The organism is Clostridium sp. chh4-2 (assembly GCF_002899675.1).
GTDB lineage: Bacteria > Bacillota > Clostridia > Lachnospirales > Lachnospiraceae > CHH4-2.
The window spans coordinates 1-57,671 of the sequence record NZ_PKUU01000011.1 but is presented as its reverse complement, the minus strand read 5'-3'; the positions used below and the strand labels follow the sequence as shown (position 1 = coordinate 57,671).

Below are 57,671 nucleotides of genomic sequence, written 5' to 3'. Positions count from 1 at the left end.
AAGTTTAAAAGAGCCTGGCAGATGCATATCGTGTGGGGAACGCTTGTCTATGCGCTGATGTATTTTGTTCCGATTTTCCTGGCAATCTATGCGGGAACCGACGTGGTGCAGATGATCGTGAGCGTGATTCCGGGATGGCTGACTGAAGGGCTGAACCTGGGCACCAAGTTCCTTACCGCTTATGGTATTGCGCTGCTGATGTCGACTATGCTGAACAAGGATTTGACGGTTTACTTTTTCCTGGGATTTTTCCTGGTAGGGTATTTGGGACTGAATATCACGGCAATCGCTATTTTCGCCGTTATCGCAGCCGTTGTTCTGAGCGGTCTGAAGTTCAAGAGCGGCGGAGGCGGAGGTTCTGCACATGCAGCTGATGACTTAGATGATTATGACCCGTTGGAAGATGACGATCCGCTGGAAGCGTAAGGAGGAGAGACCATGAGCAATACAAAGGCTGCGCCCAATAAGCGCTCCGATTTCAAGAAATTTTTACAGTTTTTCTGGCGGTCCTGGGCAATTCAGGCATCCTGGAACTATGAACGTCAGATGAATATGGGGTTTTTGTACGGCATTGCCCCCACATTAGACGAATTATATCCCGACGAATCGGACCCGGTTCAGGTGGAACAAAAGAAAGAAGCTTATGAACGCCATATGGCATTTTACAACTGCACACCCCAGACCAGCGCCTTTGTCCTCGGACTTGCGTCATCCATGGAAGAGCAGTATGCGGCAGACAGGGACAATTTCAATCCTGAGACAATCAATGCGGTTAAGACTTCCCTGATGGGACCTCTTTCCGGCGTGGGGGATTCCTTTTTCCAGGGTACGGTCCGGGTTATCGCATTTGGACTTGGAATTTCACTGGCACAGCAGGGCAGCATCTTAGGGCCGATTCTGGCCATTCTGATCTCCCTGATTCCGGCCTGGCTGGTTACCTGGTTCGGAGGAAAACTTGGATATACCATGGGAAGTAAATATCTGACCAAACTTCAGAGCGGAAATCTGATGGATCAGCTGATGTATGTCTGCGGAGTCGTGGGACTGATGGTAATCGGCGCTATGGTAGCCAGCATGGTGGGCATCACAACGCCGATCGCATTTAAGAGCACCGGACTGGTGCTTCAGGACATCGTGGACGGAATCCTGCCGCAGGCGTTAAGCCTTGGGGTTACCATGACAATGTATGCTCTGATTCGTAAGAGAGTTTCTACAGGATGGCTTTTGCTGATCTGTATTGTAGGCGGTATCATTATCAATGCGCTGGGCGTATTGGCGTAAATATAAAAAACAAGCATTTATTTTAAGGAGGAAATTATCATGTACAATATCAATCTGAATCAGGTAAAGGAAATTGTCTCTGACATCGTCAGCAAGAATACCATAGAAAATGTGGCGTTCGTAGGCTGCGGCGCTTCCAAAAGCGAACTGTATCCGGCTAAGTATTTTCTTGCAAATGCCAGCAAAAAGCTGCGTGTCGCTCATTATACCGCCAATGAATTTAACTATGATGTTCCGGACTGGCTGGGCGAGACAACGGTTGTTATCACCGCTTCTTTAGGAGGAAGCACTCCTGAGACAGTAAAAGCCAACGCTGTGGCAAAAGCAGCAGGCGCAGTTGTTGTCAGCGTAACACATGCAGCAGGTTCAGCTCTGACCATCGACGCAGATTACAGCATCATTCACGGATTTGAAGCAAACTACGCTGCAAAACTGGAAAAAATGGGCTATGTAATGGCGCTGGCACTGGAACTCCTTCAGCAGATAGAAGGATATGACAAATACGACAAGATGATTGCAGGCTTTGACACCATCTTTGAACTGGCAGAAAAAAGCGCTCTTTCCGCAAAAAAGGCTGCCAAAGAATTTGCAGAAGCATATAAAGACGCTCCGGTTATCTATGTAATGTCCAGCGGCGCAAGCGCTGAGGTTGCATACTCTACATCCATCTGTCTGATGATGGAAATGCAGTGGATCAATTCAGGAAGCTTCCATTCAGGAGAGTTCTTCCACGGACCATTTGAAATTACAGATAAAGACGTACCATTCGTACTGCTGATGAATGATGGAAAAACAAGATCCATCGATTCCAGAGCCCTGACTTTCCTTCAGCGTTTCGACGCTCTGACAACCGTTGTGGATGCAAAAGATTACGGTCTGTCTTCCGAGATCAGCAGCGACGTGGCTACTTATTTCAACCCATTGTTACATACTGCAGTATTCCGTGTATATGCTGAGGAACTGTCCTATGCGCGCCAGCATCCGCTGACAAAACGCCGCTATATGTGGAAACTGGAATACTAATTCTTACAGCCTCATGTCAGGCACAGGACTTGTGATGGATGTTCATGGAAGAGTTTGAAGGGGAGAGATTATGATAGAGGGCATCATATTTGATATGGACGGTGTGCTGGCAGATACAGAGCATTTTTATCAGCAGAGGCGGGAGAATTATCTGCGGGAAAAACAGTTTGTATATGACGCGGAGATGGATTTTGTCGGTTCCAATGAGAAAGCAATCTGGGAAGCCATCGTTCCGGACGATCCGGTTCTGTGCCGCCAGATGCTTCTGGAGTACAGGGAATACCGGGCGGCTCATCCGGAACCTTATGAAAAGCTGGTGGACCCACAGGTGAAACCGCTGTTTGAGGAGCTGAAGCGCAGAGGCTTAAAGATCGGCATTGCATCTTCTTCTGAGCGGACGGCCATCGAAGCCATGATGAAAGCCGCCGGAGTGACTGAATTAGTCGATTACTGCATCAGCGGAGTTGAGTGCAGCACCCACAAGCCGGACCCGGAAATTTACTTAAAGGCCATGGAAAAACTGGGGCTGAATACGGCAAATGCCTTCGCCGTGGAGGATTCCGCCACCGGAATTGCGGCGGCGCTGAATGCGGGGCTGCGGGTATATGCGCTGAAACCCCGTCACGGTGAAAGGATCGATCAAAGCGCGGCTACTGCGGTAATCGGACAATTGAAGGATGTGCTGGAACGGCTGGACGAAAGGATATAACCGAATAGATGAGAGAGGCTCCGGGATCAGGATGTTTTAAAATTTCTGATTCCGGGGCTTTTTATATTACTTTATACAGCGATAGCAGTCCGGGTTTAAACGTCACAAGACCGGACTGTTATTTTTTACATCCGCTTCTGTCGTTTTCTCCATGTAGTTTCTAAGCCCTCTGTGTTAAGATACAATTATCTAAGAGTCGTGTGATAAAGGAGGGCAAGTTTTATGAAAAAAGGAAAGAAAATGATTGCATTAACACTGGCATCCATGATGGCGGCAACAAGTCTTGCAGCATGTTCCGGTTCATCAAAAACAGCGCCGGAGACTACAGCCCCGGCAGCTCCTGCAACGGAGGCTTCCACAAAGGCAGCGGAAGAGTCAAAGCCTGCTGAGACTGAAGCGGCCGAGACGGAGAAGAAGGAAGGGGAATGGGAGTATAAAGAGGCTACATTATCTCTTCTGATCGACAATAACGTATCTTTGGACGGACTTAACGCAGTCTGTGATCTGGCAAAGGAAAAACTGGGAATTACGGTTGAGATTGAGTACAAAGTGGATGACAGTGTGCTGAAGACCAGGCTGGCGTCCGGGGAAATGACGGATCTTCTGGTATACAACTCAGGATCGCTTCTGGATGCCCTGAACCCGTCGGAATATTTTATCGACCTGACGGATCAGCCGTTTACGGAGAAATATGACGATACCTATAAGGATTCGGTGACTGTAAACGGTGTGATTTACGGCGTTCCGTTTGCATCCACGCAGGCAGGGGCCGTGATGTATTACAAACCGATTTATGAGGAATTGGGGCTGAAAGTGCCTGATACATGGGATGAGTTCATCTCTAACTGCGAGAAGATTAAAGAAGCAGGCCATACGGCTTATATCAGTTCCACCGCTAAAAAATCCATGACGCAGGTTCTGTTCCTGGGCGATCATTACAACGTGGTTGCCGCAAATCCTGACTTTGTCAGTGAATTTGAAAAGGGAAATGCAAAGTACGCTTCCGATCCGGCCGCATTAAAGAGCTGGGAAAAATACGAGGATGTGCTGCCGTTTTTACAGGAAGGCCATACAGCGACCACCTATGACGAGGCATGCGATATGCTGGCCAATGGAGACGGCGCCCACTGGATCAGCCTGACCCAGGCATTATCCAATATTTACTCCCTGTACGGCGAAGAAGCGGTCAACAAGATCGGTGTATTCGGTGTTCCCGGGGATAAGGCGGATGACCATGGACTTACCGTCTGGATGCCAAACTCCCTCTATGGAAGCTTAAATTCTGAGAAGAAGGACGATATTCTCAGATTCATGGAATTCTACATTTCTGATGAAGCGTTAAATGCTTATGCCGGAGCAATCCTTCCGGACGGACCTTACTGCATTAAGGGATATTCTTTACCTGAGAATTCTTATGACGGCGTAAAGAACGATATGCAGGCATATTTTGACAGCAATAAAACAAAAGTAGCTATGGAATTCCAGACTGCCGTAAAGGGCGCCAATTGTTCTACAATTACCCAATCGCTCATCTCCGGATTAACCACCGGAAAAGACGCTGCGGCAGAGTATGACGAGGACTGCAAACTGCAGGCATTGCAGCTGGGACTTGACTGGAAGTAAGAGATAATAAAAAGACTGCCTGAACGGTATATACGGGCAGTCTTTTTTTGAAAGCAGGTGAAGGATTTGAAACAGAAAAAAAGGTATTCGGGATGGTTTCTGGCCCCTACGTTAATTGTGTTCACAGGACTTTTTATCATCCCTCTGGTGATTTCCTTTTATTTCAGCCTTACGGTTTGGAGCTTTACCGACGTGAAGTTCGTGGGGCTGGAAAACTTTAAAATGTTTATGAGAGACAAAGCGCTGAGCCACAGCCTTATGAACACGTTTATCTATGCGTTTTCTACCTGCGGGATCAAGGTGGTTTTAGGCTTTTTGCTGGCGGTTTATCTGACAGGGAATATAAAGTTAAAGAGGACGCTGAGATCGGTTGTTTTCTTTCCTCATCTGGTGAGTTCGGTTGCGGTGGGAATTACCTTCAGCGCTCTGATGCACCCGTCCAGAGGTCTGATCAACCAGGTGATCAGGTTCTTCGGCGGCCATAGCGTGAACTGGCTTGGCAATCCCGATATCGCGCTGTTTTCCATCATAGGCACGGACGTGTGGAAAGGTCTTGGAGTGGCCACGGTTATCTTCATCTCAGGGATTCAGGCCATTGACCGCACCTATTATGAAGCGGCTGAGGTGGATGGGGCGAAAGGTTCCCAGCTGCTCAGATATATCACTATGCCGCTGTGTCGTCCGGCCATGAATTCGGTTATCATCCTTTCCCTTGTTACGGGAATGAAGACATTTGATCTGATTAAAGCCATGACGGAGGGCGGGCCGGGGACGGCGACAGAGGTGATCGCCCTTTCTGTCTATAAACAGTTTGCAGCGGGATATTACGGGCTGTCCACAGCCGGAAATGTGATCATGCTGGTGGTGATTGGCGTTATCGCCTATCCGCTCCAGAAGTTTTTAATCAGCCGGGAAGAATAGGTGGTGAATGACGATGAAAAAGAAGAATATAAAATGCCTGATAGCCACGGCAGCGGGAGTGACAGCCGGTTTTTTTATCTTTATCATTCCGTTTCTGTTCATGCTGACAAATTCCTTAAAGGACAGGAAATCGGCCAACCAGCTAAGCATTTCCCTTCCGGAATCCCTGCATTTTGAGAATTTTATAAATGTTATAAAGGAACAGAACTACATGCTGGTCCGGGCTTATAAAAACAGTTTTATTCTGGCGGTTTGCTCCATTGTTCTGCTGATTTTATTTTCCGCTATGTCCGGCTACGTGCTTCAGCGGCGCAGTGATAAAAAGATGACTGCGGCCAATGCGATGATATTAGTGGGACTTATGGTGCCGCCTGCGATTATGCCGACGATTTGGATTTTGCAGAGTTTGGGACTTTATAAGACCATGGTGGGAATGATTCTCATCGAAGTTGCTCTCCATACGCCGTTTACCGTGATGCTTTACCGGGGATTCATGTCTTCCATACCGATTGAGCTGGAGGATGCCAGCTATATTGACGGGTGCTCCCAGTGGAAGACTTTTTGGACGGTGGTATTTCCCCTGTTAAAACCGGTAAGCGCTACGGTGAGCATACTCAATTTAGTCTCTGTATTCAATGATTTTATGAATCCTCTGTATTTTCTTCCGGGATCGAAAAATGTTACGCTTCAGCTGACGTTATACAGCTTTATCGGGCAGTTTTCCAGCTCCTATAACCTGTTATTTGCAGATGTTATCATGATTGTATTGCCTATGTTAATAATATTCTTTATACTGAATGATAAGATAGTGGACGGTATGACGGCGGGAGCGGTAAAAGGATAGCAAAGGGCAGGTGGGGATATGAGGTTCCAGAAAAAAATATTGTTGAATTATGTGGCATTTCTGTTTATCTCGGTCATGGTGATCTGCGTCCTGTACTATCATTCGTCGCGGAAACGATATGTGGCGGAAGAGTATTCTTACCTCACCACCCTTACCGGACAGATGATGAAGCAGCTGGAATTGGAATACAGTTCCATGCAGGAAGCCACGGAATCCCTTTTATCCGATCCTGCAATTCTGGATAATTTAAAGATTCTCTCCTCTGTTCCAAAAGATAATAACTACCGCTTAGAAGCCAAGAAAAAGATCAATATCCGTCTGAACACCTATCATATTGTGAAAAACTATTATAGGGTTCTCATTTACAATGAACATGGAGACTTGTTTGCCAGCTATGATTTTGACGACCGGAAGATTCGGGATGCCATTCCCGAGGAACAGAAAGTATGGATCGGGGAAGCCACCGGAATCCGGGGTAAGACCATGCTGATACCGCCCCATGCCGACCCGTGGGGCTTAAAGTCCCGGCCCAATGTATATGGAATCATACGGGAGATTCTGGGATATCAGCTGGGATATCTGGAAGTCCAGCAGACAGAGGAATCCTTAAATGAGATCTTTGATATTTATGACGATAACATCCGTGTGACGGCTATATTTGACGGAGGAAAATTCCTTTACGGGGACGAAAATGCCCCGGGCGCAGCATTTTATCAGCAGCTGGGCATGGAAAAGAACAATGGAATCTTCAAGGCAAAAAATCCGGAAACAGGGAAACAGGAGATCGTTTCCTCCATATATTCAGATTTGACCGGGGTTACAATTCTGCTTTCCGAAGACAGGGGAGTGATCCTGAAAAAAATGTCCGGCTTTTTATGGATGGCGTTCTGGATTATTCTGCTGTTTGCCGGTCTGTTCGTATATTTTATCATCCGCGTATCCGTCAATATGGCGCGGCCCATCAACGAGCTGCGCAGGCAGATGGAACAGGCCAGTTTTGACAATATGGAAGAGGGAATCCATATTGAAAACAGCGTGGATGAGATAAAGGCATTGACCGATGCCTATGAACAGCTTCTAAAAAGGCTGAAAGAGTCGTTAACCAATGAAAAGAACCTTTCCTACCTGCAGCTTCAGGCCAGCTACGATCTGCTCCAGGCGCAGATCAACCCTCATTTTTTCCATAATGTGTTGAATGTAATCTCCTCCAGAGGCCTGATATTGGGAGACGAATCCATCTGTGAAATCTGCGACAGCTTATCCGGAATGCTGCGCTATGCTACGGGCAACAAGATGCGGTATGCCGCCATTGCGGATGAACTCCAGTATCTGAACCAATATCTGTATCTCATGAAGCTTAGATACCAGCATAAGATTGAATATAGAATTGACGTGGAAGAGGATTTAAAAAAGCAGCTGGTACCGAAAATCGTATTTCAGCAGATCGTGGAAAATTCCATCAAACACGGGTTTAACGGCAGCGCGGAAGTCATGAAAATTACGGTGACAGGAAGGCGTTCCCAGGCCGGAGACCGCTGGATTATGGAGTTTTGCGACAACGGAGAGGGGATACGGCCGGAGACTGCCGACAAGATCAAGCAGGACATGGAAGAGATGAAAATCAATCTCATGTACCGGCACGAAGTGATAGAAATGGAAATCGGCGGCATGGGACTTCTCAATACATACGCCCGCCTGGTTCTGTTTTTCGGCGACCGGGTAGAATTCGATATCAATGGATCTGAAAGCGGAACAACCGTTATAATCGCGGCTCCGTTTGCGGATTCGGAAGACTTATAAACCGTGTACAAAAGCGTCAGGGGGGATCATAATGTTTCGTGTGCTGGTAGTGGACGATGAACCCAGTGCGTTGGATTATATCTGTAATATAATAAAGATGAAATGTCCGTCCCTCATCATAGCGGGAACCGCGGAAAATGGAAAGGACGGGCTCATGAAGTACCGCCAATTATCGCCCGATCTGGTAATCAGCGACGTGAAAATGCCCATAATGAGCGGTCTCGATATGGTCAAAGCCATAAAAGAGGAACAGGAGGACGCCCAGATTGTCTTAGTCAGCGGCTACCAGGAATTTGAGTATGTGAGGGCTGCGTTAAAATACGGGGTATCCGATTATGTGTTAAAGCCCATGACCCCGGCCAATTTCGTATCCGCGGTAGCCCCCGTTCTAAAGGTGCTGGATCAACGGGTGTACGAACAGAGAAAACGCCTGGTGCGCGCCATGGTTACCGGGGAGCTGTCCGATCAGGAAAAGATACGGGAGTATTTTCCGGAAGAACGGTATTATCTGGCCGTGATCCGGGAAAACGGGCTGCCACGAAGATTTACGGGAACTTATGAGATCGAGCTGATCTCTGAGATGGAAAACACCATATTCGTGTACGGCCGGGATGAGCGGGAGGCATTATACATCTGCCCGTCCAAAGTGGTGGGCGGAGCGGAATTTTACCGGATGATGGCCAAAGAGGCGGAGCGTAAAAATGGGGACGGATGTTTTGTGACCTCCGTGATGGTGCCCCATACCGTTGAGTCCGCGGACTTGGAGAGCATGATTTGCTGTCTTTATAAGAGTTTAAACAGCCGCCTTTCCATCGGCGTCAGCCAGACGTTCATGGTATCCGCAGACAAAGGGCCGGACGAGATGCCCGCAAAGGAAGTTTACAGCCAGGAAGCGATGAAAAGCATGGAACGGTGTCTTGAGAAAAAGGACTATGCCATGTTTCTGGAAACGCTCTGGGATTTTATAAAAAATGCAGGCGAAGCCGAATATCCCCAGCTTCGCCTGGAACGGTTTGTCCGGCAGATGTCCGTCAAAGTCCAGCAGTATCTGAACTATCAGGGCGATGTATTTGAGGATGAAATGATGCTGGAAGACGCATTTTATGATGCGGGAAGCGTAAAAGAGCTGTATGATAGTTTAAAGAGTATCTTTATCCGCTACTGGCGGGAGGATAAGGAAGCCGTAAAACTGGATTCACCGGAGTTTTTGGAGACAATAGAGGATTATATACGGAAGCATTTGTCGGAAGATATCACCGTATCGTCCGTGTGCAGGGAATTCGGGCTGTCCCAGTCTTACCTGAATCTGATATTCAGGAAACATGGAAAGCAGGCGTTTCATTCTTATCTGAGGAATGTCAGAATCGAACGGGCAAAGGAGATTATGGAACGGAATCCTCAGATGTTTATCAAAGATGTGGCAATGATGACAGGATACAAGGATCAATTTTATTTCAGCAGGATATTCCGGGCGGTGACGGGGATTTCGCCGTCGGAGTATATCGACAGCCTGTCCTGAATGAAAAGGAGGAAGAATGCTGTATCAACTCAATAAGAAGGAATTTTCTGAGCTTCAATTTGCAGATCCGCCGGCCGAGTACCGGGGCGTGCCGTTTTGGGCATGGAATACAAAAATGACCCGGGAAGACGTGGATTTCTGCCTGGAGGTCTTCAAAAAGATGGGCATGGGCGGCGGATTTCTGCACAGCAGAACCGGCATGGACCTGCCTTATCTGGGCGATGAATTTATGGAAATGATCTCCTACGCCAATGAGCAGGCCAAAAAGCTGGGGCTTCATGCATGGCTTTACGATGAAGACCGCTGGCCGTCAGGTTTCGCAGGCGGGCTGGTGACTTGCAGCAGTGAGTACCGGTCCCGCTTTTTAGTGTGGTCACCCAGACCGTATTCAGACGGCGAGGTGCCGGAAACTGATAAAAAGAACTCAACCGCATCCGCGGTGAGAAGCGGTGAAAGGAAGCTCCTGGGAATTTATCTGGTGACAGGGGAAAACGGCTTTTTAAAGAGCTATAAAAGACTGGACGTGGGGGATGCAAAAGAGACAGGCAGGGCCGCCGGGCCATATGAGACGGAAATGGCCGAAGAAAAAACCAGAGAAAAACCGGCTGGACTGGAACCGGCCGGCCAGACTGAAGAAAACGTGTGGTATGCATATCTGGAAGTATGCGGTGACAATCCATGGTTTAACGGCCAGTCCTATGTGGATACATTAAATTCAAAAGCGGTAAAACAGTTTTTGGACATCACATATGAAAAATACCGAGAATATCTGGGAGATGATTTCGGCGGCGCAGTGCCGGGCATATTCACGGATGAACCTCAGTTTACGCCCAAACAGAGGGCAGGAAGCATAGAAAGCCGCAAAGAAGTAATTCTGCCGTTTACGGACCGCCTGCCGGAGCTTTTTAAAGAACAGTACGGATTCGATCTGTTAGACCGCCTGCCGGAACTGTTTTACGACAGGGAGGACATGGAATCGGAAGCCAGATATGATTATCATGACCTGGTGAGCCGTTTGTTTGCAGAAAGCTATGGGGAGCAGATCGGAGCCTGGTGTGAAGCCAATGGAATCGCTTTGACCGGACATTTGATGAAGGAGCCGCTGTTGTCTTCCCAAACGGAGTATGTGGGAGAAGCGATGAGGTCTTATCCCGGGTTTCAGATTCCAGGTATTGATATCTTATGCGACAGAAGGGAATTTACCACCGCAAAGCAGGCCCAGAGCATTGTACACCAATGCGGCCGGGAGGCGATGATAAGCGAATTATATGGTGTGACCAACTGGGACTTTGATTTCAGGGGACATAAGCTTCAGGGAGACTGGCAGGCCGCTTTGGGCGTAACGGTGAGAGCGCCTCATCTTTCCTGGACGTCTATGGAAGGGGAAGCAAAACGGGATTATCCTGCGTCCATATTTTACCAGTCGCCCTGGTTTGAGGAATATAAACTGATCGAGGATTATTTTGCCCGGATCGCCATGGTTCTGAGCCGGGGGCGCGCCGGGGTGAAGATCGGGGTTCTGCATCCGGTGGAATCCTGCTGGCTTTACTGGGGAACCATGGAAAAGACAGGAGAAGCGGTAAAGGAACTGGATGAACAGTTTCTGCGCTTTACAGACTGGATGCTTGGATGCTGCCTGGATTTCGACTTCATCTCGGAATCTTTGCTGCCGAGGCTGTATAAAGGGAGTTCGGAACATGGTTTTGTTGTGGGAGAGATGGAATATCAGACAGTCATTGTTCCTTATATGAAGACGATCCGGTCTTCGACACTGGCCGCTTTAAAAGAGTTTAAGGATAATGGGGGACAAATCCTGTTTATCGGAGGAATCCCACAGTTTATAGACGGAAAATGTTCTGATGAAGCGGAACATTTTGCCCGTAAATGCCGGGTAATTCCCGATGCGAAAACAGCCCTTTACCGGGAGCTGGAAGGCTATGGGGATATCGAGGCATATTATGGGGATTTTGAAAGAGCAGAAGACCTGATCTGCCAGATAAGGGAAGAAGGAGATATGCGCTGGCTGTTCCTGGCTCACAAGGAAAACCCGGAGAAAAATGAGCTTGTGCGTCCTAAACAGCTGCTTTTAAGGGTTAAGGGAAGCTGGGAATGCGTTCGGATGAATGCGCTTGATGGGACATCTGAGAGGATGGAAACTTGCGGACAGGAGAATGGGGTGACGGAGGTTCGGATGGAATTGTTTGAACACGACAGCATTTTGCTTCAGCTTATGCCGTTTTCCGGTGAAGATCGGGCAGAGCCGCCGGTTCAGGAGACATCTGAGGAAAAGACAGCGCCATATGAAGCTAAGTACAGCAAAGAGGTATCCATCACATTGACCGAACCCAATGTTTTGGTATTGGATATGCCGGAATACTCCTTCGATGGGCAGCCGTGGCAGGATCACGAAGAGATTCTCAGAATCGATAATAAGCTGCGGCAGCAGTTGGGATACCCGCTCCGCATGGAGGCATGGCCCCAGCCGTGGAGCAGAAGGAAAGAAAAGGATAAATCAGGAAGGCAGGATCACAGAATTGAGCTGCGCTATTATATCTGGTCTGAATGCCCGATTGACAGCGTGAGTCTGGCATTGGAGCAGCTGGAAGAAACTACGGTATTCTGGAATGGATATCCGGTGACGGTTGAGCCGGACGGCTGGTATGTGGACCGGAGAATCAGCACGATACCGTTAGGTGCGCTTGAAAAGGGGGCCAATGAGCTCTGTCTGGTTCGTAGCTTTCACGATGGAGCTAACTTGGAAGCGGTCTATCTGCTGGGAGATTTCGGCGTGAAAGTATCGGGGTGCAGCGCCGTAGTAACTCCTCCGGTGCGCCGATTGTATTTTGGCGACTGGACGTCACAAGGGCTGCCGTTTTACGGGGGAAATGTGATCTACCACGTTGCGGTGGAGGGAGAGGACAGACCATTATCAATCTCTGTGAACAAGTTTTCTTCGCCGCTGATCCGGGTGGACTATGAAGGGCGGAAACAGGGAATCATCGCATTTTCACCGTATGAACTGACTACTGAACCGGTTGGAAAAGGAGAAAAGTGTATCGAGATAACGGCGTATGGAAACAGGATTAATACCTTTGGCGCACTTCATAACTGCGATTCGCAGGATAACAAGGCAGCTCCCGATTACTGGAGGACAACCGGCTGCGCATGGTCGTATGAATACTGCCTGAGACCGTCCGGCATCTTGAAAGCACCTGTGATTAAATATGATTGATATTTATTTTTTAGGGTATGGGGCGGCGTTTAATCCCGCTTTTGGCAATACATCTGCCTGGTTTATGCATGGAAGGGATTTTTATCTGCTGGACTGTGGGGAGGATGTATTTCGCAAGGTATATGAGTTGGAGGAATATAGGAACTCGGCATCGGTTTCTGTGATCATTACACACATGCATACGGATCATGTGGGCAGTTTGGGCGAGCTGATTGCCTATACATGGTTTAAACAGAACCGGCGGGTCAGGGTTTATTATCCGGACAGGCGGTTGACGGAGTATCTGGGGCTTTGTGGAATTAAAGAGGATATCTATGATTATATGTCTGCCGATGAGATGACGGAGAGGGACGGGGTGAAGATCACCCCTGTTCCGGTGTTTCATGATCCTTGTATGGGGTGTTTTGGGTATCGGATTGAAGATGAGGATGAGTCGGTGTATTACAGCGGGGACAGCGGTTTGGTCGGCCGGGAGCTGGTGGATGAGCTGGTTAGAGGAGATTTAGCCAGGCTGTATCTGGATACGGCTAAATATGCGGAGAGGGATTCTGGGCATGGGAATTTTGAGGGGTTAAAAGAGAGGATTGGAGAAGAGTGGAGGGGGAGGGTGATTTGTATGCATTTGGATTGTGACTTTCGGGATGAGATTGAAGAGGCCGGATTCCGGGGAAGCTGGTGATTTTTACATAAAGGGTGAAGGCATTTTGGAAAATGCCTTAATGTTTTAATGCAAAGGGTGAAGGCTTTTTCGAAAATGCCTTCACCCTTTATGTAAATTACCGGTATTTGGGAATCAGCTCCCGAATATCAAAACTCAATTCTTCGCAATTCGTCCCACCCAGCCTGACCGCCGGTTTTGTCTTCCCATGAAAATCACTTCCCACAGTTTGAATTAAATGATATTTCTCAGCAATTTCCCGATAATACCTGATATCATCCTCAGAATGGTAACTGCTGTAAACCTCGATTCCCGTCACGCCGCACTCAACCATATAAGCAATTTTCTCTTCATCCCGTTTCACCATCGCCCCCGGATGTGCGATTACGGAAACGCCTCCTGTGCTGCGGACCAGTTCAATTGCTTCTTCCACAGTTATATAGGACACCGGAATAAATGCCGTCTTTCCCTGCGAACAAAAATCCCAGAAGAAATTTACATAAGGATTGCTGCTCCTGCTTCCGCCCGGATAATATGGCTTCATCAAGGGATTGTTAAAATTGCGCTCATCCTGAAGAGCGACTTCAGCAATGGTCTCGCCGATTACCACTCCGTCACGGGATAATGCCATAACTTTTTCGGGATCAAAGGCGATTCCGGCCTGCAGTAGAAGATCCATGGTCTGTACGGAGTTAGACTGTTTTTGCTTTAATATATAAGTTTCATTATCTGCAAATCTTTGGTCTGTTATATCAATACCATATCCCAGCAAGTGAAGATCCAGCTCTTCACAGATACAATCCAGCTCAATTCCCGGAATTATCTGAATCCCATAGTTTTCCGCCGCTTGTTTCATCTTATCAACGCCGCGCACCGAATTATGATCGGTCAGAGCGGCTGTTTTAATGTGGTTTTCATAACATAATTTTGCTAATTGATCAGGTGTAAATTCACCGTCAAGACTGATGTTGGAATGCATGTGTAAATCGATATCGCTCATGGGTTTGGCTCCTTTCCTCGCAATAGATGGCTTTAGTTTAGTGTAAATGAAAGGGTCTGTCAACAAGCTGGAATGATTTTCAATAGGCAAATGTTCTAATATATGATATAATCAAACATTATGAAGAATTATATTGTATTTGACTTAGAGTGGAACCAGAGTCCACAGGGAAAAGAAGGTTCCATAGAGAACTTTCCATTTGAGATTATTGAGATCGGTGCGGTCAGGCTGGATGAATCATTTCGTGTGCTGGAAGAGTTTCACAGGCTGGTAAAACCACAGGTCTATAAAGAGATGCACTTTATGATATCAGAAGTTACCCATATGGATATCCGGGAACTGAAGGAGCAGGGAGAAGATTTTACCTGTGCAGTGCAGGAATTTTTAGACTGGTGTAAAGACGAACCCATATTTTGTACATGGGGCCCCATGGATCTGACGGAACTGCAGAGAAATATGGTGTATTATGGAATGGAACTTCCATTTCACCTTCCATTATACTATTATGATATTCAGAAATTATACAGTTTAAAATGCGGTTATGGAAAGACCAAAGTTTCATTGGATACGGCGGTGGAAGAGATGGGCATTATGGAAGAGCGGCCGTTTCACCGGGCTTTGGACGATGCCTACTATACCGGAAAAGTGATGGCTCATATGGATTTTTTGGAGCTGGAACCTTATATCTCACTGGATTATTACCGCGTTCCGCAGAGCAAAGAAGAAGAGATCTATCTGGTATTTCCCGACTACTCCAAATACGTATCCAGAACATTTGAAAGCAAGGAAGAGGCTCTGGAAGATAAAGCGGTTACCGATATGATCTGCTATCAGTGCAGACGCATGCTGCGGAAAAAGGTGCGATGGTTTTCCGTAAACCAGAAAGTCTACTTTTGCCTGGCAGTTTGCCCGGAACATGGCTTTTTAAGAGGCAAGATACGCATGAAGAAGACAGATGACGACAGGGTTTATGCGGTTAAGACAATTAAGATTGTCCGGGAAGAGGGCGCACAGCAGGTTATTGAGAAAAAAGAAGAAGTAAGAAAAAAGCGCAATATGAAAAACCGCTTGAGCAAAATAAGAAAAAAGCAACTTTAGCTTGAGAATGCGTAAATCTTTATTTAACTAAGAAACGCCGGAAAGAAGGGGAAACCTGGGCGAGCGGCGGACATTGAGAAAGACAGGGGATTCGGGTTACGCCCCTAAGTGATACTAGACCGCCAAGAGCGGAAAAAGGCAGCGCGGCGCCATTCGCGATGAACTCCTGATGACTTCATCGCTCAAGGGCGCCTCAAATACTGATTCGGAATTCAGTATTTGTCTGCCTTTTTCCACTCTTGCCGGCCAAGTATCACTAAGGGGCTGCACACGATCCCCTGTCTTTCTCAATGTCCGCCGCCCGCCCAGGTTTCCCCTTCTTTCCGGCTGTTGCTTGGCTAGCTAAATAAAAAAGATTTAGTGGATGGAAGAGTAAGTTTTACATCAAGGGTGAAGGCATTTTCGGAAAAGCCTTGAGGATTTAATGTAAAGGGTGAGGTCATTTTGCGAAATGCCTTGACGTTTAAAGTAAAAGGTGAAGTCATTTCTGAAAATCCCTTAACAATTAATGTAGTTGTGGTGCTGCATAAGTACCTAAGCACAAATATTGTTTTTAACCAGGCTAGCGAAAACCAGCCCAGAACCAGGAGGCGGAGCCGGAAGGAAACGCTCAGAGGGGAACCGGACCGGGGAAGCAAGATACGGACAAATGGGATCGTATGGAACCCCTTTAGAACTACTTAGGCCCGTAAGGGCAGAACGAGGCAGGTAAAAACTGATTTCCGTCTCAGTTTTTAAAGCGCCGCTGAGCAGCGAAGTCATAAAGAGTTCACTGCGAATGGCGCTGGCCTGCCTCGTTCTGTCCTTACGGGCCTTAGTAGTTCTTAGGGGCGAATCCCGAATCCCATTTGTCCGTATCTTGCTTCCCCGGTCCGGTTCCCCTCTGAGCGTTTCCTTCCGGCTCCGCCTCCCCATTCCGTGCGTACCCCTTCCGACAACCCCGTTAAATAACAATTTATTCCTTCATTCGGTATCCGACGCCGATTTCTGTGAAAATGTATTTTGGCTCTGCCGGATTGGCCTCCAGTTTTCTTCTGATATGAGCCATATTTACTCTTAAAATCTGGTTGTTGGTATCCGTAAATGGTCCCCAGATTTGTTTTAATATGTAGTCATAAGTGAGTACCTTCCCAGGCTGTTTTGCCAGAAGGCAGATCAGTTTGTATTCAATCTGTGTCAGATGCACTTCTGTTCCGTCCACTGTCACCAGCCGTTTCTCAAAATCGATTACCAGTCCGTCTACGGAGTAGAGATTGGCATTGGCGGAGGCGCCGGCTATGGTGTGCGTATGACGCAGGGCTGTGCGGATTCTTGCCAAAAGCTCAGGAGTGCCAAAGGGTTTTGTAATATAGTCGTCCGCCCCGTGATCCAGAGCGTTGACCTTTTCATTCTCCTGTGTGCGGGCGGATATCACGATGATGGGCATGTTGGAAGACTGGCGGATTCTGCGGATCACTTCCATGCCGTCGATATCCGGAAGTCCAAGATCTAAAAGGATCAGGTCCGGACAGCAGGACGCCGCCAGGGAAAGTCCGTCCGCTCCGGTGTATGCGGTTACGGCTTTATAACCGTTGTTAGCGACCGTAGTTTCGATAAAATTTGAAATATTCTTTTCATCTTCAATAATGAGTACCGTGAGTTTATGTGCCATGTCGACCTCCAATTCAATCATTCGTTTTTGTAAACCATTACTGTCTGTGGTGTTTGTGATTCCGCATCTTTAACCTTCTCAACCTTCTTCCTTCAGCGGCAGTGAAAATACAAATTCTGCGCCTTCCTGATGGTTGCACGCATGGATTTCTCCGTGATGCGCTATGATAATCGTTTTGCAGATGGAAAGCCCGATGCCCATTCCCTTGTGGGAATCGCTGCTGCTGTTTCTGTCTGTATTATATCCGTCAAAGATATTAGAAAGCAAGTCTTCCCGAATGCCCAGACCGTAATCTTTGATGTGGAAATAAACGTGGTCATTGTGGATATCCACATAAAAATCGATGGGTTTTGTGGATTCCGAATGATAAACTGCATTTTCAAGCAGATTGATGATAACCTGTTCAATGAGAGTGGCGTCCATGGGAATCATGATGAAGTCATCGGGGATCTTTACATGAACCTGGGCGTCGGGAAGCCTCTTGCGGAATCTCATCACAGCTTCGGATACCACCTCTTCGAGCGGTTCTTCCGTCTTATTGACCTTCATGTTGTCGTCCTTGATTCTTGTGACGGACAGCAGATTTTCCACCATGTTCAGAAGCCAGTTGGCGTCCTCGCAGATATTGGATACCATTGAATTTTTTTCCTGATCGCTTAAATGTCCGTTGTTTTCCAGATAGGTGGAAGCTGTGCCGATGATGCTGGTTAACGGTGTCCGCAGATCGTGGGAAATCGCCCGCAGAAGATTGGCCCGCATGGTTTCCTTTTCCGCCTCCATGAGCAGCTTTTCACGCTCGTTGATAATCCGGTTCTGCTCCTTGAGGTGGGTGGTTAATGTGCTGGTGGTGCTGGAGATGACCATCATTCCGATAAATGTCATCGGATATCCGTCAATAGTGAAATTAAGCTCCATAAATGGAAATGTAAATACATAGTTTACGCAGATAACGCCCACCAGGGAAGCGATGATTCCCGGAACATAGCCCACCGTATATTTAGCCACAAAGGTGACTGCCAGCATATAAATGATGGCGATTGTGGTGGTGTTCCTACGGGTGAAATAAAAAAAGATGGAAGCGATTATAGTTGCTATAATCAGAAATATTGCGGTAGTAATTGTATTTTTTAGCAAAGTATGCCGGGACATGGAACTCCCCCTAATCTGTATTATTTAGAATATAAGAACTATTCAGAGGGGCATCTTCCTGCATGGTCTGCGGCCATTTACACCCTCTGAACCGTTGAAAAATATTATTTAAAAAACGGGAATTTCTTACGTCGGTGGTTCTTTCGTTTCGTCGTATATGAGGACCGTTTCTGTTCCAGAAGCATATCGAATTCTGTGGCCGAGTAACCGGCGTCTTTAAACCGTTTCAGCCGTTTCTGGCGTCGGATGAGACGGGCCTGTTCCTCTTTCCTTTCCTGATATACCCTGATAACGGCGATGAGCCCGATGATAACAGCCAATACGGCGATCACGGCCAAAACTTTCCATACAACAGATGGAATGGCAAATGTTTTCGGCTCTTTTGCAGGCTTGACATCCGGTTTTGGATCTGTGGCAGCCGGTGTGGTGACCACGATAGGCTGAGTTTCAGGTTCCTGAACTGCCGCTGTGGAAGCCGGTTCAGAGGCGGATTCCTGCGCAGGGGCCGGAGCCGGAGCGGACATCATGGCCCGGTCCACCATCAGATAAGCGGTGCCGACAGATCGGCCGTCATAATTATATAATACCTTGGCGATGGCATTTTCCGGATCTTTTGTTGTGATGTCAAAGCTGATGTCAGACACTGCGTCGGAAAATGCGGCGCTTTTCGGAAGAGTAATCCGGGCGTCCTTATCAATGGAAATGGCATTTAAGTTGCTGCTTGGAAGGCCGGCTATGGTCATATCATTTTCCAATGAAGTGAAAGTGGTTTCGTGCTCCGCAATTCTGAGAGACTGGAAATTCTCAAATCCGAAGTCCAGAAGGGCTTTTGTATCCGCATAATGGGTCTGATGGCCGTTCAGAATAACGGATATCAGCTTCATGTCATCCCTTTGGGCGCATGTGACCAGCGTATTGCCGGCCAGAGAGGTATAACCTGTTTTGCCGCCGATGACTCCGGGATAATAGCGGGAATCATTTTTCTTCAGCATGGAATGATGGGCGTAGATTGTGCGTCCCCCCACATTGCGTTTTGTTTCAGGAATCTCGTAATAGGTGGTGGAATCAATCTCCACAAAAGTCGGATTTTCAAATGCAGCCTTTGAAATCAGTGCCATATCATAGGCGGATGTGTAGTGATCCGGGTCGTTTAAGCCGCTGGGATTGGCAAAATGGGAATCCACACAGCCCAGAGAAGCCGCTTTTTCATTCATCATCACGGCGAAATCCTCCGTCGTGCCCGCCACATGTTCCGCCAGGGCATTGGCCACTTCGTTGGCAGACTGGAGCATGAGGCCGTAGAGACAGTCCCGGACCGACAATTGATCCCCGGTTTCCATGCTCATGTTGCTGCTTCCCGATTCCACGTTGTAGACGGCATTCTGCGAAAACGTGACGGTTTCGTCCAGATCACAGTTTTCGATTACCAGGAGAGCCGTCAGAATCTTTGTGATACTGGCAGGAAAATATGTCTGGTGCATGTTTTTTCCGTAGATCACAGCGCCCGTATTGGCATCGATTACGATTCCGCCCTCAGCTTCAATTGAAACATTTTCCGTCCATTCCGGGGCGGCAAAGGCGGTCAGGGGAAACAGGCCTGCTAAGAGGCACAGGCATAAAAGCATGGTTAAAAATTTCTTCATCTATTATTAATCTCCATTTTATATGATTTTGGGACAAGGTGCCTATTCAACAGTATATGCCATTTTAAGGGACAAGTAAAGAATAAAAAGGCTTTCATATATCGCGCGGGCATGGTTTACCGGCCCTGACGTAATCTATGAAAAGCCTTTTATCTTTCAGTGTTTTTTATTCTTACCGCGAAGTACGAAATACAGGCAGGCCAGGAAGAGCACAATCACGGAAATGCCATAGGTAATGCCGATTCGTGCGGCCGTATCCATAAAAAATGGTTCCGGAACAATGTTGATTAATAAGTCGGTTGCCGGGTCCAGAATCCATAAGTCATTGTTAAAAAAGATGTGGTGGAAAACGATAAAATATTTGCTGAAGTCTGTGGATATTATGCCTGCCAGCACCAGCAGAACTGCGAAAAACAGTCCGGTTCCTATGCACAGGGTCTTTGGCAGAATGCTCTTTGCCCTGCCTTTCAGCAAAAACATGATCACAAGGCTGACGGCAGCGGTCAAAAGACAGATCCGCCGGAGGAGAAGAGCGCCTATGAACAGACCTTTCACATCCTCCATGTGGGCGATTTCGCGCTCATTAAAAAATTCCCTTGGCTGTCCATTTACAACTGTCATTACGTGCAGGTCTTCCCGGTTTCCTCTTAAAAAGGACATCATTTCATGAGTGACGTCTAAAAGGTCGTCCATCTCCATATGCACGTCTTCGGTGACCCCGTATTTGGCATATTCCTTTTCATAAAAGCCGGGGGTCCAGTAGGTGACTGCTTCTACGGAAGTGATCAGCAGTATGATCATCAGGCAGAATGCGGTCAGTATGCCTAAAATATATTGGATTATTTTCATGATTCCTTTTCCTTTCGTTTTTTGGTTGCCGTAGGAAGATTCCAACAGTAGTGGGTGGCCAGAAGCCGGATCAGCACCACCAAAAATGCGCTCACCAGAATTGCGGCGCTGGAATGTGTCCGTTTGAGCAGGAAGGTATAAGCCACGGCTCCGGCGATGGAGGCACAGGCATAAACGTGTTTCCTGAGAACATATGGGGTTTGTCCGGCCATGATGTCGCGGAGAATACCGCCGCCCACGCCGGTTAAAACGCCCAGAAATACGATTAAAAACGTGTAATCCCCATAGCCGCTTTCGATGGCGGTATCGATGCCGACTACGGTAAATGCGCCCAGCCCGACGGCGTCGAAGATATTCATCACCTTTTCATAAGTTTCGATGGAACGGCTGTCCAGAATTTTCTGATTCAGACGGACGATCACAAATAACACGATTACCGTCAGAAAGGCGACGAATACATAGACAGGATTTTTAAACAGATTGGGCGGTATATTTCCGATCAGGATATCCCGCAGCATTCCGCCTCCCACTGCGGTGGTGACGCCAAGTACGATGACGCCTAAAAGATCCAGCTGTTTTTTTATGGCGACCATGGCCCCGGAAGAAGCAAATGCGATGGTGCCGATCATTTCTATCATAAAAAACAGAGTCAGATTTATCTTCATTATAAAGCCCTTCTATCAATATTTTCTTGAGTATACCACAAAGCGGTTGGAATGATAAGAGAATTAAGCGTGCTTCTAGTAGATCTTTACTGTCCAGTCATCAGGTCCGGAGCCCCGTTCATACATAAATTCATTGAGATCAGGGGAATCAAAGACCTCCAGCAGCTCCATAAAGTCATCCACAAGAGGATATTCCCCCAGACGGCTTCGGTCAATCCACATCATCTCACCCTCTTCGGATGAGGTGAGAGTCCCTTCAAAACGGTCAGTTTTAAACAGAAGAACAATGTACCGTTCGTCATCATCTGTCTGGAACTGTTTGATTCCGCACAGTTTGGGCGAGAAAATGGTGAGCCCGGTTTCCTCTTTTATCTCCCGGACCGCTGCCTGGACGAAGGATTCCTGCTTTTCTACGTGGCCGCCGGGGAAGGTATAGCCTTTCCAGTCTTCCTTGACACGGTTTTGAAGGAGAAGTTTATTATTGTCATAGACCATGCACAGCATGGTAACGATAGCTTTTTCACTTTTGGACATATGAGATCACCTTGTGTGTTTATTGGACTTTTAATTATTTACAGATTACACTTTATCATACAGTTATGCGGGAGGCAATCTGAAATTTCAGGGCGGCAGGAAACAAGAGGTGAAGTATGGCGGACAAAACAAAATCCAAGTCCCCAAACCGGACTTGGATTTCGTATGAGTTTAAATTACTCTTCAGGCGGATACAGGCCCTGCATGGTATAGGCCAGCACACTGAATCCTTTAATATATTTAAACCTGCGGGTGCGCTTTTCGCCGGTTCCCATGACATTTTCCTGTTCGTAATCAAAATCTTCAGGATTTTTCAAAATGGCGTCACAGGTTTCAAGCTCGTCGGCCAACACGCTGTTTTCCAGATTGACAATGAAATGGCTGGGAAATACATAGTCATATTCATCCATGCGGGCTACCAGCTTTGCCAGATTATTGCGGAATACGGTGAGATTCTGGTACTGGCCGTTGACAGCTCCGGGCCGGGGGCCGGAAGCGACTCCGGAAACATCACTGCACAAATCGTCGCCCATGAAAATGATCCGGTTTTTCTTGTCTAAGTATCCGGCCATGCCGGGAGCATGGCCGCCAAGCCAGATTAATTCAACCTCGTAGCCGCCGCCCAGATTGAAGATATGGCCGTCGGGCACGCCGATCACTTCGTATTTCTTAAATTTGGGAAGGTCATTTTTGTCAAATTCCAGCCAGATATTATTGCCGTTTTCATCGAAAAGATAGTCCCACATGTGTTCATTCTGTTTCTCAATGATAGGCGCCTCGTATTCGTGGCAGTAGGCGCGTTCAAAGCGGCAGTTGCCATAGGCGTGATCGAAATGGCTGTGGGTGTTTACCACGATGACGGGCATTCCGCCGGTGATCTCGTCCACCAGGGCTTTCATATCACCAAGGCCGAAGGCGGTATCGATCAGCATGGCTTTTTCAGGGCCGATGATCAGATACATCCAGACATCGCCTGCTCCGTCGCAGTTTTGGTTAAACAGTCCGTACATGTTGTCACGGAACTGATAAACTTCGATATAGGGATTGCAGTCGTATACTTTTCTGGTTTTGTCTTTTTCACGGAGCTGTTTCATAAATGCCCAGCTGATTTGATTTTGAGGAGAGCCCCATAGAATCCGTTTTGCTTTGCTTGCGCCATTAATTGGCCACATGTTTCCTTTCATACATTACCTCTGCTTTCTTTAATTATGAGTTATTTATCATGAATAATCTTTATAGTTAAAAAATTGCAAATAAAATTGTCCTGTGATAGAATATTTAAAAGCATCAGACTCTTGAAAGGAGCCTTTGTAAAGATGGATATTATCTCTTACCGCTATTTTATGAGTGTCGCGGAATGCCTTAATTTTTCTGAGGCAGCAGAACGTAATTACATATCGCAATCTTCATTATCTAAAAAGATTATTAATCTTGAAAAAGAACTATCTGTTAATTTGTTTGACCGCCAGCATCATCCAACGTCGCTGACACCGGCCGGAAAGTGTTTATATCAGCATCTTCAGCAGATTGCGCCCTTATATATGGAAACGCTGGAAGATCTGGAAAAATACAGTGAACACAAGACCATATCCTGCTATGTGGTTCCCAAGTCCTATGCGATCCGGAATTCATTAAAGAATTTTAATGATAAAAATCCGGGGATAGAAGTGATCGCTACTATGAGCTCAAACTATGAAACTGAGGTAGAAGAATTTTTGTCAAATGACTATGATTTCGCCATTGTCCATCGTCCGCTGCAGGTGCCTCCTGAGATAAAAACCACATTTTTATATGACGATGAGCTGTATGTTGTTACCGCCAGAAACCATGAGTTTTCCAGCAGAACCAGCATCACCATGGCGGAACTGGACGGACAGACATTTATTGAAAGCTCATTTTCAAAAACCCTTCTGCATGTTCTGGCTAAGAACTATAAATTCCGTCCGGCCAGGGTTTTGCCGAAAGAGGATGTGAATATCACCAGAGAAGAGGTGATTCAGCAGGTCAGCCTGAATATGGGGATCAGCATTTACTGCGGACGTGATATCAGCATGTTCCGTGCTGAAAAATTTACCAATTTAAAACTTCTGGACGCCCCTTCTATTCCGGTTGTGCTGTTGGAAAAGGCCAATCAGCCGGCTACGGAATGGCGCGAAAAATTCCGGCAGTATGCCAAAACGAATATCGAACCGTATGTAGGGCCTAAAGAAGAGTAGCCGATGTCCGGGTAAATTCCACGCATTCCAGCTGAAGGCATCCGCCTGTAACGCAGATTCTTACCGTGTGTTCCATGGCGGGTTCCAGAACCAGCCCTTTGCAGGTGATTGTTCCGGCTGTTTCCTCCAGATGGATGTCGGCGGATGCGTCACCGCAGCTGATATGAACGTCAGTATTGGTCAATGCGCGTGCGGTTATCAGCACATTGCAGGCCGCAGTCACATCCCGGACGGTATAGGATACATAATCACCCATAGATAATTCCAAAACCAGACTTTGCAGAGGATCTCTTGCAAAGTTGGCAGGTTTTGAAAAAGGCATGTCTTTTCTCGGCGGAAGACAGCCTTTTTTTAATACCAGTTTTGTCCTGTCTTCTGTACGGAAATCAAAGGGATTGCCATAGTCCCAATGGCCGGAAAATGAGGCGCCGATGGTTTTGGCGCTGTCATAGGCCGCGGCGGGAACAATCCGTCCGGGACGGCGAAGGATATAATCGTGCTGGTCGGGAACCTGCACGCAATTTTCGAATTTCATATTTTCCAGCATCTCATCAAATATGGCCTGGCATTCTTTATAAGAAGGGCGGGGAGCGCCTTCGTTTAAACAGGCTGTGATCTTTTCCCAGTTCGCCGGAAGGCGGTATTGTACGGGATCGCGGCGCAGATTGCCGTTATTCATCACAGAGGTTTTCCAGGACCAGAGATTATAGCCCATGCCCAGCGCCTGGGCGGCGTCCAGAAGGGATGCGATTTCGATCACATTTCCCCCGCCTTCTCCAAGCCAGACAGGAACGTTTAACCGCAGAGACGGCTCCAGAAATGAGTAGAGAGAACGAATTTCCGGGGACAGCCGGTAATAATGGACATGGATGCACCAGTTACTGCAGACGGGATCGTAGTTGTGGTTAAAGATCTCCATATTGGTTGCGGCTCCTGCTCCTTCCAGTGTGAGCATATGGTTTTTATCAATGATCCGGATTCGTTTGATCAGGCGGTCGTAAAAAGAGGAGAGTACGGGCATTAGAGAAAACCATTGGTGGGAAGCCAGAGGTTCGTTCAACAAGTCATATCCGCCTACAATCCATCTGTTTTTGTAACGGGACGCAATTTTTTCCCAGAGCCGGATGGTGCGTTCCATGCTTTCTTCTTCTAAAAAAAGCCGGGGAACATAGTCGATGCCATCGTCACATTTGATTCCGGACTGACCGCCAGGGGTGGTGTGCAGGTCAAGAATGGCGTACAGCTGATATTGTTCGCACCAGTCCAAGACTTGGTCAAGCATCCGGAAGCTGTCTTCATTCCAGTGGTAACCCGGCTCTTCCGGTAAAAATGCTCTGGCATTGAGAGGAAGGCGGATGGAATTATAGCCATACGAGGCCATGGATCGAATATCCGCTTCTCCGAGATGATTTCTGTACCATTGAGGCCAGAATGAAGCCGCATATTCATTTCCGCACAGCAGGGACAGGCTGGCTTCCATGGAACGGGCGCGGTCAAACCTGCCCGGAGGCTGTGCGGCGTCATCCGCCGACCATGGCCGCGGCGTATCACCGCAGAGAAATCCTTCCGGATTTGTCCAGTTTCCGGCCGCCCATCCTTTCAGCAGAATTTCTTCCCCGCGTCCGTTCTTCATTGCCCGTCCATCTGTATGTAAAAAACCGTAAACTAACGAATATTTAGGTAATATCATGATAAATTCTCCCCCTTAACAGGCATTGTGCATATCTGCTAAAATTAGTATAAAGAATTAAAAAAATGTGTTCAATTCAGATTTAAAAAACACGATATTCCAAAATAGAATAGAACAGAGGAGGATTACGTGTTAGAGTAAAGAAAAGGAGGAGGATTATGGACAGAAAGATATTAAGATCACAGGCGGCGGGTGCTTTCAGGAACAATATTCTGGCGGGAGTTATCCTGCTTTTCTTATATGTGCTGGGCCACAACGGGTTTGGCACAGATGATATGAAGGGGATTTGCTTAATATGGGGGGATGGGTTTGCCATGACCGGAGTGCTTCTCTTAGGAACCGCAGGTATAACATTGCTCAACAGGCTCGGTTATCTGGATTGGGCGTGTTATGGAGTTTATTTATCAGGCGCTCTGTTGTCGCGGAAAAAGAATGAGGATATCTCCAGTTTCTATGAATACCGTACCCTGAGAGAACATAAAAAAGCATCTGTTCTTCCGGCCGTTGGAGTTTCAGCTGTGTGGATTTGCATTGGGCTGCTGTTGAGCATGCTGTATTATCAGGTTTAAGATTTATCGAACAGACTAAAAAATATTAGAAAGAAGGGGATGCCCGGGCTGCCGGGTGTCTCCTTCTTTTTTTGTTGTTGGACGGTTTGCTCGGGATATTCAAACAGCTATTATTCCATTTTGGAATAATTAGGGGCCAAAAGTAAGAATTGAATGTGAAAGTTTAAGTTGATATACTTAAAATACACAAAAAAGTACTGAATTTATCAGATAAAATGGTAAATTTATCTAATTCATTTTTGGAATAAAGAAAACGGGTCAGAAGTGTTAAGTACGGTCTGTCATAGGGGATTATTCAACAGACCTATTTATAAAAAACAAAAACGGAAGGGGTTACAAGGATTATGAAGAAAGTGTTTTTAAGAAAACGGTGGCATAAGGTGGTATGTGCAGCGGCTTTAACATTGGCAGTTGGAACATTAGCTGCATGCGGCGGCGGTTCCGGCAGCAGCGGCAGTGCTCCGGCATTAGCGGAAAGCAAGACGACGGAAGGTGCGGCATCGGCCTCAGCCTCAGGACCTAAGGAATTGACCTTTGTTATCAGCTCAGACGTAGGGGATCTATCTCCATTTGGCGGTGACAGCGGCGGCCGCCACCACACTTACAGGATGATGTATGACTGCCTGTGCGCCAGCAAAGGATTGGGGCAGAGCGTGGAAGATTTACAGGGGCAGATGGCAAAAACAGTTACGGTCGCAGATCCGGTAACCGTGGATGTGGAATTATACGATTATATTCATGACAGTCTGGGAAATGAAATTAAAGCCAGTGATGTTGTATTCAGCTATGAAACAGCTCTTGCCAGCGGAACCATGGAAAAGCTGAAAGGCTACTTGGAAAGTATTACGGCAACCGGGGATTATTCGGTTCAGATCAAATTATCATCCTCTTCCAAAGGCGCTATGGAATGGTGTCTGGACACCGTTCCGATCATCAGCCAGGCGTGGTATGAAGCGGCTTCCGATGCGGACAAGACTTCAAATCCGGCTACGACAGGAGCCTATAAGCTGGTCGAGACAGTGGCCAGTTCACACACCACTTTAGCCAAGGATGAAAACTATTGGCAGACGGATGAATCACTGCGCAGTTATTATGATGCACAGCCATTTGACACAATTACCATCAATGTAATAACAGAATCTGCAATGAGAGTGATCGCATTGGAAAATGGCGAAGCCGATTTAGTACATAATATGCCGGCGAATGAGATCTCCATATTCATGAACGAGGACGGCACCAGCGCGCCGGGATGGAACGTGTATCCTGATGAAAATGGCCGCATGTACATTCTCATGTTTAACAATGACAACAGCGTGTTTGCCGATAACCAGACGCTGCGTCAGGCCGTTTTATATGGTATTGATTTTGAAGCGGTCCGCCAGGGATATGGCAATACTCCGGATAACGGATCTGTATGCGCAGATTTCAGCCCGGATATCGCAAGTGACTTTAACCAGGAATGGAAAAATGAAGACTACTACAATTATAACTTTGATAAAGCAAAAGAATTGATGGCAGAAGCCGGATATCCGGACGGAGGATTTACAGTCCGCCTGATGTACCAGAACAGCACCGCGGCAACTTCAGGTTTAACAGTTGTCCAGGATTATCTGTCCAAACTGGGAATTACCGTGGAATTGACGCCATATGACCAGGCTTTGTTTAACTCCTACAAATATGACGATACAAAATGGGATATTATCGTGGATTCCAAGTCCACATCAGACTATGTCACAAGCGTATGGCAGAACGTATTTGATACCAATGCATTCCAGAACGGAAGCGCATGTTTTACGCATGATGAGAAACTTCAGACCTTGCTTGAAACCGCCAGCGACGTGAGCACTACCAGCAAAGAGGCACTGGATGAATTCCATGACTATCTGAAAGACCAGGCATATGGCGTGGGCATGTTCTGGAACTATGCGTATTACGTAGGACAGGACGGCATCACAAAGATTGAACAGGACGGATTCGGCAATGTCACGCCTAATACGGTTGAGATTTCAGCGGATTACAAGTCGGTAGTCAAGTAAGAGTTCAGCATGCGAAAGAGATAATAATGGGCCGGGAACCTTCGCTTTATAAGGTTCCCAGCCAAAAGTATGAGAGGAATTAATATGAAAAAATATATTCTGAAGCGGGCGCTTCTGATGATTCCCATATTAATCGGCGTAGCAATCCTCATATTTACGCTGATGTATTTTGTGCCGGGCGATCCGGCGGAGATTATTTTAGGAACGACAGCTACGCAGGAACAGGTTCTGGCCATGAGAGACCAGCTGGGACTTAACGAACCCTATATCGTCCGTTTAGGCTCATTTTTGAATAAATTGTTTCTGCACGGCAGTTTTGGCAATTCGTACATATATGGAACGGATGTTGGCGCAGAGCTGATGTCACGTTTCCCGAAAACTTTGATCCTGGCGGCGTTCAGCATTCTTTTATCGGCGCTGATCGGCGTGCCGTTAGGGATTCGGGCGGCCACACATGCAAACCGTGCGGAAGACAGAATCTCCATGTTTATTTCTATGATCGGAGTCTCTATGCCTAACTTCTGGCTGGCTTTGATGCTGGTGCTTTTGTTTTCACTCAATCTGGGATGGCTGCCTTCCAGCGGATGCAAGGGCTGGCAGTATTATATCCTGCCGGTTCTGGCCAATGCGCTGGGCGGCATTGCAGGAATTGCGCGTCTGACCCGGTCCAGCATGTTGGAGGTGATCCGGGCGGATTATGTGACAACAGCCCGCGCTAAAGGCGTTTCCGAACACAATGTTATCTATGAACATGCGCTGCCCAATGCGCTCATCCCCATTATCACAATCTGCGGCGGCCGTTTTGGCGGGCAGTTGGGTGGTACCATGGTGATCGAGACTGTTTTTGCCATCCCCGGCATTGGAGCCTACTTAATCAACAGCATCAATAATCGTGACTACAATGCGGTGCAGGGCAGCGTACTTTATATCGCATTTACATTCAGCGTTGTCATGCTTTTGGTCGATCTGGTTTATGCCTATGTGGACCCTCGTATTAAAGCACAGTATGTTGGTCAGAGCGGACAGAAACGGAAAAAAGTGAAAGAGGTGAAAGCAGATGAGTGAGAATAAATGGGCCGTAAAGCCCAAACCTGAACGGCAGAAAACATATGCGAGAACCGGTTCCGCTCTTTATGTATGGCAGAAAATCATTGAAAATCCTCTGGCATGCTGCAGCGTGATTGTGCTGGCTGTGCTGATCATTCTATCCATTATTTCACCGTTTCTATTAAAATACGACTATTCTTCCATAGACATGACCTGTAAATATATGACGCCTAATGCAGAGCATCTATTCGGCTGCGACGAGCTGGGACGCGATATTCTGGCACGGATTCTTTTCGGAGCCCGCTACACCCTGAGCGTCGGCTTTTTATCGGTGTTCATCTCGGCCACATTGGGAATCGCACTGGGCGCAATTGCCGGATATTTCGGCGGTGTGGCGGATCAGGTGGTCATGAGATTTTTGGATATTATGGCGGCATTTCCCCAGCTGCTTCTGGCTATCGCCATATCGGCAGTTCTGGGAACCGGATTTGATAAATGTATTTACGCTCTCGGCGTATCCGGCATCCCGCATTTTGCCCGTATGATGAGGGCCAACATATTAACCATCCGCGGCCAGGAATTTGTGGAGGCGGCCACGTCTATCAACTGTTCCAAGCTGCGTATTATCGTAAAGCACGTTATACCCAATGCGATCGCTCCGCTGATTGTGGAAGTATCCATGTCGATTGCAGGTGCGGGGCTGGCGGCATCTTCCCTTAGCTTTATCGGTTTAGGGGTTCAGCCTCCGGCGCCGGAATGGGGAGCTATGCTGGCATCTGCCAGAAACTATATCCGTTTATACCCCCATATGATTATGTTCCCCGGTATTTTTATCATGCTGAGCGTATTGAGTTTTAACCTGATCGGCGATTCGATCCGCGACGCGCTTGATCCAAAGCTGAAAGATTAAGAAGGGCAGAATGAAGATGGAAAATAATAATACAAATAAAAGCAAACATTTCCTGTCTGTTAAAGATCTGGTTGTGGAATACCGCAGTGAAGGAAAGACGGTACAGGCGGTGAATCACGTCTCATTTGACTTGGACGAAGGCAAAACCATCGGCCTGGTGGGAGAAACGGGCGCTGGTAAGACATCGATAGCAAAAGCGATTCTGCGCATTCTCCCGGACCATTCCACGAAAAAGACGGCAGGACAGGTTATTTTAGACGGGCAGGACATCATGGCCATACCGGAACAGGAGATGCAGAAACTCCGGGGCCATAAATTGTCCATGATATTTCAGGACCCTATGACAGCGTTAAATCCGGTAAAAACGGTGGCGGATCAGATCGCCGAGGTTGTAAAACTTCATAATCCGGTGACAAAGGTGGAGGCCATGAAGCGGGCAAAGGAAATGCTTCAGATGGTGGGAATCTCCCCGGACCGCGCAGGAGAATATCCTCATCAGTTTTCCGGCGGCATGAAGCAGCGGGTTGTCATCGCCATGGCGTTGGCCTGCGATCCCAAGCTTTTAATCGCAGATGAGCCCACCACGGCGCTGGACGTGACAATCCAGGCGCAGGTGCTGGAGATGATCAACAGCTTAAAGGAAGAGCTTCATACTTCCATGATTATGATTACACACGATCTGGGAGTTGTTGCGGAAACATGTGATACGGTTGCCGTAACTTATGCGGGTGAGATCATCGAATGCGGCACGAAAGAAGACATTTTCGACCATCCCACGCACCCGTATACGGTAGGGCTTTTTAAGGCGCTGCCCAACATGAACACCAACTCAAAGCGTCTGTCTCCAATCGAGGGATTACCGCCGGACCCAACCAATCTGCCTTGCGGCTGCAGCTTTTCACCCAGATGCCCTCTTGCGTCTGATGAATGCCGTCAAGGGGAGATCAGCACAAAAGAAGTTGCTCCGGGACATCTATGCAGATGCATCAAAGCAACGGTTCAGGAGGTATAGACATGGCAGCGTTACTGGAAGTTAAAAATTTAAAGAAATATTTCCCCACCAGCAAGGGTGTGGTTCATGCTGTGGACAACGTCACATTTAATCTGGAAAAAGGGCAGACCATGGGAGTGGTAGGTGAGTCGGGCTGCGGAAAATCCACGCTTGGAAGAACGATAATTCATCTTCAGGGCAGCACGGAAGGCAAGATTATATTTGAAGGAAAAGACGTCACCCATGTGAAGGGAAAAGAGCTGGCAAAACTGCGTGAAAATATGCAGATCATCTTTCAGGACCCTTACTCGTCTTTGAATCCGAGAATGTCTGTTCACGATACAATTGTGGAGCCGCTGATTCTTTCAGGGAAATTTAAAGGGCCGGAGCTGGAAAAAGAAGCCGCCCGGCTGATGGATATGGTGGGAATCGAATCCCGTCTGCGCAATGCATTTCCACATGAGATGGACGGCGGGAGAAGGCAGCGTGTGGGCATAGGACGCGCGCTGGCATTAAGCCCTAAATTCGTAGTCTGTGATGAACCGGTATCGGCTCTGGACGTATCCATCCAGGCCCAGGTGCTCAATCTGCTGATGGATCTGCAGGATGAACTGCAACTGACTTACATGTTTATAACCCATGATTTGTCGGTAGTCCGCCACATTTCCAGCAATATCTGCGTCATGTATCTGGGGCAGCTGGTTGAAACATGTGAGACGGAGGAATTGTTTAAACGCCAGCTTCATCCATATTCTAAGGCGCTTCTGTCCGCGATTCCGTCTACGGACATTCACAGTCAGAAAAAGCGCATCGTCATCAAGGGAGAAATTGTATCCCCTATCGATCCGAAACCCGGCTGCCGTTTTGCGGCAAGGTGTCCGTATGCCTGTGAACTCTGCCATAAACCGCAGGAATTACGGGAAATAACGCCTGGGCATTTTGTATCCTGCTGTCAGGTGGAAAAGATTAATAAATTAAAATAATGGAGGTAGCCGCATGGAAGGATGTATGTGGCCGATTAAAACCGGCAATAAGGCAAAACGATTATTATGGGGGCCGCCTCAGAATCAGATCAGCTGGGCATTTATGAAGGAATTAAGGGAACGTGATAAAACCCAGAAAATATATGACTGCGATCCATATGTAGAAGTATATGAGTTCGAAGAGAATCTTTACGGTTTATTTGCGAATAACTGTGACGGCATGGGAGACGTCTGGATGTATCTGATCATCGGACCGGAAAAGGCCATGCTCATCGATACTGCTTACGGACTGGGCGACACAAAGGCCCTGGTGGACGAGATCACAGGCGGAATGCCGTTAGTGGTTGTAAACACCCATTCAGGTCCGGATCACTGCCTTGGAAACGTGCGCTTTGATAAAGTTTACTGCCATGAATACTGTGAATGGAGTATTAAAAATAAATGTAAACCCCACGCATGGGATTACCTGTTTGATGAAAACGGAAATAATATCTGGCTGGATTTTGACCGCAGGGATCTGCCGGAATACAGGGATTACCAGTTAATACCGGTAAAAAACCATCACATCTTTAATCTGGGCGGTGATTATGACGTGGAATTGGTGTGGATGCCCGGCCATGATTCCGGCCATGCCATGTTCTTAGACCGCAAAGGACGCCATCTCATAGCCGGCGACGATGTGTGCAGCGATGTAATCGGCTGCGGCGGTGGCGGAAGGCCGGAAGATCCGTACCGCAAGTATGCGACCCTGGAAGCTTACAGGAATGAACTGGAAAAATTATGCGAACGCCTGGATGAATTCGATTATATCTACCCGGGGCATTTTATTGTGAAACTGGAAAATCATTTGATGGTGGACATTTTAAACACGCTGAATGCGATTCTGGAAAATCCTCAGGATTACGATTATAAGCAGGAAGAAGTGAGCGGAAACGGGGGGGCTAAAAAAGTCCGGATGTTCAAATACATTCCTGGTTTCAGCACAATTGCCTATAATGAGCAGGGTGTTTATATTCCTAAAGGGTGAGGGCATTTCCGAAAATGCCTTGAGGTTTTAACATAAAGGGTGAAGGCATTTTCGGAAATGCCTTCACCCTTTATGTAAAACCTTGTTAAGTAAAGTATAGAGAAAAGAGAACACATATGGAAGCAACGATAAAAAAGAAACAAGTAGGAAGAAATCTGACAGAAGGCCCTATCTTTTCCACACTTCTGCTTTTCGCAGTTCCCATCATCATAACAAACCTGATCCAGCAGTTATACGGCATGGTGGATCTGATTGTAATCGGACAGTTTGTGGGCAGCACCGGAACGGTAGGCGTTTCTACCGGAGGAGAAATCGCAGATTTAATAACGCCGGTGGCCATGGGCTTTTCTACGGCAGGCCAGATCTTCATAGCACAATTGGCCGGCGCCCGGGAGGAGCAGAGGATCAAAGACACGGTTGGAACACTTTTAACCTTCATGCTCATCTGTTCTGCGGCTCTGGTCGTATTGGCAATCTTATTCTGTAAACCCATACTCCGTCTGCTGAATTGTCCACAGGAAGCTGTTACTCAGGCGGAGGCCTATCTGATTATTACCGCATTTGGATTTCCCTTTATCTTTGGTTACAATGCGGTTGTGGGTATTCTGCGCGGCATGGGAGAGTCGAAAAGGCCGCTGCTCTTTGTGTCTGTGGCGGCAGTGGTGAATATTGTGCTGGATGTGATATTGGTGGCAGTATTTGATATGCAGGCCGCAGGTACGGCGATTGCGACTACCTTTTCACAGTTCGGCTCGTTTTTGGCGGCCTTTATCTATTTGTGGAAGAGAAGAGAAAAATTTGATTTTGAGTTGAAACGGTCTTATTTTACAATGAAGAAAGACATTTTGCTGATTTTGATTAAGCTGGGTATTCCCCAGGTGGTCAGATCCCTGCTGGTCCGTTTTTCCTTGCTGTGGATCAATTCCAATGTTAATGCTTATGGGCTGGCAGTATCCGCTACAAACAGTGTGGGTAATAAAATACAGAAGTTTGCAGAGGTATTTAACCAGGGCGTCGATACCGCATCTGCAGCTATGATCGGTCAGAATCTGGGGGCGAAAAAGCCGGAACGGGCCAGGAAAACCACTTGGTCAACGCTCAGCCTGACTATGATGAGCGCAACTGTTGCCTGTTCCCTGTGCCTGCTTATTCCTCAGCATATATATGGGATGTTTACCGCGGATGAAGCTGTTATATCATTGGGCGTGATCTATCTGCATATTATGATGATCCAGTTTTTTGCATCCGCATTTATAGGTCCGTTTCAGGCCATGGTAACGGGCTGCGGCTTCGTGTCCCTGGGATTTGCGATCGGCATATTGGATGGAGTTGTGTGCAAAATCGGTCTGAGCCTTCTTTTTGTTCATGTAATGAATATGGGATATGTGGGATATTTCTGGGGAATCAGCTGCTCCCGTATTCTTCCCGGGCTGCTGTGTTTTTCTTACTTCATGAGCGGAAAATGGAAAACAAGGCGTTTGCTTTCCGAACGATAAATAAAAGTTTTTAAGACCAGACAAAAAAAGAGGGGCGGGAGAATTGTGGTTCTTTCTTGGCTTTGGATGCGGGGCTGTGCCGGAGGGTTAATATCCCGTGTCCGCCGGGCTTCCTACTCGCCATAAAAATGAACGTGACTGTCGGACACAAAATGCATGTGTTCGCCAGCCACGTTCATTTATTACTCGTTTTATTCAGCTGTTTTTCTCTTTCGTTCTCTTAATCACTTTAAGCCGCGTGAATTCCTCACGTTCCTTCTCCTCCAACGAATTGGTAATGTTCTTAGTAAGATTCTCATAGGTAGGAATCGTGATGTTTTTCAGAGCATTTGCCCTTTTCTGCGTTTTCTTAATATTATTAGCCAGCCGGTAGGCGGAATTCTCAACCATGGAAAGTTTTATGGTCAGCTCTTTTACCTTTTCAAACTTAGCCCGGGCCTCATCTAAAGATTCTCTGGTGCTGTAGTAAGCATAAGTCAGGTCCATGGGCGTGTCTTCGTGCTGGACGAGAGGAATTTCCGTGCCCATGATGCTTCGCGCCTTAATCTTGATTCCATTTTCAATGGGGACGGAGGCGCTGATTTCCTGTACGTAGTTGATGCCCAGCTCGATATTGGCCTTTTGGAGCGCACGGTAGGCTTCCGTAAAGGTCACATCAATCTCAGACTGGATTCCCTTCGCTTCGTCGATCAGGTTCATGAGCTCGCGGATCAGGATATTTCTCTTTTTATCCATCAGGCCGTAGCCCTGCCTAGCCAGAGCCAGAGAGTTTTTAGCCAGTATTAAATTACCTTTGGTAGGAAATGAATTCGGATCCATAAAATCCCCCCTTACTCTTCGGCTGCATGCGGTGTGGTTGGCTTATAATATACATCCAGAACCTTTGTATCTATACGGTCAAGCTCTTCCCGTGGAAGCAGTCCTAACAGTTCCCAGCCGATATCCAGGGTCTCAAGGATGGTGCGGTTTTCGTGCTGAGACTGGCCGATAAAGCGCTGTTCAAATTCCTTGCCGAATACCAGATATTTTTTGTCGATAGGGGACAATTCATCTTCACCGATAACGGATGCCAGAGCTCTCGCATCTCCAACCTTTGCATAGCAGGAGAACAGCTGGTTCGCCACATCCTGATGATCCTTTCTGGTATAGCCTTCTCCGATGCCGTCCTTCATCAGACGGGAAAGAGACGGAAGCACGTTAATCGGAGGATAGATGGACTGTCCCTGAAGCTGACGGTCCAAAACGATTTGCCCTTCCGTGATATAACCGGTAAGATCGGGAATCGGATGGGTGATATCATCATTAGGCATGGTTAAAATGGGGATCTGGGTAACCGATCCGTTGATGCCTTTTACGATCCCGGCCCGTTCATAAATGGTTGCCAGTTCGCTGTAGAGATAGCCGGGGAAACCTTTACGGGAAGGAATCTCTCCTTTGGAAGAAGAAACCTCACGCATTGCCTCGGCAAATGAAGTCATATCCGTCAGGATAACCAGAATATGCATGCTCTTTTCAAATGCCAGATATTCCGCCAGCGTTAAAGCCACTTTTGGAGTGATCAGACGCTCTACAACCGGATCATTTGCCAGGTTGATGAACATAGCTACGTGAGAGGAAACGCCGCTTTCTTCGAATGTACGGCGGAAGAACTCGGCCACGTCGTATTTAACACCCATAGCGGCGAATACGATTGCAAATTCTTCGTCGGAATTTTCCCCTAAAGACGCCTGCTGTACGATCTGTGCCGCCAGCTGGTCGTGAGGAAGTCCGTTTCCTGAGAAGATCGGAAGCTTTTGGCCTCTGATCAGGGTGGTTAAACCGTCGATGGCCGAGATTCCGGTACGGATATAGTTACGTGGATATTCACGGGTAACCGGGTTCAGCGGCTGTCCGTTTACATCCAGCATCTTTTCCGCTTTAATCTCTCCAAGGCCGTCGATGGGGGTGCCGATACCATTAAAGGTACGGCCTAACATATCTTCGGATACGCCGATTTCCATAGGGTGTCCAGTCAGGCGGGTATGGGTGTTTCGAAGCGCCATTCCCTCTGTTCCTTCAAATACCTGGATTACGGCTTTATCATCATAAATCTCAACAATACGGCCCAGCTTCTTTTCATTGCCGGCCACAGTCATCTCAACTATTTCATCAAATGCGGCTCCCTGTACGCCTTCCAGCACTACCAGGGGTCCGTTAATTGCGCTTAAACCTAAATATTCAATTGCCATTTTAAACTTCTCCCTTCTGGTTATGCGTTGCGTTCAATTACGTCTTCATAGAATTTATCGATGGCTTTTTTATAATCATCCAGCATATCGAGCCTGTCGTTGGGGACGTCATACTTGATGGAAATAATCTTATCAAAGATGGGATCTTCCTTTAATACGGACATTGGCATTCCCATGGAAATCAGGGAACGGGATCTCTTGTACAGATAGAGAATTACGTCCATCATCTTAAACTGCTTTTCAAGAGGAACGCAGGTGTCGTCCTTGTGGAAGGCATTCTGCTGTAAGAAGCCTACACGGATTACTTTTGCAATCTCCAGAATCAGCTTCTGGTCATCCGGAAGAACATCGCTTCCGATCAGTTTAACGATCTCCATCAATCCGCTTTCCTGGGTCAGAATATAAACCATCTGGTTGCGGTAATCAATAAATTTCTTATCCACATGTTCGGTATACCAGGAAGACAGATCGGACAGATACTCCGAGTAGCTGGTCAGCCACTGAATCGCCGGGAAATGTCTGGCATAGGCAAGGGCTTTATCAAGCCCCCAGAAACAGCGGACGAAACGTTTTGTATTCTGTGTAACCGGCTCTGAGAAGTCGCCGCCCTGTGGGGAAACGGCTCCGATGATGGTAACAGAACCCTCTGTGCCGTTTAAATTCTGCATCATGCCCGCCCGCTCATAAAATGCGGAAAGCCTGGATGCCAGATACGCCGGGAACCCTTCCTCGGCAGGCATCTCTTCCAAACGACCTGAGATCTCACGGAGAGCCTCGGCCCAACGGGAGGTGGAGTCGGCCATGATGGCCACATCATATCCCATATCCCTATAGTACTCAGCCAGCGTCAAACCGGAGTAAAGGCTGGCTTCGCGGGCTGCCACCGGCATGTTGGAGGTATTGGCGATCAGCGTGGTGCGGTCCATCAGAGGATTGCCTGATTTGGGATCGATCAATTCGCTGAATTCTTCCAGAACCTGCGTCATCTCGTTACCTCGCTCGCCGCATCCGATGTAGATGATGATGTCTGCGTCGGACCATTTGGCAATCTGATGCTGGGTCATGGTTTTTCCGGTTCCGAAACCGCCGGGAACCGCAGCGGTGCCGCCTTTTGCCAATGGGAACAGGGTGTCCAGAATTCTCTGGCCTGTGATCAGCGGGACGGTGGCAGGATAACGTTTTGCAGTAGGCCTTGGAACACGGATCGGCCATTTCTGAATCATATTGATCTCTTTTTCCGTGCCGTCGGGCAGTTGGAGAGTGATTAAGGTATCCGTTATTTTATACTTTCCGTTGGAAACGGTTTTTAACACAAAGCCTTCCGTATCAGGCGGAAGCATAACTTTGTGTACGATGGCCGGAGTTTCGGGAACTTCCGCTATAATAGCGCCCGGAAACAGCCGGTCGCCTTCTTTTACTATGATTTTGGTATCCCATAACTTCTCCATATCCAGAGAATCCACGGAAACACCGCGGCTGATGTACATGCCGCTGGTCCGGGCGATTTCGCTTAACGGGCGTTCGATACCGTCAAATATGTTGTCCAGGATGCCGGGCGCCAGGGTTACGGAAACGGGAGAACCTGTTCCTGTTACCAGCTCGCCGGGCTTAATGCCTGAAGTTTCTTCGTATACTTCGATGGTGGTGTCCTTGGAGGTCAGGCCGATCACTTCGCCGACCAGATTCTGATTTCCTACATATACCATCTCATGCATCTGGAACCCTACGTCGCCTTTGATGTGGACGATGGGGCCGTTAATGCCGTAGATTTTACCAGTTTTAGCCATGGATCTTACCTCCGAAATCGAATTTGAAATTCTGCTTCACTTCTTCAAGCTTTGCCTGGAAGGAATTGTCAATCAAGATATTCTTAGAGGGGATAACCGCCCTGGTGCCGCCCATGAAGGAATACTCGCTGACCTTGATGTTCATATTCTGATGGAAGGCGATGCGCCGCACCTTATCCTCATCCACAGGATCCATGTAAATGATTAATTCCTCGTCTCCGGCCACCTTTTTCGCATAGGCCACCTGAGATTCCAGCAGTTTTTGATATTCCGGAGTATCCATATAATGTTCCAGCATATCCTTCACTTCAACCAGCAGTTTATCCTTTAATTCGTCATTTTTATGACCGAGAGTACGCTTGATGTTAATTTGTTCAATGGAAAGCTTTTTGTTGATCTCGCGCTCAATCTTTTCGGTTTCCGATTGAAGCTGCATCTGGGCATGACGTTTGGCATCTTCCTGATGCTCGGCAAATGTCTGTTCCAGAGCGCTCATATATTCATCCAACATCTTTGCACTTCTGTTTCTGGCATCTTCCATGCAAAAGCTTTGAAAATGCTCTAATTTCTCCTCAGTAGTCAAGACGTTCACCTTCTTTCTTATAGTTTTAAACCGATCGCTTCATTAACATAAGCTGTGATAAAGTCCGGCTTGCGGCCGGTACCATGTCGGTCCGGTATCTCGACGATCAGTGGCAGTTTCCGTTCCAGTTTGACATTGTCAATGATATCTGGAAATTCCCTGCCGAATTTTTCCGTCAGCAATACAATACCGATTTCCTTATCGGCCAGAACCTTATCCAGCTCTTCTTTTAACTGAGCTCTTTCATGAACGACAGCGCCTTCCACCCCTGCCAGGCGCATGCCTGTGTAGGTATCGATGTTGTCGCTGATTAAGTACATCTTCATAGATTACAGCTTACCTAAGATCATAAAGGAAATGATCAGTCCATACAGACAAACACCTTCGGCAAGACCTACGAAGATCAATGATTTACCAAGAATGGAACCGTCTTCACTGATGGCGCCAAGAGCGGCGGAAGCAGCAGCGGATACGGCGATACCGCCGCCGATACATGCAAGGCCGGTGGATAAAGCGGCTGCCAGATAACCCCAGCCGGCAACGCCGGAAGCAGCGGCAGCGGTTTCAGCAGCAACGGCGTCTCCTGAGAACATGAAAATACTGGATACTGCGATAGTAGCAAAGAATAAAAAGATGTTGATGCCTAAGGCTTTTTTATAACGCCCTTTTGTTTTTTCACCGAATGCAAATGCGCCAAACGGAACTACAATGCTAAGGATTAATGCAGCGGCTAATGTGATTTTAACTAATAAACTCATGATAAAGACTCCTTTTCGTATAATTAGATTTTATTAAGGCTTTTGTTGTCCGGTTATGGAGTGCCGGAATTAATTTTTGGCAGACATATTTTTGCCATATGGTTTAAATGCACGTCCGGTACCTCTGTAGAAACGGCTGAACAATTCATAATATTCCAGACGGAGTACCTGAATTCCTACGATCAGTCCCTCCATACCGCACACGAACAGATTACCTAAAATCACAACAATCCAGTTTGGATTGCCGGCTTCCACACCGCCCAGCATCAGCACCACTTCCATCATGGCCGCATGGCTGACAGCGAACGCGCCCACACGGACGAAGGACAGCGTATTTGAAAAATAACTGAGCAGTACTTCAAATAATTCGAAAAATCCCTGGACAAAGAACATGCCTTTTTCCTTTGGCATGACCTTAGCCTTTTTCTCAACAAGGGCGGTAAGCGGTTCCTTGCAGAAAATCACGATCAAAGGAATGACAAACATCACCACTAAAATGATGGTAGCCGGCAGGGCATTGCCTGTCATATAGAGAACTACGGTTAAAACCAGGCTGGCGTAGAATACCAGACCTGCGATTCCGTTGGTGTCAAAAAATGCCTTTTCCCTGTCTTTTGAATGAAGGCTGTTGATGATATTGAGCACCATGGTCAGCATGATAATTCCCATACCGAGAGCGATTGCGACCACAAAAACCGTGTTCAGATTTCCGATGAATGGAAGCTGGGTCATGGCTTCTTTTGGCCTTAACCATACGGCATCTAAAACCGTCTCGAAGCCGAAAACGCTTCCGAACAGGAAACCGAATATGGTGGAAAAGAAACCGCAGCAGGAGATAATCGCCGCCAAACTGGCCTTTTTAAACCGATATAACAAAAATCCGCCTAAGAGCAGGCAAAGACCCTGTCCCACATCTCCGAACATGAAGCCGAAAAGGAAGGAATAGGTGATGCCGATTAAGATGGTAGGATCGATCTCATTGTAAGCGGGAAGGCCATACATGCCGATGAACATCTCAAACGGCCGGAACAGCTGAGGATTCCTCAGTTTGGTTGGAGGCCTGCTGATGATATTATTATCATCGGTTTCCATGATACAGAACGTGTCCTCATCGGTGGAAATCTCTTTCTGGAACTGTTTGGCATCTTTGGCTGACATCCATCCGCACAGAATGTAAAAGGTGTGTTCCCTCTGCTTGGTACATGCAGCCATCTTTCTGACATCAAAATTTTTCGTATATTTCTGCAGCTTTTTATCGGCTGCGGCCAGCTTTTCGCGCTGGGAATTGAGCGCTTCCGTGATCTGGCTGTCAATTTCAGATATGGACTTGTTTAATGCATTGATCTTATCTTCCAGAACGTGAGCCGCTTCGCTGGGCGTTCCTTCATATTCATCGGGAAGATAAAAACGTTCAAAATGCATGGACGCATAGATCGCATCCACTTTATCCGATATGGTTTCCGGCACAAAGTAAACAGCCCAGACATAATTCTCATCTTCACGGCATTTACAGAGCACCGTATCGATGGTGTCGTATACATAGTTGTAAAATTTATCATAATATTCATGAGCGATCCGCCCGAACCGGAATTTAATATACCGGAAATGGAGAATGGAAGTCAGATCATAATTTAACCCGGTAAAGGGCACGATCTTATTCATGGAATCCTGAAGCGCGGCAATCTGATTCTGATAATCCTCTTTTTGTGCTACCAGGCTGTTCAGTTCACTGTCCAAAGTGCTTACAAACTGAACCGCTTCTTCCACAGATATATCATCTTCGGAAACGTCCGGCACATCCTTCAAAGCGCCCAGCAGTTCAGCGGAACGCTGGCTTATATTTTTATATGGATTTGCCTCCACATAAGGCCTCAAGTCTTTCACCGTTTTAAGTTCGGACAGAGCATTTTCCAAATGAATCTCATATTTGGAAAGGTATTGTTCGACCACTCTGTCGATATCTTCCTTAGGCCCGGTGATACTCAAGAATTTCATCTTTTCAATCACAGGTGTAAACCTCCTTTGCTAGTTTCTGGCTGCCAGCGAATAGATTTCTGCTGGGTCAAGGCCATAACGTATCCCCTCAATTAGAGTTATAATTTTGTTGATTTCCTGCTCTTTAAAATAAAGATAAGTATTTAAAGAGGCGATGGAATACGGATTCCGTTGACGGGTCAGAGAATGAATCCGGTCTAAAACTTTTGCATACAGTTCTTCCAGATCAGGATATTCTGAAAGGTTGGAAATGCTCAAGTTTCCATAGTAAGTATTTTTAAGAAGGGAATAAAATTCTTCTATGGAAGCGGCTTCAGCCAGTCTGATGATGTCAGCCTTTTTCAGGCGGTAATAGATCGGTATCAGAAGGGCGTAGATATCTGCCGGAGCAAGCTCATAATATTTCTTGGACCGGTAGATCCACTGGAGGTTTAAAAGATCCAGTTTTGTACCAAAACACTGGGCAAGAATTTTCTGTTCGGATTTGGACAGATATTTATTCTTGATTTTCCAGATAGCTTTAAAATAGTAAAGGTCCAGCTGCATTTCATAATCAAATAGCGTAGGTGAATCTGTATTCTCTATATGGGTGAGCAGGTCAAAAAACGGAGTGCCGCTTAAATTGGCAATCAGCTCATTCATGTCCTGGGAAGTGGATAGTTTGATCAAATCAAGATTAGAATGTTTTTCGAAAAATTCACGAAACATAGATAAATCCAGATCAATCTCTCTGTGATCCAGAGCGCTTCGCAGACACCGTTTCAGGATAGCCACCTCATAATGCATGAAGTACAGATCCAGAAACTTGCGTTGTGATAAATTGGAAAACCGGTAAAGCTTAGTAAAATCCTGATATTTGGACAAAACCAGCAGTTCTTCAATGGTAGCGCGATGCAGTTCCTGATCTTCCAGGCCCGAAAATATGGATGTATAAGCAGGCTGGTGTTTCAGGTATTCCACAGCTTCCGGAACAGAATTCAGGGACGCCATCTCGTGAAACTGGGCATCGGATATGAAATTGCGTTCCATGGCTCTGACCTTTGTGGTGAGGCCGCTGTAAGATAAAAGGCTTCCCATACGCTACTCCTTTATCATAGACTGGAATAATTCTTTAGCATATGAACGATGGTTTTCGTGGTAGCTTTCTTCCATCCGCTTCAGAAGTTGTTCGGCGTCTGATCGTTGTTTTTCCAGTTTAGACTGCATTGTAGTTTCCATCTGAGCTCTTAAATCAGTGACTTTTTTGGCAGTTTCGGCTTCCAGAGCGACGTCGAAGTCAGATGCCTTCTTTTCCATCTCAGAAGCAAACTCTTTTTTACGGGCATTGGCAGCTTCCATGATAGAAACTGCGTTCTGCTCGATTTCGGATAATTTGTTGATGACGTTATCCACAGTTATCCCTCCTTGCCTAATTATAGTTTCATGATGCATATATAAATAAGAAGTTATACATCATATAAGTGCTACTTTATCATAATACTCCTTTTTGTGAAAAATGCTATAGTGATTTTTTATAAAAATAAATTTTTAACAATCTTTTCACACACAAAAACGCCGAATAAGTATCGATATACTGATATTTATCCGGCGCTTTTTTATGTAAAATGCTATTCTTTTGTCAAATACTGGCTGGCGACATAGGCTTCTGTACCATTATAGTCGATAATTGCCCATTCGTCGTTATAGGCACCTTTATAAGTAACCTCTGTTCCGGGAGGCAGTGCTCCCAGCTTTTCTCCGCTGGTGGACGGTTCTTTTCTGACGTTCAGAGTATCGGTTGTCTTATAAATCTCACGAGCCAGGGTTTCGGTTGGAACGCTTTCCGTTTCAGGAGGCGTGGTCTCAACAACCTGTTCCGTGGTAGTGGGTTCTGTTGTAGTCTCCTTTTCAGAGCCTTTTCCCGGTTTAATAAACTTAACCACTGCAGCGATAAATGCGATGCAGAGTATTAAAATAACGATCTTTAAAATCGTCTGCTGATTGATGGACGGGCCGCCCTTTTGTGCAGGCCGCTTTCTGCTCTTCGATGATCTGGAACCGCCTGCGCTGCCTGATGGCCTGCGTCTTGCGCGGTAGTCATTGGAAAACGTATAAACTTCCTGGGAAAGCAGATGATATGCCTGATTGGCATCGTAAGCGTTGTCGCTGCCTTCGTGAATGGCTTTATTACCAAGTATGCGGATCTTATGATAGTGCTCAGATGTGGTTTTTGTAATCCACTTTCCAAGATATAATTCATCGATAGTACTGCTCAAATCACCATCAACGATACATGCCCTTTCTCCAAGGCACCGAACCATGTATTCAAGAGTCTGACGAGCTTTTACCATAGCGAGGTTATATTGCTTTTGTCCAATGAGGCGCTCTGTCTCTTTGACTCCTTTTTGAATTTTATCCCAACTGTTGCTTGTATCTACATTAGCCATAGATATCCTCCTTTGCACAAATGCTTTGAAGCCTAACATGATTATACTCGATATTTGTCGATTCTGCACGTAAAATTTTTACATTGTAAGATAAATGTAAATACTACCATATGCGTGACAGTTGAGCCTTCCGATACCTGCGCGGGCTCCGGCCGTTTCCATGGCCGTTCCTATGACTTTGCAGGGTATTAGCGATTCTTAATGCGCAGAATTTTTCGTTCAAGGAAAATGTCCACTTGTTTGAGTGCAGCGAGTTTGGACATTTTCCTTGGTTTTTAGAAAAATCCTGCACATTTAGATTCGCTTATGCCCGAAACCGGAATAGGAACGGCCATGGAAACGGCCGGAGCCCGCGCAGGTATCGGAAGGTTCAACTGTTACCATAATGTTAAGTCTCAATTATCAAAAACTTGCAAACAAAGCGGTGGAATGGTAGAATGTGTACAGATACGAACCAGGCAATTTCAGATTATTACAGTTGGAGGAACGACTATGAGACTACGCCACATTCCCGGCGCTGAAGAAGAGATAGAGAAGAGCCCTTATGTGGTTCATAACCCGGAAGAGAAAAAAGGACAGTGGGCAGATGTATTTGGCAATAACAACCCGATTGAGATAGAAGTCGGCATGGGCAAAGGAAAGTTTATTATGGAACTGGCCCGTCTAAACCCAGGCATCAATTATATAGGAATTGAACGGTATTCCAGCGTTTTGCTCCGGGGACTTCAAAAGAGGGAGGAAATGGAACTGGGCAATCTGTATTTCATGTGCGTGGATGCCAAGGAGCTGGCCCAGTATTTTGAAAAAGGAGAGGTTTCCAGAATATATCTGAACTTTTCCGATCCATGGCCAAAAGACCGCCACGCCAAACGCCGTTTGACTTCTCCGGAATTTATGAAAGTATACGACCAGATTCTGAAACAGGATGGTCTGGTTGAATTTAAGACGGACAACACGGGCTTGTTTGATTATTCACTGGAATCAGTACCTCAGGCGGGCTGGGAGATTCTCCGATACACAAAGGATCTCCATCACAGCGATATGGCAGAGGGCAATGTGATGACGGAATATGAGACGAAATTTGCGTCGGAAGGGAAGCCGATCTGCAAATTAGTGGCAATGAGAGAATCCCGCGGCATATAATAGTAGAAAGCTTCTATCGTGGTGATGTTATGGCTATGCGGGATAATCTTACAAAAAAGCTGTCACAGGCGACCGTGGACAAAATTGAACTGAACCGTCAGGTGCTGAAACTGAAAAAATCATTTGACGAAGCGGAAAAAGCCCTGAATGCGGGTAAGCGAAAAAAAGAAAAATAAATTAAAGGAGACAGAAGACATGATTTTAAAATTAACAAGTGATAACTTCGATTCTTACGTTACAGAATCTGATGTGCCGGTGCTGGTGGACTTTTATGCGGACTGGTGCGGCCCCTGCAAGATGATGGCCCCAGTGGTGGAGGCTTTAGACGCGGAATATGAGGGGCGCGTTAAATTTGCTAAAGTCGATATCGATGTGAGCGACGATATCGCTATGAAATATGGCATAATGTCTATTCCCACCTTTATTGTATTTAAGAACGGTGATGTTAAAAAGAAATTTATTGGTGTAACGGATAAGAAAGAATTAGCCGGCGCTTTAGACGAAAATCTTTAATAAAGCAAAAAAAGTAAAAATTTGAAAAAAAGGGTTGACTTTTTTTCGACATTGCACTACAATAATGTTCGTGTCACTTAACTTAGTAAAGTGATGCGGACATAAGCGCCTTTAGCTCAGTTGGTAGAGCAGTAGACTCTTAATCTATTTGTCCAGGGTTCGAGTCCCTGAAGGCGCATTCGAAAGTTCTGTTTTGGTAGACTGTGAGCTGCCGGGACGGGGCTTTTTTTTGTATTTACAAGGGTTCCCAGACTTTCAGTAATCCATGAATAGCAACTTTATAAGCATTTTCTTTATAATAAATCAACCCATTTTTAAACCATTTCCTAGACATATATCAAGATGCGAAATACTATTTTCAGCAGCTATAATCTCATGGGCAAAGTGTTCATATTTTTTAGTTGTTTCAATACTTTCATGACCCATAAGGATGCTTAAATCATATACATCAGACTTCCCCGTTATGCGTACATGATCGATACAATAATTGGTAGCAAAGTTATGACGGAGCTTGTGAGAGGACAGCTTAAAAGGCAACTGTTTTTCTAAACGGTTTACAAATAGCCTTACAGCGTTACCAGACAATACGTTACCCCTACGGTCTAAAAATACATAAACATTATCAGTAAATGGACATGAATTTAAATAATCATCCATTAGTGAAAGCGCAAATTTACCTAATGGAACCATACGATCTTTAGCCCCTTTACCAGTGACTTTCATAACCATACGATCACGGTCAATATCAGATTTTAATAATCCGCAAACTTCACATTGACGTAATCCAGAATCAAGCATTAAGGCAATAATAGCACGGTTCCTTGCCGTAATCCATTTTACCGATGTTTTTACCAGAGAAAAGACAAGCTGTAGTTCACTGTCATTGTAAATATGGACGTTTTTCTTGGGAGGTTTCGGAACCTTAATTCTAGCAGGATCAAATTTTAAACCATATTCTGTATGTGCCCACCTAAGAAATATACGGTCATTACGAATGTAGGACGATATAGTACCCTTTGATATAGGCTTTTTATAAAGATCAAGGATATATTTGGTAACCAGGTCATAAGAAAGCGTTTCTAAAGGCATTTCTGAGCCTAGATAAGCAACTATAAGAGATATTGTAGCTCGGTAATTCTGTATACTATCCTCAGCAAGTCCAGCAAGACGTTTTTGAAAAAGAAATTCTTCCAAAGCTTGTGCCAAAGTCATAATATTCCTCCAGAAGCAGACTGCATAATCTCAACATGATGCTTTTTCAAGCGAGTTGAGCCAGCCTTCACTAATTTATATATATAATCAATAGAACCGCCCTCAGATATCACAACAGCGGCCAGAGTAGGAGCTACTTGTTTACCAAGCCATATTTTTTTGTCCTCGAGTGTCTTAATTTCCTTAGGACAATACAAAGATAGCTTAGAAATACCCCCGATAAACAACAGCCATTTTTCAGAGGTTGTACAACGATCAATCCTTACATTATCCAGAACAATTAATCGGAGATAGTTTGACAAGATGCCAAATACAACATCTGAAATAGAATGTCCAGAAAGTATAAGGTCAACCGCCTTAACTGCACGTGATTGTTTCAATTCCAATTCCCAACGAACCCAGGGATATTCAATAATAGGCTGGCCTGATAAAAGAAGCGCCTTATTTAGTTCTAATTGTTTATCATATACACGGAGCATAATTTCACTTGTACGGCTTCCCATATAAACGGTATAGCCTGAAATCTCATTACCGTGTTTATAATCATCCATACGGCGCCAGCTTCTGAATTTAGAAACATAATTACCAGACGATAAAATATCAACAAGTTCTGAAAGCGTATAAAAATTAGCCCCAATATCATCAATAGCAAGATCAATTCTTGTAATGTGCCCACAACTTTTAATACGTGCAAGAAAATCACATAATACCGTAGAATCAAACGAATCAGCCTTATACGCTACATTACCAAAAGGAGTATCAGTCAAACGAGACATCATAAAATGATCAATCATATCCGAAATAGCTGAACCGGAAACATCCACATGAATACCCATACCATCTTGACCGTCATACTGAACAGAAATTGGATAAAAACAATGTCGCATCTGAGAGCGATAACCGTTAAGCCCTTTGGGTAAAACTTGAAAATCAGAAACAGAATATCCCATCATGGAAATAGCCATATTTACATTACATGGTTCTTCTAAAGTCCAGGACAGCCAGTCAACAACAAGTCTAAGGCCATTTTGAACACTGAAAGAATTTCCTAAATTCATAATAAATATTTCACCTCCATGGAATTACTACCCCCGTATTACTGTACGGGGGTGCGCCGAACTGAATCGGCAACCAGAAAAAATGAGTATTAAGTGTTTATACTGTCAAGTAAGAGGGAGCGGTCTCGCGGCCGTTGGCTCGCGAGACCTCGCCCTCCCATCCATACCAACCAGCCGAATCATACAAACCAAACAAACAATCAAACAAACCAACCAACAAAAACCAACCTATTCAATCCAATCGTAATTAAGAAACCCTTCTCCACAAGAAACATGAACAGGAGAGCCAAACATGTTACAGAAACGGGAACAAATAATATCATTCAACAATACATCCTCATCCATGGAATAATCACTATCAGGAACATTATAAAGATCACGGACATTCACATCAAACCACATTTTCTTATACCGACATACTAATTCCAAATTGCTAAGAGCATTTAACTCACAAAAAATCTCTGAATATGTACGAATCACAATTAACCCTCCTCAACCATCCAAAAAAGATATATTTGCGCCAAGAAGAAATAGCAAGGCAAGCTTACTAATTCTTCCCGGCTTTATTAAGTTGTTCCGTTTAATGGGGAAATCACCGCCACAGACGATGAAAGAATGGAAAGCTGGTTACCAATGCACCAAAAACAACCGCTTGAACAAAAAATCAGATCATGATACAATTATAAAAGTAAGCATATTACACAACAATAGTAAGTGCAAAGTTGGCTATAAGTAAGCATACCTTCGTTGAATTTATCTTATCATAGGTAAGCTGACTTTGCAACTACTTTTTTACAAAATTGAAAGGGGAAAAACATGCCATCTAAATTACCAGTAATACGAGCCAATACCACCGATAATAATATTATTAAAATGAAAACAATAGCCAAACATAACAAAAGAAGCCTAGCAAAAGAATTAGAATATATCATAGAGAAACATATTGCGGAATTTGAAGCAGAACATGGAGAAATTACTATAGACTGGATGTCACCAAAAGAAATTGTACAAGATATAAATGACCGAATTGAAGGAAATCCCCCATATGAAAAATAAGCCCTTGATTCACCACATGTAAACAAAACGCGATGAATATCAACCGCCAGAAATCTGGCACTATGGGCGATCAAGGAAAAAGCAGATATTTCAACCGCTACGAACCATCATAAGCATAGGATACATCTTCCACTACTTCACAAATTAAACATGACCGCCCACAGGGCACCCGGTCATAGGTTTGATGCGTATATAGTCTCTAAATACCGTCAAACACAATCCGCAAGGAAACAGTACGATTAATTTGTTGCGTAAAACGGTATTAAAGTAGCGGGGTAGGAAAATAGACCTGATCCTCCTACTCCCTAACTGTATTAACATGGAAATTATAACACGTCGATAACCGGATCATATTTTCCAACCCCTTAATTTGATGCGAATACAGTGCCCGGCATCATCAAATACGATCCGCATGAAACACTGATTTTGAAACACTTGTTCGAGACTCTTAATCTATTTGTCCAGGGTTCGAGTCCCTGAAGGCGCATTTGAAAGTTCTGTTTTGGTAGACTGTGAGCTGCCGGGACGGGGCTTTTTTTTGCGTATATAAGTGTCGGCTTTTATAAGGTATAATAGTTGTGCAGTCTACCCTATACCGTCAGCGGAAAGGGGGTACTGTATAACAGATATATTCAATTTCCTTGTTGCGGTCATGGTAAGTGTAGCTGGTTATTACATATGCGAATGGTTAGATCGGAACAATAAAGACAGTTAGCCTAAAAGAAACCCCGGAGACTGGCATCTCTGGGGTTTCGCTTTGTACTGCATAACAATATTCAATTGTTTCACGATAAATGTATGGCGGAGCAGCTTTAAGTTAATCAATATGTCCAGGATTCGAGCCCCTGAAGGCGCATTTTCGATAAAATCTAAAAACGAGACCGGGTTACTAAAATATTTATGTAAACAACATCATCAAATAATTCTCCCGGCTATAATTCACATTCCCCATCAAATAGTTTTAATTGCCCCATAGTTTTCTTTTCCGCAGGATGGATTACCGGAATGCGCTCCCCGGCTTCAGCCATTTTCTTTTTCAGTTTTTCAGCCAGAACCAAGCATACAGATTCATGGGCGCTGGAGTGGATCAGATTGTGCAGTTCATAGGGATCGTGTTCTAAATCATATAAGAAGGTTTCCGTATACTCATCGCTGCAGGAATCCTGAATAGGGTGTTTGTCCAGGGCTTCAATGGAATATTTCCATCGGTCTGTCCGGATAGCTCTTCCCACCTGGCTTTCGCTTATTTGAATGAAGATATCATTTTCGGCCGGTTTCTGCTTTTTATGAAGAATATAAGGCATAATGGAATGCCCCTGCATGTCTTCTGGTACCTTTAGCCCGCAGGCATCAATCAGTGTGGGAGCAACATCTGCCAGACTCACCTTTTCACGCAGCTTTCCTCCGCCTGTGAATGGGCCGCCATAAAATGACAGAGGAATTCGTATGGAGCTTTCGTGGCAGGAACGTTTGTATTCTTTATTCCTTGTTTTAAAATGGCATCCGTGATCTGTGGAGTAAACCAGGATTGTGTTTTCCGACATGCCCAGACTTTTTAATGCATCCTGTATTCGTCCAAGATCTTCGTCAAGACGCTTTATCATTCCGTAATACCCGCCTAAATGTTCCCAAGCAGTTCCTTTCAGGGCGCCTAAATCCGGCGGCATATATCCGGGCGGCATATGTTTATAGACATCCGGAGCGGGAAAATCGTCATAGCAATTTTGAAAATGCGGTTCTAAAAATGACAGGAATAAGAAGAATGGTTTCTCCTCATTTTTTCTTTCATTAAGAAAGCGGATTGCCGCATCGGTTAATGCATCTGCCCGGTAGCCTGGGAGTTCTACAGGCTGATTATCATTATCATATAAAAGAGTGTGATAGGAAGTGGATGTATGTTCCAGTGAATTTGCCCCCAGCCACCATTGATACCCGCCGCGCTGATCTTTAGGAACCGCATTCTTTCCATCCGCCAAATGCCATTTTCCGATATATCCGGTAAAATATCCGGCCTCGTTAAAGTAATCAGCCATTGTCTTGTGTTCCTTTGAAAGAACGATGCCATTGCGGTAATTTCCCGTGGTAGTAGCATATTTTCCCGTCTGCAGAACAGCTCTGGCAGGACCGCATACGGGCTGCGGCGTAAATGCCCGTTCTGCATAAGTACCGTCTATGGACATGCGGTCAAAATTGGGGGTCAGGCCGCATGGATTGTGGCCCATACCGGTGGAATCATAACGCTGTTGATCGGTAAAAAAGAACAGTATATTATTTTTCATTTAGGACGCCTTTCTTATATTGGTAAATGTTTCTGTTTGAGAGTATTCTAGCACCCGGTTATGATGAAGAAAATAGAATATGGTTTTTTGGCCTGTAATCACTGGTTTTGTCCCTTAACACAGCGGATGGAAAGACTTAGAATGAAGTTACGAATATTAGGAGATTCGCAGATTGAAAGAATCGAAAGAAAGGCTGAAAACATGAAAATAGACAGAAAAAAATTGATTGCCCAATATAATCCTAATCTGGCAGATATCGATACATCTTCGCCCCTCACAGTCGGAAATGGAGAATTTGCATTTACAGCGGATGTTACGGGACTTCAATCTCTTTATGAGGACTATAAGAAGGATTGCCCGCTTTGCACAATGTCCCAATGGGGATGGCATACCACTCCTGTCAGTGACACGTTATATAGTTACACATTGAAGGATCTTGAAATGACGGAATTTTCCTATCAGGGGAGAACGTTAAAATATCCGAAAGACAAGAAGCCTGGAAATGAGCAAGTATACCAGTGGCTCAGACAGAATCCTCACAGGCTGAATTTGGGCAGAATAGGTCTTTTATACCATAACGAGGAGATCGTGCCGGAAAAATTATCTGATATTCAACAGGAATTAAATTTATATGAGGGCAAAATGGCGAGCGCTTACAGCATTGAAGGAGTGCCGTTTAAAACGGAGACATGCAGTGACAGCGAGACAGACACATTGGGTTTGCGCTTATTCAGCAGGCTGCTGTCAGAAAGAGCTGTATCGGTATGTATATCATTTCCCTATGGATCACCCGATATTACGGCTTCTGATTGGATGAGTGAATCACGCCATACTACAGACATAGTAACCCGGACCGGTAAAAAAATTGTATTAAAAAGGATTCTGGACAGGGATGTTTATTATGTGACAATCCAAAGCGGCGAAAATGTGGAATTTGATGTGGGAGAGACAAACAGACATATTCTGAAGGTTTATGCGCTGCGGGACGAACTGCAGCTGACAATTACTTTTTCTAAAGAGGTGCCGGAACAGGATATGGAGTGTGGCAGAGTTTTTAACAACGCAAAAGAATATTGGAAGTCTTTTTGGGAAAATGGGGGGATGGTGCAGCTAACGGGAGATTCTGATAATGATAAAAGGCCGGAAGAGCTGCAAAGACGGATTTTGCTTTCTATGTATCTGTCGGCAGTTAACTGTGCAGGTTCCATGCCTCCTCAGGAAACAGGTTTGATTTGCAGCAGCTGGTATGGAAAGATGCATTTGGAAATGCATTTTTGGCACAGCGCCTGGATGCCGCTGTGGAATCACGGGGAGCTGTTGGAGCGAAGCATGCCTTGGTATCTGGATCACATGGAACAAGCCAGGGAAAATGCGGTACGTAATAATTTCAAAGGTATCAGGTGGCCTAAAATGGTGGCATATGACTGTGTGGACAGCCCTTCAGATATTGCGCCTCTGCTGATTTGGCAGCAGCCTCATATTATATTTATGCTGGAACTGCTTTACAGAAATGGCCCGAAAACCGAATTTTTACAAAAGTATTGGGATCTTGTGAATGAAACGGCAATCTTTATGGCAGATTTCACTGTGTATGATGCGGACGATAAAAAATATGATTTATTGCCGCCCATCATTCCCGTTCAGGAATGCCATAAGGCTGAAGTCAGCAAAAATCCGTCGTTTGAGGTGGAATACTGGAGGTATGGACTTTTTATCGCTGCCCAATGGGCAGAAAGACTGGGAAAAGATCCGGATAAGAAATGGATAGATATTTATAAAAATATGAGGGAAGTTAAAAAAATAGAGGATTTATATCCGGCCCATGAAAACTGTGAAGATACATTTACTGCCTTTAATATGGATCATCCTTCCATGCTCGGGATGCTGGGTGTCCTTCCATCCGGGCGCATAGATAAAAGAATCATGGAAAAAACATTGGAAAAAGTACTTCAGGAATGGCAGTATGAAACCTTATGGGGATGGGATTTTGCTGTGATGGCAATGACTGCTGCAAGACTAGGTAAGCCGGAACTGGCGGTAGACTGCCTTTTAAAAGAGACCGCCAAAAATGATTACGTTGCCAGCGGTAATAACAGACAAAAAACAAGAGAGGATCTGCCGTTGTATCTGCCGGGAAACGGAAGTCTTCTTCTGGCGGTAGCGATGATGGCAGCAGGATGTGACGGAGAGCCAAAGAACGCCTCGGGATTCCCCGATTCATGGAAAGTTATTTATGAAAATATCAATCCATATGTTTAAGAATAGGAGATAGGTAAATTGTGAATAATCGTGAATTAAAGTTGGGAATGCAGCCGTTCTGGTTTTGGAATGGTGAGATTGAAAATGAAGAGCTTGTCAGGCAGATACTGGAGATGAAACAAAAGGGAATTCCTGGTTTTATGATTCATCCAAGACAGGGAATGGAAATCCCCTATATGTCAAAACTATATTTTGATAAAGTCCGCCTTGCCGTGGAGACGGCCAGGGACAATGATATGGAGGTATGGATTTATGATGAATACCCATATCCAAGCGGTATCTGTGGAGGTGAGGTGATATTGGATCACCCGGAATATCTGTGCAAACGGTTAAAACGAGTGGTTCAGGTTGTGGAAGGAGGGCAGGAAATAAAGCTGTTTGCGCCCTGGGGAAAAGTCATTTTAGCAAGAGCCTACCGCATAAAAGGCGGTGGCTTCAGCCTTGATGATTATGTGGATATTGGACAATATGTTGGAACGGGATATCAACAGGAGATTTTTCAGTACAGCGGCCTTACCAAATACAATAAAAAGCGGTATTTCACCGGTGATCTGGGAAAACTTTTGTGCTGGACGCCTCCCAAAGGCACATGGAAAATCTATTTTGTAACGGAAGTGGTGCTGGATCATTTCAAATACTTCGAAAACTTTATAGACACCATGAATCCCGACGCAGTTAAATATTTTATAAAGTTATCTCATGAAAGGTATAAGCAGGCTGTTGGTGATGAGTTTGGGAAGACAATAAAAGGTTTTTTTACGGATGAGGTCACGGCATTTCCCGATAAAGAACCCTGGTCTGTCAATCTTCCCGGCAAAATTATGGAACGGTATGGAATCGATTTGATTTCCTGCCTTCCTGCCTTGTGGGAAGACATGGGTGAAATTTCTTCGAAGGTGAGGTTTGCCTATTGGAATACGGCAACGGACTGTTTTATTGAAAGTTATGATAAGCAGGTCTATGACTGGTGTGAGAACAATCATCTGCTATACATCGGGGAAAAGCCAATTATGCGGAGCAGGGAGTTAAAATACGTACATATACCGGGGATTGATGCAGGCCATCAAAAGGTTGGAAGTCCTGCCAAGATAGTCAGCGAAAGATATCGGTCCAATGGCAAGATGATCAGTTCAGCAGCCCATTTTTACGATAAACCGGCTGCACTGTGTGAAGCCGGACACAGCATCGGATGGGGCATGACAATGCAGGATTTAAAATGGATTTTTGACTGGCTGGCAGTGCAGGGCGTGGATTTTTATGTAATACACGGATTTTTTTATACCACGGACGGACTGAAAAAGCACGATGCCCCGCCGTCTGCTTTCTTTCAGATGCCATGGTGGGAAGACGCATCCTGTCTTATAAAATATGCCGCAGGTTTATCAGATTTTTTGCAGTCGTTAAAAAAGGAAATTAAGATATTGGTTATTGACCCGGTAACCTCCTGCTGGACATCGTCTAAAGAAGAGCAGGTTTTACTGAAAGAAGATTTTGCCGCGATGCAGAACCAAATGCTCTGCCAAGAGTTAGACTATTACATTATTGATCCGGAACTTCTGGCTTCCGGAGGCGTGAGGGTTAATCAGGGAAAAACAGAACTTTTTGTCCATGATGAAGGATACGAAATTCTGGTATTGCCTCCTATGCGGAATCTGGAAGCGGATGCCTGCAAAAAAATTGTGGAATTCGCGTCGAAAGGCGGAAAAATATGTTCGTTATCCGGTATCCCATTTGAAAAAATAGAAGATTCGGATAAGATAAAAGAGTTGGAGACTCTGTTTGAGCTGAATGGACAGGAGATATGGAGATCTTACATAAATAGGGATCTCAAACAGTCAAAGAGCACAGGAACAGTTTTTTATGCTGCCGAATTAGAAGATTTGATTACATGGCTTAAAAAAGCCTGTCCCAGCCGCTGGCAGATCAGACCTTTAGATAGCCTGAAACGGAAAGGCCTTCCAAGTATTTATGGAACCGATAAAACCGGTCGCGATGTGCTTTTTTTAGTGAATACTTCCCCCAACGAGCGAAACATGGAAATCCGTGATCCTGACGGTAAAGTAAGAATCATAACGCTGTCACCTTATGAATCAAAAATTATTACAACAGAAAAACCAAAGGAACCGAATCTGTTGACAGTGTCTCTGGAAGACAATATGGAATTTTCAATAAATAATTTTAATGCATTGCGGCTATCAGCCTGGACAGCAGCGCTGCCTGATGGGCAGGAAAGAATCACAGAGGCTGCTCCTATCATCGACCAATTGGAAACAGCCGGTTTTCTCAGGCCGGTTTGTCAAAAAAAGTATTTCGGATGCCCGAAAGAACTGGAATTTGAAAAGACACAGGTTCGATATTATACGGAGTTTTGTGTCAGCAGCATTTTGAAGCAAAAAAACATACCCATCTATTTAGTCATGGAACCGGGAACGTTTTTGGGAGACTGGCAGATACAAATCAATGGCCACGTACTAGAAAAAGAAAAATTCACCAGGAAGCATATCTACTTAAATACAAATTTAGCCGCGGATGTAAAAGACCTGATTTGCGCAGGAGAAAACAAAATTGAAGTAACTGTTCAGACTGATGTTTCCTATGGCGGTATGAGGAATCCAATCTATCTGTTTGGTGATTTTCAAGTATATGCAAGAGATCAAAAGTGGACCCTCTTTCCGCCGGTCAAGAAAGGTGGGATGAAAGATATGAAAGAACTGGGACTGCCCTTTTACTATGGAGAAATCATCTTTACAACACATATTTCCCTTTCACCCCAGAATCATAATGCATCCGCCATCAAACTGGATGCGCCCTGGCTTACAGATTCGGTTCGTCTGCGTATCGGCGGTTATGAAACGGAGCCATGCGCCTGGCAGCCATATATTTTTAAAATTCCCGACATAATTAACAAAAAAGCAAAAGTCCCATTAGACATTATAATCAAAACGTCCGCCGCCGCCTTATTTGAAGGCCAACGCTTTAACCAGAAAAACCACGAGTACGAAAATATCCCATCAAATTAATCTATATTGCAAAATTGTTATTTAACGGGGGTGGCGAAGGGGTACGCCCGGAATCGGGATGCGGGGAAGGAAGAGGCGGTCTTTACGGGAACCCGGACGGGGGAAGAATGAAAAAAGGCCAATTGGGATTCGGGATTCGCCCCTAAGTGATACTAAGACCCGCAAGTACAGAAAGAGACAGGATCGCGCC

Annotated in this window: 50 protein-coding genes and 1 tRNA gene (1 of these 51 running past the window's edge); 28 read left to right on the top strand and 23 right to left on the bottom strand. The window is 45.8% G+C overall.

The features are described 5' to 3' along the window. The 11 genes from C0033_RS13170 to C0033_RS13120 all read left to right on the top strand — a co-directional run. On the top strand, positions 1-426 hold the 3' portion of the coding sequence (locus tag C0033_RS13170) for a PTS sugar transporter subunit IIC (RefSeq protein WP_103228341.1). It extends 387 nt beyond the left edge of the window; only the last 426 of its 813 coding nucleotides appear in the window; its start codon lies off the left edge, out of view; the stop codon is at positions 424-426. Positions 427-438: 12 nt separating this feature from the next. Next, on the top strand, positions 439-1,281 hold the full coding sequence (locus tag C0033_RS13165; RefSeq protein ID WP_103228340.1) for a PTS system mannose/fructose/sorbose family transporter subunit IID: 843 nt from the start codon (positions 439-441) through the stop codon (positions 1,279-1,281). A gap of 39 nt (positions 1,282-1,320) precedes the next feature. After that, complete coding sequence (locus tag C0033_RS13160; RefSeq protein WP_103228339.1) at positions 1,321-2,304, top strand: SIS domain-containing protein; 984 nt, start codon at positions 1,321-1,323, stop codon at positions 2,302-2,304. Positions 2,305-2,374: 70 nt separating this feature from the next. Beyond that, positions 2,375-3,013, top strand: coding sequence for an HAD family phosphatase (locus tag C0033_RS13155; RefSeq protein ID WP_103228338.1), 639 nt, complete (start codon positions 2,375-2,377; stop codon positions 3,011-3,013). Positions 3,014-3,235: 222 nt separating this feature from the next. Then, positions 3,236-4,636 carry an extracellular solute-binding protein gene (locus C0033_RS13150; protein ID WP_103228337.1) on the top strand — a complete coding sequence of 467 codons (1,401 nt, stop codon included), beginning with the start codon at positions 3,236-3,238 and terminating at the stop codon, positions 4,634-4,636. A 57-nt stretch (positions 4,637-4,693) separates the two neighbouring features. After that, positions 4,694-5,557 carry a sugar ABC transporter permease gene (locus tag C0033_RS13145; protein ID WP_103228336.1) on the top strand — a complete coding sequence of 288 codons (864 nt, stop codon included), beginning with the start codon at positions 4,694-4,696 and terminating at the stop codon, positions 5,555-5,557. 13 nt (positions 5,558-5,570) lie between these two features. Next, positions 5,571-6,401 carry a carbohydrate ABC transporter permease gene (locus C0033_RS13140; RefSeq protein ID WP_103228335.1) on the top strand — a complete coding sequence of 277 codons (831 nt, stop codon included), beginning with the start codon at positions 5,571-5,573 and terminating at the stop codon, positions 6,399-6,401. Positions 6,402-6,419: 18 nt separating this feature from the next. Continuing rightward, on the top strand, positions 6,420-8,201 hold the full coding sequence (locus C0033_RS13135) for a histidine kinase (RefSeq protein ID WP_103228334.1): 1,782 nt from the start codon (positions 6,420-6,422) through the stop codon (positions 8,199-8,201). Between the two features lie 31 nt (positions 8,202-8,232). After that, positions 8,233-9,720, top strand: a complete 1,488-nt coding sequence (locus tag C0033_RS13130) for a response regulator (protein WP_103228333.1) — start codon at positions 8,233-8,235, stop codon at positions 9,718-9,720. Positions 9,721-9,736: 16 nt separating this feature from the next. Next, positions 9,737-12,952 (top strand): glycosyl hydrolase, encoded by a 3,216-nt coding sequence (locus tag C0033_RS13125; protein WP_103228332.1) that lies wholly within the window; start codon positions 9,737-9,739, stop codon positions 12,950-12,952. Further along, complete coding sequence (locus C0033_RS13120) at positions 12,945-13,631, top strand: MBL fold metallo-hydrolase (RefSeq protein ID WP_103228331.1); 687 nt, start codon at positions 12,945-12,947, stop codon at positions 13,629-13,631. The genes C0033_RS13125 and C0033_RS13120 overlap by 8 nt, the downstream gene beginning before the upstream one ends. Positions 13,632-13,728: 97 nt before the next feature. Here C0033_RS13120 and C0033_RS13115 read toward each other — a convergent pair whose 3' ends face one another. Beyond that, positions 13,729-14,610: a PHP domain-containing protein gene (locus C0033_RS13115; protein ID WP_103228330.1), complete on the bottom strand. Its 882-nt coding sequence runs from the start codon at positions 14,608-14,610 to the stop codon at positions 13,729-13,731. Positions 14,611-14,730: 120 nt separating this feature from the next. Between C0033_RS13115 and C0033_RS13110 the strand changes: the two genes are divergently transcribed. After that, complete coding sequence (locus C0033_RS13110; protein ID WP_103228329.1) at positions 14,731-15,708, top strand: 3'-5' exonuclease; 978 nt, start codon at positions 14,731-14,733, stop codon at positions 15,706-15,708. A gap of 955 nt (positions 15,709-16,663) precedes the next feature. On the opposite strand, the gene C0033_RS13105 is transcribed toward C0033_RS13110, so the two are convergent. The 7 genes from C0033_RS13105 to C0033_RS13075 form a co-directional block, all read right to left on the bottom strand. Continuing rightward, positions 16,664-17,359, bottom strand: coding sequence for a response regulator transcription factor (locus C0033_RS13105; RefSeq protein ID WP_103228328.1), 696 nt, complete (start codon positions 17,357-17,359; stop codon positions 16,664-16,666). Positions 17,360-17,437: 78 nt separating this feature from the next. Continuing rightward, positions 17,438-18,508 (bottom strand): DUF4118 domain-containing protein, encoded by a 1,071-nt coding sequence (locus C0033_RS13100; protein WP_103228327.1) that lies wholly within the window; start codon positions 18,506-18,508, stop codon positions 17,438-17,440. 104 nt (positions 18,509-18,612) lie between these two features. Further along, complete coding sequence (locus C0033_RS13095; RefSeq protein WP_103228326.1) at positions 18,613-20,151, bottom strand: serine hydrolase; 1,539 nt, start codon at positions 20,149-20,151, stop codon at positions 18,613-18,615. A gap of 156 nt (positions 20,152-20,307) precedes the next feature. Then, complete coding sequence (locus C0033_RS13090; protein ID WP_103228325.1) at positions 20,308-21,000, bottom strand: TIGR01906 family membrane protein; 693 nt, start codon at positions 20,998-21,000, stop codon at positions 20,308-20,310. Continuing rightward, entirely contained in the window at positions 20,997-21,665 is a 669-nt protein-coding gene (locus C0033_RS13085) for a trimeric intracellular cation channel family protein (protein WP_103228324.1), read from the bottom strand. The genes C0033_RS13090 and C0033_RS13085 overlap by 4 nt, the downstream gene beginning before the upstream one ends. Positions 21,666-21,740: 75 nt before the next feature. Next, the gene (locus C0033_RS13080; protein WP_103228323.1) at positions 21,741-22,199 is read right to left on the bottom strand and encodes an 8-oxo-dGTP diphosphatase; all 459 of its coding nucleotides are present in this window, start codon (positions 22,197-22,199) and stop codon (positions 21,741-21,743) included. Between the two features lie 176 nt (positions 22,200-22,375). Then, entirely contained in the window at positions 22,376-23,371 is a 996-nt protein-coding gene (locus C0033_RS13075) for an MBL fold metallo-hydrolase (protein ID WP_180994725.1), read from the bottom strand. Between the two features lie 144 nt (positions 23,372-23,515). Between C0033_RS13075 and C0033_RS13070 the strand changes: the two genes are divergently transcribed. Next, positions 23,516-24,415: a LysR family transcriptional regulator gene (locus tag C0033_RS13070; protein WP_103228321.1), complete on the top strand. Its 900-nt coding sequence runs from the start codon at positions 23,516-23,518 to the stop codon at positions 24,413-24,415. On the opposite strand, the gene C0033_RS13065 is transcribed toward C0033_RS13070, so the two are convergent. After that, a complete protein-coding gene (locus C0033_RS13065) occupies positions 24,402-26,105 on the bottom strand; it encodes a cellulase family glycosylhydrolase (RefSeq protein WP_103228320.1) in 1,704 nt (567 codons plus the stop codon). The genes C0033_RS13070 and C0033_RS13065 overlap by 14 nt on opposite strands. A gap of 158 nt (positions 26,106-26,263) precedes the next feature. Here C0033_RS13065 and C0033_RS13060 point away from each other — a divergent pair, with 158 nt between their 5' ends. The 8 genes from C0033_RS13060 to C0033_RS13025 all read left to right on the top strand — a co-directional run bounded on the left by C0033_RS13060 (position 26,264) and on the right by C0033_RS13025 (position 35,164). After that, positions 26,264-26,674 carry a DUF3899 domain-containing protein gene (locus C0033_RS13060; RefSeq protein WP_103228319.1) on the top strand — a complete coding sequence of 137 codons (411 nt, stop codon included), beginning with the start codon at positions 26,264-26,266 and terminating at the stop codon, positions 26,672-26,674. A gap of 344 nt (positions 26,675-27,018) precedes the next feature. Next, the gene (locus C0033_RS13055) at positions 27,019-28,710 is read left to right on the top strand and encodes an ABC transporter substrate-binding protein (protein ID WP_103228318.1); all 1,692 of its coding nucleotides are present in this window, start codon (positions 27,019-27,021) and stop codon (positions 28,708-28,710) included. An 84-nt stretch (positions 28,711-28,794) separates the two neighbouring features. Then, entirely contained in the window at positions 28,795-29,775 is a 981-nt protein-coding gene (locus C0033_RS13050; RefSeq protein ID WP_103228317.1) for an ABC transporter permease, read from the top strand. Beyond that, positions 29,768-30,667 (top strand): ABC transporter permease, encoded by a 900-nt coding sequence (locus C0033_RS13045; RefSeq protein ID WP_103228316.1) that lies wholly within the window; start codon positions 29,768-29,770, stop codon positions 30,665-30,667. Before C0033_RS13050 ends, C0033_RS13045 begins: the two co-directional genes overlap by 8 nt. 16 nt (positions 30,668-30,683) lie before the next feature. Continuing rightward, positions 30,684-31,679: an ABC transporter ATP-binding protein gene (locus C0033_RS13040; protein ID WP_103228432.1), complete on the top strand. Its 996-nt coding sequence runs from the start codon at positions 30,684-30,686 to the stop codon at positions 31,677-31,679. A gap of 2 nt (positions 31,680-31,681) precedes the next feature. Next, the gene (locus tag C0033_RS13035; RefSeq protein WP_103228315.1) at positions 31,682-32,641 is read left to right on the top strand and encodes an oligopeptide/dipeptide ABC transporter ATP-binding protein; all 960 of its coding nucleotides are present in this window, start codon (positions 31,682-31,684) and stop codon (positions 32,639-32,641) included. 13 nt (positions 32,642-32,654) lie between these two features. Continuing rightward, positions 32,655-33,668 carry an MBL fold metallo-hydrolase gene (locus C0033_RS13030; RefSeq protein WP_103228314.1) on the top strand — a complete coding sequence of 338 codons (1,014 nt, stop codon included), beginning with the start codon at positions 32,655-32,657 and terminating at the stop codon, positions 33,666-33,668. Positions 33,669-33,784: 116 nt separating this feature from the next. Next, positions 33,785-35,164 (top strand): MATE family efflux transporter, encoded by a 1,380-nt coding sequence (locus tag C0033_RS13025; protein WP_103228313.1) that lies wholly within the window; start codon positions 33,785-33,787, stop codon positions 35,162-35,164. Between the two features lie 195 nt (positions 35,165-35,359). Here the strand turns inward: C0033_RS13025 and C0033_RS13020 are convergent, their stop codons facing one another. From C0033_RS13020 to C0033_RS12975, 10 genes are all read right to left on the bottom strand, one after another. Then, positions 35,360-35,983, bottom strand: coding sequence for a V-type ATP synthase subunit D (locus C0033_RS13020; RefSeq protein ID WP_103228312.1), 624 nt, complete (start codon positions 35,981-35,983; stop codon positions 35,360-35,362). An 11-nt stretch (positions 35,984-35,994) separates the two neighbouring features. After that, positions 35,995-37,392, bottom strand: a complete 1,398-nt coding sequence (locus C0033_RS13015; protein WP_103228311.1) for a V-type ATP synthase subunit B — start codon at positions 37,390-37,392, stop codon at positions 35,995-35,997. A 20-nt stretch (positions 37,393-37,412) separates the two neighbouring features. Then, on the bottom strand, positions 37,413-39,179 hold the full coding sequence (locus C0033_RS13010) for a V-type ATP synthase subunit A (protein WP_103228310.1): 1,767 nt from the start codon (positions 39,177-39,179) through the stop codon (positions 37,413-37,415). After that, positions 39,172-39,771: a V-type ATP synthase subunit E gene (locus tag C0033_RS13005; RefSeq protein ID WP_347501109.1), complete on the bottom strand. Its 600-nt coding sequence runs from the start codon at positions 39,769-39,771 to the stop codon at positions 39,172-39,174. The genes C0033_RS13010 and C0033_RS13005 overlap by 8 nt, the downstream gene beginning before the upstream one ends. 8 nt (positions 39,772-39,779) lie before the next feature. Further along, complete coding sequence (locus C0033_RS13000; RefSeq protein WP_103228308.1) at positions 39,780-40,088, bottom strand: V-type ATP synthase subunit F; 309 nt, start codon at positions 40,086-40,088, stop codon at positions 39,780-39,782. 3 nt (positions 40,089-40,091) lie between these two features. Continuing rightward, positions 40,092-40,520, bottom strand: a complete 429-nt coding sequence (locus tag C0033_RS12995; protein ID WP_103228307.1) for an ATP synthase subunit C — start codon at positions 40,518-40,520, stop codon at positions 40,092-40,094. A 69-nt stretch (positions 40,521-40,589) separates the two neighbouring features. Then, the gene (locus C0033_RS12990; protein ID WP_103228306.1) at positions 40,590-42,527 is read right to left on the bottom strand and encodes a V-type ATPase 116kDa subunit family protein; all 1,938 of its coding nucleotides are present in this window, start codon (positions 42,525-42,527) and stop codon (positions 40,590-40,592) included. A gap of 18 nt (positions 42,528-42,545) precedes the next feature. Continuing rightward, a complete protein-coding gene (locus tag C0033_RS12985; RefSeq protein ID WP_103228305.1) occupies positions 42,546-43,592 on the bottom strand; it encodes a V-type ATPase subunit in 1,047 nt (348 codons plus the stop codon). 3 nt (positions 43,593-43,595) lie between these two features. Continuing rightward, positions 43,596-43,907: an ATPase gene (locus C0033_RS12980; protein WP_103228304.1), complete on the bottom strand. Its 312-nt coding sequence runs from the start codon at positions 43,905-43,907 to the stop codon at positions 43,596-43,598. 215 nt (positions 43,908-44,122) lie between these two features. Beyond that, complete coding sequence (locus tag C0033_RS12975; RefSeq protein ID WP_103228303.1) at positions 44,123-44,941, bottom strand: SH3 domain-containing protein; 819 nt, start codon at positions 44,939-44,941, stop codon at positions 44,123-44,125. 492 nt (positions 44,942-45,433) lie between these two features. Here C0033_RS12975 and trmB point away from each other — a divergent pair, with 492 nt between their 5' ends. From trmB to C0033_RS12960, 4 genes are all read left to right on the top strand, one after another. Beyond that, a complete protein-coding gene (trmB, locus tag C0033_RS12970; RefSeq protein ID WP_103228302.1) occupies positions 45,434-46,084 on the top strand; it encodes a tRNA (guanosine(46)-N7)-methyltransferase TrmB in 651 nt (216 codons plus the stop codon). A 29-nt stretch (positions 46,085-46,113) separates the two neighbouring features. Beyond that, positions 46,114-46,260: a hypothetical protein gene (locus tag C0033_RS27060; RefSeq protein WP_180994724.1), complete on the top strand. Its 147-nt coding sequence runs from the start codon at positions 46,114-46,116 to the stop codon at positions 46,258-46,260. Beyond that, entirely contained in the window at positions 46,232-46,597 is a 366-nt protein-coding gene (gene trxA / locus C0033_RS12965; protein WP_146043767.1) for a thioredoxin, read from the top strand. Before C0033_RS27060 ends, trxA begins: the two co-directional genes overlap by 29 nt. A gap of 105 nt (positions 46,598-46,702) precedes the next feature. Next, positions 46,703-46,775 (top strand) — tRNA-Lys (locus C0033_RS12960). 125 nt (positions 46,776-46,900) lie between these two features. Here C0033_RS12960 and C0033_RS12955 read toward each other — a convergent pair. The 3 genes from C0033_RS12955 to C0033_RS12945 all read right to left on the bottom strand — a co-directional run bounded on the left by C0033_RS12955 (position 46,901) and on the right by C0033_RS12945 (position 49,347). After that, complete coding sequence (locus tag C0033_RS12955) at positions 46,901-47,809, bottom strand: tyrosine-type recombinase/integrase (protein WP_103228300.1); 909 nt, start codon at positions 47,807-47,809, stop codon at positions 46,901-46,903. After that, complete coding sequence (locus C0033_RS12950; RefSeq protein WP_103228299.1) at positions 47,806-48,867, bottom strand: replication initiation factor domain-containing protein; 1,062 nt, start codon at positions 48,865-48,867, stop codon at positions 47,806-47,808. The genes C0033_RS12955 and C0033_RS12950 overlap by 4 nt, the downstream gene beginning before the upstream one ends. Before the next feature lie 228 nt (positions 48,868-49,095). After that, positions 49,096-49,347: a hypothetical protein gene (locus C0033_RS12945; protein ID WP_103228298.1), complete on the bottom strand. Its 252-nt coding sequence runs from the start codon at positions 49,345-49,347 to the stop codon at positions 49,096-49,098. 336 nt (positions 49,348-49,683) lie between these two features. On the opposite strand from C0033_RS12945, the gene C0033_RS12940 reads away from it, so the two are divergent. Next, positions 49,684-49,923 carry a hypothetical protein gene (locus tag C0033_RS12940; RefSeq protein WP_103228297.1) on the top strand — a complete coding sequence of 80 codons (240 nt, stop codon included), beginning with the start codon at positions 49,684-49,686 and terminating at the stop codon, positions 49,921-49,923. A 932-nt stretch (positions 49,924-50,855) separates the two neighbouring features. On the opposite strand, the gene C0033_RS12935 is transcribed toward C0033_RS12940, so the two are convergent. Beyond that, positions 50,856-52,202 carry a sulfatase-like hydrolase/transferase gene (locus C0033_RS12935; protein WP_103228296.1) on the bottom strand — a complete coding sequence of 449 codons (1,347 nt, stop codon included), beginning with the start codon at positions 52,200-52,202 and terminating at the stop codon, positions 50,856-50,858. Positions 52,203-52,403: 201 nt separating this feature from the next. On the opposite strand from C0033_RS12935, the gene C0033_RS12930 reads away from it, so the two are divergent. Together C0033_RS12930 and C0033_RS12925 are read left to right on the top strand one after the other, a co-directional pair. Beyond that, entirely contained in the window at positions 52,404-54,461 is a 2,058-nt protein-coding gene (locus C0033_RS12930; protein ID WP_180994723.1) for a glycoside hydrolase family 65, read from the top strand. 20 nt (positions 54,462-54,481) lie between these two features. Continuing rightward, positions 54,482-57,481 carry a glycosyl hydrolase gene (locus C0033_RS12925; RefSeq protein WP_103228294.1) on the top strand — a complete coding sequence of 1,000 codons (3,000 nt, stop codon included), beginning with the start codon at positions 54,482-54,484 and terminating at the stop codon, positions 57,479-57,481. Positions 57,482-57,671 lie beyond the last annotated feature (190 nt).

Excerpts from the sequence above, each read along its gene's own strand:
- C0033_RS13025 (WP_103228313.1), top strand. The coding sequence starts at position 33,785 with ATGGAAGCAACGATAAAAAAGAAACAAGTAGGAAGAAATCTGACAGAA.
- C0033_RS12930 (WP_180994723.1), top strand. The coding sequence starts at position 52,404 with ATGAAAATAGACAGAAAAAAATTGATTGCCCAATATAATCCTAATCTG.
- C0033_RS13130 (WP_103228333.1), top strand. The coding sequence starts at position 8,233 with ATGTTTCGTGTGCTGGTAGTGGACGATGAACCCAGTGCGTTGGATTAT.
- C0033_RS13150 (WP_103228337.1), top strand. The coding sequence starts at position 3,236 with ATGAAAAAAGGAAAGAAAATGATTGCATTAACACTGGCATCCATGATG.
- C0033_RS13135 (WP_103228334.1), top strand. The coding sequence starts at position 6,420 with ATGAGGTTCCAGAAAAAAATATTGTTGAATTATGTGGCATTTCTGTTT.
- C0033_RS12935 (WP_103228296.1), bottom strand. The coding sequence starts at position 52,202 with ATGAAAAATAATATACTGTTCTTTTTTACCGATCAACAGCGTTATGAT.
- C0033_RS12950 (WP_103228299.1), bottom strand. The coding sequence starts at position 48,867 with ATGAATTTAGGAAATTCTTTCAGTGTTCAAAATGGCCTTAGACTTGTT.
- C0033_RS13100 (WP_103228327.1), bottom strand. The coding sequence starts at position 18,508 with ATGTCCCGGCATACTTTGCTAAAAAATACAATTACTACCGCAATATTT.
- C0033_RS13105 (WP_103228328.1), bottom strand. The coding sequence starts at position 17,359 with ATGGCACATAAACTCACGGTACTCATTATTGAAGATGAAAAGAATATT.
- C0033_RS13155 (WP_103228338.1), top strand. The coding sequence starts at position 2,375 with ATGATAGAGGGCATCATATTTGATATGGACGGTGTGCTGGCAGATACA.
- C0033_RS12955 (WP_103228300.1), bottom strand. The coding sequence starts at position 47,809 with ATGACTTTGGCACAAGCTTTGGAAGAATTTCTTTTTCAAAAACGTCTT.
- C0033_RS13080 (WP_103228323.1), bottom strand. The coding sequence starts at position 22,199 with ATGTCCAAAAGTGAAAAAGCTATCGTTACCATGCTGTGCATGGTCTAT.
- C0033_RS13020 (WP_103228312.1), bottom strand. The coding sequence starts at position 35,983 with ATGGATCCGAATTCATTTCCTACCAAAGGTAATTTAATACTGGCTAAA.
- C0033_RS13040 (WP_103228432.1), top strand. The coding sequence starts at position 30,684 with ATGGAAAATAATAATACAAATAAAAGCAAACATTTCCTGTCTGTTAAA.
- C0033_RS13070 (WP_103228321.1), top strand. The coding sequence starts at position 23,516 with ATGGATATTATCTCTTACCGCTATTTTATGAGTGTCGCGGAATGCCTT.
- C0033_RS13115 (WP_103228330.1), bottom strand. The coding sequence starts at position 14,610 with ATGAGCGATATCGATTTACACATGCATTCCAACATCAGTCTTGACGGT.
- C0033_RS13050 (WP_103228317.1), top strand. The coding sequence starts at position 28,795 with ATGAAAAAATATATTCTGAAGCGGGCGCTTCTGATGATTCCCATATTA.
- C0033_RS12995 (WP_103228307.1), bottom strand. The coding sequence starts at position 40,520 with ATGAGTTTATTAGTTAAAATCACATTAGCCGCTGCATTAATCCTTAGC.
- C0033_RS13065 (WP_103228320.1), bottom strand. The coding sequence starts at position 26,105 with ATGATATTACCTAAATATTCGTTAGTTTACGGTTTTTTACATACAGAT.
- C0033_RS13015 (WP_103228311.1), bottom strand. The coding sequence starts at position 37,392 with ATGGCAATTGAATATTTAGGTTTAAGCGCAATTAACGGACCCCTGGTA.
- C0033_RS13035 (WP_103228315.1), top strand. The coding sequence starts at position 31,682 with ATGGCAGCGTTACTGGAAGTTAAAAATTTAAAGAAATATTTCCCCACC.
- C0033_RS27060 (WP_180994724.1), top strand. The coding sequence starts at position 46,114 with ATGGCTATGCGGGATAATCTTACAAAAAAGCTGTCACAGGCGACCGTG.
- C0033_RS12940 (WP_103228297.1), top strand. The coding sequence starts at position 49,684 with ATGCCATCTAAATTACCAGTAATACGAGCCAATACCACCGATAATAAT.
- C0033_RS13140 (WP_103228335.1), top strand. The coding sequence starts at position 5,571 with ATGAAAAAGAAGAATATAAAATGCCTGATAGCCACGGCAGCGGGAGTG.
- C0033_RS13095 (WP_103228326.1), bottom strand. The coding sequence starts at position 20,151 with ATGAAGAAATTTTTAACCATGCTTTTATGCCTGTGCCTCTTAGCAGGC.
- C0033_RS13120 (WP_103228331.1), top strand. The coding sequence starts at position 12,945 with ATGATTGATATTTATTTTTTAGGGTATGGGGCGGCGTTTAATCCCGCT.
- C0033_RS13165 (WP_103228340.1), top strand. The coding sequence starts at position 439 with ATGAGCAATACAAAGGCTGCGCCCAATAAGCGCTCCGATTTCAAGAAA.
- C0033_RS12985 (WP_103228305.1), bottom strand. The coding sequence starts at position 43,592 with ATGGGAAGCCTTTTATCTTACAGCGGCCTCACCACAAAGGTCAGAGCC.
- trmB (WP_103228302.1), top strand. The coding sequence starts at position 45,434 with ATGAGACTACGCCACATTCCCGGCGCTGAAGAAGAGATAGAGAAGAGC.
- C0033_RS13125 (WP_103228332.1), top strand. The coding sequence starts at position 9,737 with ATGCTGTATCAACTCAATAAGAAGGAATTTTCTGAGCTTCAATTTGCA.
- C0033_RS12975 (WP_103228303.1), bottom strand. The coding sequence starts at position 44,941 with ATGGCTAATGTAGATACAAGCAACAGTTGGGATAAAATTCAAAAAGGA.
- C0033_RS13000 (WP_103228308.1), bottom strand. The coding sequence starts at position 40,088 with ATGAAGATGTACTTAATCAGCGACAACATCGATACCTACACAGGCATG.
- C0033_RS13055 (WP_103228318.1), top strand. The coding sequence starts at position 27,019 with ATGAAGAAAGTGTTTTTAAGAAAACGGTGGCATAAGGTGGTATGTGCA.
- trxA (WP_146043767.1), top strand. The coding sequence starts at position 46,232 with ATGCGGGTAAGCGAAAAAAAGAAAAATAAATTAAAGGAGACAGAAGAC.
- C0033_RS13030 (WP_103228314.1), top strand. The coding sequence starts at position 32,655 with ATGGAAGGATGTATGTGGCCGATTAAAACCGGCAATAAGGCAAAACGA.
- C0033_RS13045 (WP_103228316.1), top strand. The coding sequence starts at position 29,768 with ATGAGTGAGAATAAATGGGCCGTAAAGCCCAAACCTGAACGGCAGAAA.
- C0033_RS13090 (WP_103228325.1), bottom strand. The coding sequence starts at position 21,000 with ATGAAAATAATCCAATATATTTTAGGCATACTGACCGCATTCTGCCTG.
- C0033_RS13010 (WP_103228310.1), bottom strand. The coding sequence starts at position 39,179 with ATGGCTAAAACTGGTAAAATCTACGGCATTAACGGCCCCATCGTCCAC.
- C0033_RS13160 (WP_103228339.1), top strand. The coding sequence starts at position 1,321 with ATGTACAATATCAATCTGAATCAGGTAAAGGAAATTGTCTCTGACATC.
- C0033_RS13085 (WP_103228324.1), bottom strand. The coding sequence starts at position 21,665 with ATGAAGATAAATCTGACTCTGTTTTTTATGATAGAAATGATCGGCACC.
- C0033_RS13110 (WP_103228329.1), top strand. The coding sequence starts at position 14,731 with ATGAAGAATTATATTGTATTTGACTTAGAGTGGAACCAGAGTCCACAG.
- C0033_RS13060 (WP_103228319.1), top strand. The coding sequence starts at position 26,264 with ATGGACAGAAAGATATTAAGATCACAGGCGGCGGGTGCTTTCAGGAAC.
- C0033_RS13075 (WP_180994725.1), bottom strand. The coding sequence starts at position 23,371 with ATGTGGCCAATTAATGGCGCAAGCAAAGCAAAACGGATTCTATGGGGC.